Origin of the sequence: Bartonella mastomydis, from assembly GCF_900185775.1 — a bacterium.
GTDB lineage: Bacteria > Pseudomonadota > Alphaproteobacteria > Rhizobiales > Rhizobiaceae > Bartonella > Bartonella elizabethae.
In genome coordinates this window covers 577,397-635,067 of sequence record NZ_LT883138.1, presented here as the reverse complement: position 1 = coordinate 635,067, position 57,671 = coordinate 577,397, and the positions used below count along the sequence as shown (strand labels likewise).

Annotated in this window: 46 protein-coding genes and 3 tRNA genes; 12 read left to right on the top strand and 37 right to left on the bottom strand. The window is 38.4% G+C overall.

The features are described from left to right. Window positions 1–27: 27 nt before the first annotated feature. Window positions 28–732: a ribose-5-phosphate isomerase RpiA gene (gene rpiA, locus FJG96_RS05930; protein WP_139413171.1), complete on the bottom strand. Its 705-nt coding sequence runs from the start codon at window positions 730–732 to the stop codon at window positions 28–30. 337 nt (window positions 733–1,069) lie between these two features. Beyond that, window positions 1,070–3,346, bottom strand: a complete 2,277-nt coding sequence (locus FJG96_RS05925; RefSeq protein WP_139413170.1) for a ComEC/Rec2 family competence protein — start codon at window positions 3,344–3,346, stop codon at window positions 1,070–1,072. Window positions 3,347–3,457: 111 nt separating this feature from the next. Between FJG96_RS05925 and gltX the strand changes: the two genes are divergently transcribed. The 7 genes from gltX (at window position 3,458) to FJG96_RS05890 (ending at window position 11,071) form a co-directional block, all read left to right on the top strand. Continuing rightward, window positions 3,458–4,888 carry a glutamate--tRNA ligase gene (gene gltX / locus FJG96_RS05920; protein ID WP_139413169.1) on the top strand — a complete coding sequence of 477 codons (1,431 nt, stop codon included), beginning with the start codon at window positions 3,458–3,460 and terminating at the stop codon, window positions 4,886–4,888. 267 nt (window positions 4,889–5,155) lie between these two features. After that, entirely contained in the window at window positions 5,156–6,451 is a 1,296-nt protein-coding gene (gene gltA, locus FJG96_RS05915) for a citrate synthase (protein ID WP_139413168.1), read from the top strand. A gap of 283 nt (window positions 6,452–6,734) precedes the next feature. Then, window positions 6,735–7,487 (top strand): transporter substrate-binding domain-containing protein, encoded by a 753-nt coding sequence (locus FJG96_RS05910; protein ID WP_139413167.1) that lies wholly within the window; start codon window positions 6,735–6,737, stop codon window positions 7,485–7,487. 472 nt (window positions 7,488–7,959) lie between these two features. Continuing rightward, entirely contained in the window at window positions 7,960–8,712 is a 753-nt protein-coding gene (locus tag FJG96_RS05905) for a transporter substrate-binding domain-containing protein (RefSeq protein WP_139413166.1), read from the top strand. Between the two features lie 78 nt (window positions 8,713–8,790). Further along, window positions 8,791–9,513 carry an ABC transporter permease gene (locus tag FJG96_RS05900; RefSeq protein WP_139413165.1) on the top strand — a complete coding sequence of 241 codons (723 nt, stop codon included), beginning with the start codon at window positions 8,791–8,793 and terminating at the stop codon, window positions 9,511–9,513. Continuing rightward, the gene (locus tag FJG96_RS05895) at window positions 9,510–10,217 is read left to right on the top strand and encodes an ABC transporter permease (protein WP_139413164.1); all 708 of its coding nucleotides are present in this window, start codon (window positions 9,510–9,512) and stop codon (window positions 10,215–10,217) included. Before FJG96_RS05900 ends, FJG96_RS05895 begins: the two co-directional genes overlap by 4 nt. 80 nt (window positions 10,218–10,297) lie before the next feature. Then, window positions 10,298–11,071, top strand: coding sequence for an amino acid ABC transporter ATP-binding protein (locus tag FJG96_RS05890; protein WP_139413163.1), 774 nt, complete (start codon window positions 10,298–10,300; stop codon window positions 11,069–11,071). 20 nt (window positions 11,072–11,091) lie between these two features. Here the strand turns inward: FJG96_RS05890 and lpxB are convergent, their stop codons facing one another. From lpxB to FJG96_RS05825, 13 genes are all read right to left on the bottom strand, one after another. Further along, window positions 11,092–12,288 (bottom strand): lipid-A-disaccharide synthase, encoded by a 1,197-nt coding sequence (lpxB, locus tag FJG96_RS05885; protein ID WP_139413162.1) that lies wholly within the window; start codon window positions 12,286–12,288, stop codon window positions 11,092–11,094. Further along, window positions 12,281–13,153: an LpxI family protein gene (locus FJG96_RS05880; RefSeq protein WP_139413161.1), complete on the bottom strand. Its 873-nt coding sequence runs from the start codon at window positions 13,151–13,153 to the stop codon at window positions 12,281–12,283. Before FJG96_RS05880 ends, lpxB begins: the two co-directional genes overlap by 8 nt. A gap of 2 nt (window positions 13,154–13,155) precedes the next feature. Further along, the gene (gene lpxA / locus FJG96_RS05875; protein WP_139413160.1) at window positions 13,156–13,980 is read right to left on the bottom strand and encodes an acyl-ACP--UDP-N-acetylglucosamine O-acyltransferase; all 825 of its coding nucleotides are present in this window, start codon (window positions 13,978–13,980) and stop codon (window positions 13,156–13,158) included. Window positions 13,981–14,004: 24 nt separating this feature from the next. Next, complete coding sequence (gene fabZ / locus FJG96_RS05870) at window positions 14,005–14,472, bottom strand: 3-hydroxyacyl-ACP dehydratase FabZ (RefSeq protein ID WP_139413159.1); 468 nt, start codon at window positions 14,470–14,472, stop codon at window positions 14,005–14,007. A gap of 1 nt (window position 14,473) precedes the next feature. Continuing rightward, window positions 14,474–15,520, bottom strand: a complete 1,047-nt coding sequence (gene lpxD / locus FJG96_RS05865) for a UDP-3-O-(3-hydroxymyristoyl)glucosamine N-acyltransferase (protein ID WP_139413158.1) — start codon at window positions 15,518–15,520, stop codon at window positions 14,474–14,476. Between the two features lie 65 nt (window positions 15,521–15,585). Beyond that, entirely contained in the window at window positions 15,586–17,982 is a 2,397-nt protein-coding gene (gene bamA, locus FJG96_RS05860; protein ID WP_139413157.1) for an outer membrane protein assembly factor BamA, read from the bottom strand. A gap of 203 nt (window positions 17,983–18,185) precedes the next feature. Further along, window positions 18,186–19,334 carry a M50 family metallopeptidase gene (locus FJG96_RS05855; protein WP_139413156.1) on the bottom strand — a complete coding sequence of 383 codons (1,149 nt, stop codon included), beginning with the start codon at window positions 19,332–19,334 and terminating at the stop codon, window positions 18,186–18,188. A gap of 15 nt (window positions 19,335–19,349) precedes the next feature. After that, complete coding sequence (locus FJG96_RS05850; protein WP_139413155.1) at window positions 19,350–20,165, bottom strand: phosphatidate cytidylyltransferase; 816 nt, start codon at window positions 20,163–20,165, stop codon at window positions 19,350–19,352. Window positions 20,166–20,856: 691 nt separating this feature from the next. Then, window positions 20,857–21,417, bottom strand: a complete 561-nt coding sequence (frr, locus tag FJG96_RS05845; RefSeq protein ID WP_139413154.1) for a ribosome recycling factor — start codon at window positions 21,415–21,417, stop codon at window positions 20,857–20,859. Between the two features lie 37 nt (window positions 21,418–21,454). Then, window positions 21,455–22,174 (bottom strand): UMP kinase, encoded by a 720-nt coding sequence (gene pyrH / locus FJG96_RS05840; protein WP_005773640.1) that lies wholly within the window; start codon window positions 22,172–22,174, stop codon window positions 21,455–21,457. Between the two features lie 155 nt (window positions 22,175–22,329). Then, window positions 22,330–23,253, bottom strand: a complete 924-nt coding sequence (gene tsf / locus FJG96_RS05835; RefSeq protein WP_139413153.1) for a translation elongation factor Ts — start codon at window positions 23,251–23,253, stop codon at window positions 22,330–22,332. A gap of 102 nt (window positions 23,254–23,355) precedes the next feature. Next, window positions 23,356–24,135, bottom strand: a complete 780-nt coding sequence (gene rpsB, locus FJG96_RS05830) for a 30S ribosomal protein S2 (protein ID WP_139413152.1) — start codon at window positions 24,133–24,135, stop codon at window positions 23,356–23,358. A 166-nt stretch (window positions 24,136–24,301) separates the two neighbouring features. After that, window positions 24,302–25,138: a cell envelope integrity EipB family protein gene (locus tag FJG96_RS05825; protein ID WP_139413151.1), complete on the bottom strand. Its 837-nt coding sequence runs from the start codon at window positions 25,136–25,138 to the stop codon at window positions 24,302–24,304. Between the two features lie 145 nt (window positions 25,139–25,283). Between FJG96_RS05825 and FJG96_RS05820 the strand changes: the two genes are divergently transcribed. Together FJG96_RS05820 and FJG96_RS05815 are read left to right on the top strand one after the other, a co-directional pair. After that, window positions 25,284–25,745 (top strand): RidA family protein, encoded by a 462-nt coding sequence (locus tag FJG96_RS05820; RefSeq protein WP_139413150.1) that lies wholly within the window; start codon window positions 25,284–25,286, stop codon window positions 25,743–25,745. A gap of 133 nt (window positions 25,746–25,878) precedes the next feature. After that, on the top strand, window positions 25,879–26,301 hold the full coding sequence (locus FJG96_RS05815) for an HIT family protein (RefSeq protein ID WP_139413149.1): 423 nt from the start codon (window positions 25,879–25,881) through the stop codon (window positions 26,299–26,301). 22 nt (window positions 26,302–26,323) lie between these two features. On the opposite strand, the gene clpA is transcribed toward FJG96_RS05815, so the two are convergent. After that, window positions 26,324–28,675 carry an ATP-dependent Clp protease ATP-binding subunit ClpA gene (clpA, locus tag FJG96_RS05810; RefSeq protein WP_139413148.1) on the bottom strand — a complete coding sequence of 784 codons (2,352 nt, stop codon included), beginning with the start codon at window positions 28,673–28,675 and terminating at the stop codon, window positions 26,324–26,326. A gap of 6 nt (window positions 28,676–28,681) precedes the next feature. Further along, window positions 28,682–29,077: an ATP-dependent Clp protease adapter ClpS gene (gene clpS / locus FJG96_RS05805; RefSeq protein ID WP_139413627.1), complete on the bottom strand. Its 396-nt coding sequence runs from the start codon at window positions 29,075–29,077 to the stop codon at window positions 28,682–28,684. A 232-nt stretch (window positions 29,078–29,309) separates the two neighbouring features. Between clpS and FJG96_RS05800 the strand changes: the two genes are divergently transcribed. After that, a complete protein-coding gene (locus FJG96_RS05800; RefSeq protein ID WP_139413147.1) occupies window positions 29,310–30,659 on the top strand; it encodes a D-alanyl-D-alanine carboxypeptidase in 1,350 nt (449 codons plus the stop codon). A gap of 32 nt (window positions 30,660–30,691) precedes the next feature. Continuing rightward, window positions 30,692–30,970, top strand: a complete 279-nt coding sequence (locus tag FJG96_RS05795) for a hypothetical protein (RefSeq protein WP_139413146.1) — start codon at window positions 30,692–30,694, stop codon at window positions 30,968–30,970. Window positions 30,971–32,739: 1,769 nt separating this feature from the next. On the opposite strand, the gene FJG96_RS05785 is transcribed toward FJG96_RS05795, so the two are convergent. From FJG96_RS05785 to FJG96_RS05710, 15 genes are all read right to left on the bottom strand, one after another. Continuing rightward, window positions 32,740–34,131 (bottom strand): L-serine ammonia-lyase, encoded by a 1,392-nt coding sequence (locus tag FJG96_RS05785; RefSeq protein ID WP_139413145.1) that lies wholly within the window; start codon window positions 34,129–34,131, stop codon window positions 32,740–32,742. 332 nt (window positions 34,132–34,463) lie between these two features. Next, the gene (locus FJG96_RS05780; RefSeq protein WP_139413144.1) at window positions 34,464–35,153 is read right to left on the bottom strand and encodes a nitroreductase; all 690 of its coding nucleotides are present in this window, start codon (window positions 35,151–35,153) and stop codon (window positions 34,464–34,466) included. A 213-nt stretch (window positions 35,154–35,366) separates the two neighbouring features. Then, complete coding sequence (locus FJG96_RS05775) at window positions 35,367–35,753, bottom strand: MerR family transcriptional regulator (protein ID WP_139413143.1); 387 nt, start codon at window positions 35,751–35,753, stop codon at window positions 35,367–35,369. 466 nt (window positions 35,754–36,219) lie between these two features. Then, the gene (gene rpoC / locus FJG96_RS05770; protein WP_139413142.1) at window positions 36,220–40,431 is read right to left on the bottom strand and encodes a DNA-directed RNA polymerase subunit beta'; all 4,212 of its coding nucleotides are present in this window, start codon (window positions 40,429–40,431) and stop codon (window positions 36,220–36,222) included. A gap of 171 nt (window positions 40,432–40,602) precedes the next feature. Beyond that, window positions 40,603–44,754, bottom strand: coding sequence for a DNA-directed RNA polymerase subunit beta (rpoB, locus tag FJG96_RS05765; protein WP_139413141.1), 4,152 nt, complete (start codon window positions 44,752–44,754; stop codon window positions 40,603–40,605). A 287-nt stretch (window positions 44,755–45,041) separates the two neighbouring features. Then, window positions 45,042–45,413 (bottom strand): 50S ribosomal protein L7/L12, encoded by a 372-nt coding sequence (rplL, locus tag FJG96_RS05755; protein ID WP_012231477.1) that lies wholly within the window; start codon window positions 45,411–45,413, stop codon window positions 45,042–45,044. Between the two features lie 99 nt (window positions 45,414–45,512). Beyond that, window positions 45,513–46,031 (bottom strand): 50S ribosomal protein L10, encoded by a 519-nt coding sequence (rplJ, locus tag FJG96_RS05750; protein ID WP_005773659.1) that lies wholly within the window; start codon window positions 46,029–46,031, stop codon window positions 45,513–45,515. A gap of 358 nt (window positions 46,032–46,389) precedes the next feature. Beyond that, the gene (rplA, locus tag FJG96_RS05745; RefSeq protein WP_139413140.1) at window positions 46,390–47,094 is read right to left on the bottom strand and encodes a 50S ribosomal protein L1; all 705 of its coding nucleotides are present in this window, start codon (window positions 47,092–47,094) and stop codon (window positions 46,390–46,392) included. Window positions 47,095–47,098: 4 nt separating this feature from the next. Further along, on the bottom strand, window positions 47,099–47,527 hold the full coding sequence (gene rplK / locus FJG96_RS05740; protein ID WP_120122041.1) for a 50S ribosomal protein L11: 429 nt from the start codon (window positions 47,525–47,527) through the stop codon (window positions 47,099–47,101). A 149-nt stretch (window positions 47,528–47,676) separates the two neighbouring features. Next, complete coding sequence (gene nusG / locus FJG96_RS05735) at window positions 47,677–48,207, bottom strand: transcription termination/antitermination protein NusG (protein WP_139413139.1); 531 nt, start codon at window positions 48,205–48,207, stop codon at window positions 47,677–47,679. Between the two features lie 20 nt (window positions 48,208–48,227). Beyond that, complete coding sequence (secE, locus tag FJG96_RS05730; RefSeq protein WP_139413138.1) at window positions 48,228–48,440, bottom strand: preprotein translocase subunit SecE; 213 nt, start codon at window positions 48,438–48,440, stop codon at window positions 48,228–48,230. Window positions 48,441–48,675: 235 nt separating this feature from the next. Beyond that, a tRNA-Trp gene (locus FJG96_RS05725) sits at window positions 48,676–48,751 on the bottom strand. A 47-nt stretch (window positions 48,752–48,798) separates the two neighbouring features. After that, a complete protein-coding gene (gene tuf / locus FJG96_RS05720; RefSeq protein ID WP_039761634.1) occupies window positions 48,799–49,974 on the bottom strand; it encodes an elongation factor Tu in 1,176 nt (391 codons plus the stop codon). A gap of 181 nt (window positions 49,975–50,155) precedes the next feature. After that, window positions 50,156–50,229 (bottom strand) — tRNA-Gly (locus FJG96_RS05715). A gap of 31 nt (window positions 50,230–50,260) precedes the next feature. Further along, window positions 50,261–50,344 (bottom strand) — tRNA-Tyr (locus FJG96_RS05710). A 205-nt stretch (window positions 50,345–50,549) separates the two neighbouring features. On the opposite strand from FJG96_RS05710, the gene FJG96_RS05705 reads away from it, so the two are divergent. Continuing rightward, the gene (locus FJG96_RS05705) at window positions 50,550–51,380 is read left to right on the top strand and encodes a TrmH family RNA methyltransferase (RefSeq protein WP_139413137.1); all 831 of its coding nucleotides are present in this window, start codon (window positions 50,550–50,552) and stop codon (window positions 51,378–51,380) included. Here FJG96_RS05705 and FJG96_RS05700 read toward each other — a convergent pair. The 5 genes from FJG96_RS05700 to tig all read right to left on the bottom strand — a co-directional run bounded on the left by FJG96_RS05700 (window position 51,370) and on the right by tig (window position 57,536). Continuing rightward, window positions 51,370–52,104 carry a rhomboid family intramembrane serine protease gene (locus FJG96_RS05700; RefSeq protein WP_139413136.1) on the bottom strand — a complete coding sequence of 245 codons (735 nt, stop codon included), beginning with the start codon at window positions 52,102–52,104 and terminating at the stop codon, window positions 51,370–51,372. The genes FJG96_RS05705 and FJG96_RS05700 overlap by 11 nt on opposite strands. Window positions 52,105–53,389: 1,285 nt before the next feature. Then, the gene (locus FJG96_RS05695) at window positions 53,390–53,815 is read right to left on the bottom strand and encodes a DUF2155 domain-containing protein (RefSeq protein WP_180338259.1); all 426 of its coding nucleotides are present in this window, start codon (window positions 53,813–53,815) and stop codon (window positions 53,390–53,392) included. Between the two features lie 88 nt (window positions 53,816–53,903). Then, window positions 53,904–54,302 carry an NADH:ubiquinone oxidoreductase subunit NDUFA12 gene (locus tag FJG96_RS05690; RefSeq protein ID WP_139413134.1) on the bottom strand — a complete coding sequence of 133 codons (399 nt, stop codon included), beginning with the start codon at window positions 54,300–54,302 and terminating at the stop codon, window positions 53,904–53,906. A 180-nt stretch (window positions 54,303–54,482) separates the two neighbouring features. Beyond that, entirely contained in the window at window positions 54,483–55,982 is a 1,500-nt protein-coding gene (gatB, locus tag FJG96_RS05685) for an Asp-tRNA(Asn)/Glu-tRNA(Gln) amidotransferase subunit GatB (RefSeq protein WP_139413133.1), read from the bottom strand. Between the two features lie 126 nt (window positions 55,983–56,108). Further along, window positions 56,109–57,536: a trigger factor gene (tig, locus tag FJG96_RS05680; RefSeq protein ID WP_139413132.1), complete on the bottom strand. Its 1,428-nt coding sequence runs from the start codon at window positions 57,534–57,536 to the stop codon at window positions 56,109–56,111. Window positions 57,537–57,671: the final 135 nt, after the last annotated feature.

Genomic DNA, 57,671 nt, shown 5'->3' with positions numbered 1-57,671 from the left:
TAACATATCATCATGTAAATGTCTTTTCTAAAAATCAAATGGTTCTAAAACTTTTATTTGACCATCCGCCATAGCGACAATTGCACGTGAAGCCAACCCCAAAAAAAGACCATGCTCAACAACACCAGGAATGGAAAGAAGCGCATCCGATAATAATTTGGGCTGCAAAATGCATCCCCAAAATGCATCAAGAATAAAATGACCACCATCTGTTTTAAAAGGATTTTTTCCATTCATTCGCAATGCAATTTCTCCAGAAAGTCCTAAATCACCCGCGACTTTTTCGATGGCTTTGCGTGTTGTATGGATACCAAATGGATTCACTTCAATCGGTAGTGCAAAAGCACCAAGTCTTTTGACCATCTTCGTTTCATCAGCAATGACAAGCATTGCACGAGATGCCGATGCGACAATTTTTTCATATAACAATGCCCCCCCTCCCCCTTTAATGAGCATCATTTCAGGACCAATTTCATCTGCTCCGTCAATATCCAGATCCAATTCAGGGATCTGTTCTAAAGTGCTAACAGGCACCCCAAACTTATGACAGAGTTGTTCAGAATATTGTGAAGTCGCAACACCGGTCACACGCAGACCATCCGCAACACGCTCACCAAGAAGACGAATAAATTCATTAACAGTTGAACCAGATCCGATACCAAGCCGCATATCATCTTCAATAAATTCAAGCGCTTTAACAGCGGCCCTTTTTTTTAACTGCTGAACATCCATGAATGACTTTACCTTTTATCCGCAAACAACATTTATCACCACTCTTGCCACCAATAACAATGATAATAAAAGGCAGCCTCTTAAACTCAATCTATCTAAACTTAACCGTCATCTTTCTCTTGAAGAGATGTTACTCGTTATAGAAATATATGATAAGAATAAAATAGGATAATCAACAATTATCTTTTTTATTTCTTCGAGAAAATTTGTTGGTATTTTCCTCATTCACAATGCAGTTGATAAACTGATCAATTTAAAAAACGTAAAAATGTATCAGAAAAATCTTCTGTTATTTTTTGTTTTGTCAAGTATCCAGATATGAAAAAAATGCGATAAATCATGGGATTTTTTGTGAATGCTGTCTGTGCATATTCCACGGTCTATGAGCCCCTCGTGAAGACCAAATAATATCCCCGCCTTTAGTCACCATAACGCTTCCTCGTGATAATACTTGTTGAGGCGTAAAGATTATTTTTGCCTTCTTATGACATGTTGGATTCTGCATTACAAATGTCTGAATGAGGATATCTGCCTCTATACAGTGATCTATTTTTTCACGTAAAATGATAATTTTTAATCCATTCTCTAATAAGGATGTGCATATATAATGATCACAAATAAATTGTCCAAGAAACGAAGGACCATACTTTGTTGGTTTAATTGTTTCATTCAAATGAAATGACTTTTTCCAGATGGATGTCGTGAAATTAGAATGATAATCACGATCGATATATAATTTTTTATCCTGGATAACACCCACAAGACGCATATTATCTGCTATAATCAATTGTACAGGTGAATGCATTATACAAATAGAAATACCAGCGACAATAAAAAGATTAAAAAAGAGCCTGATAGGTGTTCTGCAAAAAGTCAGTCCAACCAAGCCTATGCTCAATAAAACTAACGCAGACAACGGCATAAAACCAGGATTCAAATCAGGAGAGATAGTCTTGATAGCATGTGCAATCTTTATCACAAGATCAACACCAAATCCCATAATTTGAAGAGGAAGCCATTCGAATCCTCCTAACATTGCAAGAACTGCGATTAATCCGAAAGGGATAACCAAAATTGAGATGATAGGCAAAGCAAAAGCATTACTGATAATGCTTAAAGATGCCATATTAGAAAAATGATAAGCAGCATAAATTCCACTTGCACTCCCTGCTATAAGCGAAGATGCACATGTTGAAAATATTGATATAAAAGCGAAATTTATCACTTTTTCTCCAACATAAGAGGAGATTATTTTTCTTGTACGAAAAAGTGACCTTCTGCTCCACCAATCAAAAAAAGCAATCAAAGCAGCCGTCGCAGAAAAAGACATTTGAAAGCTAGGACCTAATATTTCATGGGGTCTAATCGCTAGAGTTATCAACCCCGCAATAGAAAAATTACGCATTGTGATAGCTGAGCGATTACATAATATAGCAACCAACATGACAGCAATCATCACAAAACTTCTTTGTGCTGATATTGCTAAGCCCGACAAGAGTAAATAAAAAGCTGTTATCATAAATGCAACGATAGCAGCCAATTTTTTACTGGAATAATAGGAAGAAAAAACTGGAAAAAATGCTAAAAAGCTACGGATAGTCAAAAGAACTAGTCCGCTCAACAGAGCCATATGTAAACCTGATATGGATAAAATATGGGCTAATCCAGCCACACGCAGTGCCTCATTTGTCTCATTTGAAATACCAGCACGCTGTCCTGTTATGAGAGCTGCCGCAACACTTCCCTTTTCTCCATCAAGGGCTAGACGGATTCTTTGTGTCATCTTCATGCGTAAATTTTCAATTTTCTGCAAAACGATAGTGAATATTCCATCAGATTGCGAAATGGATATTTTTCTTGGTTTTCCTAAATAAACGCCTTGCGCCCCAATCCCTTTGAAATAATTATGAAAACTAAAATCGTAGCCTCCTGGACGCACCGGTCCAGAGAATGCACGAAGCTTAACCTTCCCATAGAGTCCATCACCAATTACTAATCCAGATGGCAAATATCTTGCCGATAAACGAACACGATGAAGACTATGGTGTAATATGGGCTTTTCTGTACTCACAACATCCAAAACTAAACGAAATCCCCCTTTGGTAACTGACTCAACGGAAACAATTCTTCCCGTCAATGTGGTGGTAATGTCACTGCTTAACATGGGTGTTGCAATACGCCACGTTTCTATTTTTGCCGCTAAAGCCCCCAATACGATACAAAACAAAAATCCCACGAGAATCCATATTTTTCGATAAAAACGTGCAATATAGAATATTCCCAAAAAGATGCTAACCAATACCCCCAATTGTTCCCAGCTTAGCTCCTGTTCTAAATGAAAATAAAAAATGATTCCTAAGGAAAAAAAGACTAAAATCAGCGAAAAAAGAATACCAAAAGAAACTTCTTTATCGATACAATCCGCTAACCATTTTCTAATAACGATGATTGCTTCTTTTAAGAGAATCAATAAAAAAAGATTTTGTTGGTTATAACTGCCATTCTTTGCATCATCACACCTAGAAAAAACACCCTGCCCTATTTGACATGTGTTTTTTCTTTCTATAACAGATTTTGCGGATAAATCCTCTTTAACTTTACTTTGATTAAACATCCGCCCCCCACTTTAACGCGCAATGCGGCTATTGCACACCCCGTCACCTATGCTAACATAACCCTTCTATAAAGTTCCATAAATAATATCTCAATTTAAAGGAAAATATTCGTGTCTGTTATTACTCGTTTTGCCCCCTCTCCTACAGGATTCCTTCATATTGGTGGTGCTCGTACTGCTCTTTTTAATTGGCTTTATGCAAAACATACCGGTGGAAAAATGCTTCTACGCATTGAAGATACAGACCGAGAACGCTCAACAGAAGCAGCTGTAAAAGCCATTATAGATGGCTTACACTGGATGGGGCTTAGTTATGATGGTTCCCCTATTTCACAATTCGAACGTGCAGAACGTCACCGCCAAATCGCCGAACAGTTGGTCAAAAATGGCAAAGCATATTATTGTTATGCCTCACCTGAAGAGTTAGCTGAAATGCGTGAAAAAGCCCGTACAGAAGGACGCCCACCACGTTATGATGGACGTTGGCGTAACCGAGACATTTCTGAAGCGCCTCAAGGTGTCAAACCTGTTATTCGCATCAAAGCTCCTGAAGATGGAGAAACGATTGTACACGACCGTGTTCAAGGTGATGTTCGTTTTCCTAATAAAGATTTAGATGACTTTATTATTTTGCGTTCTGATGGTTCGCCTACCTATATGCACGCTGTTGTCGTTGATGATCACGATATGGGTGTCACACATATCATACGAGGTGATGATCATCTAACCAATGCAGCCCGACAAACGATCATCTTTAAAGCTATGGGTTGGGATATTCCTGTTATGGCTCATATTCCCCTTATCCATGGTGAAAACGGTGCAAAATTATCAAAGCGGCATGGTGCGCTCGGTGTTGATGCTTATCGAACAATGGGATACCTTCCTGCTGCTTTGCGCAATTACCTTGTCCGTTTAGGGTGGAGCCATGGTGATGACGAACTCATGTCACTTAAAGATATGATTTCTTGGTTTGATATTGAAGATATTAACAAAGGCGCTGCTCGTTTCGACCTCAAAAAGCTTGATTCCATCAACGGACACTACATGCGCATGAGCAATGATCAAGAACTTTTTGATGCCGCTCTTGATATTCTGCCAGAAACTGATGGGGGAGCACAAATCATTGAAAGTCTTGATGAACAACGTCGTGTTCAATTTTTCAAAGCAATCCCACATTTGAAAGAGCGTTCAAAAACACTGTGTGAACTGATTGACAATGCCTCCTTCATTTTTACGCAAAGACCATTACAGCTTAACGAAAAAGCACAAATGCTTTTAGATAAAAATGGACAAACCATTTTAAACGATCTTTATCTTGCCTTAAAAGCTTGTCCCTCTTGGGATACAAAAGCCCTCGATGAAATTCTTCGCTCTTATATCCAAACACAGAATCTTAAATTTGGATCTATCGCCCAACCCCTTCGTGCGGCTCTTACAGGATGTACCACATCGCTAGGTGTTGTGGATATTTTGACTTTATTGGGACGCGATGAATCTCTTCATCGCATCAATGATCAACTTATCACAACAATAGGTTCATAATGTGTACTGAGTATATCTCCTTACATGAGTATATCATGTAGATACTTCAACGCAATCTAAAAAGGTTTTTTTATCTTATATCATTGAAATACAGTTTTTATTGAGTAATAATGATCAATAATGAAATATTTTTAGATTGCATGTCCTCATTTTTAGAGGCAATCTAACCCCAATACAAGTAAGAAAAGCTTCAATTATTATATATCTCGCACTCTCATGAAGCAGAGTCTTAATTTTTAGAAGAGAAGGATCTGAAAGGAATACCGAATGTCTGAGAATAACGCACATATTATTGTGAACAATAAAAAAGTAGAACTTCCCCTGCGTAAAGGCACGAGTGGACCCGAGGTTATCGAAATCGCTTCTCTCTACAAAAAAACTGATATTTTTACTTATGACCCTGGTTTTACTTCAACAGCTTCTTGTGAATCAAAAATTACTTACATTGATGGCGATAAAGGAATATTGCTTTATCGTGGATACCCTATCGACCAATTGGCTGAAAAAGGTGACTTCCTCGAAAGTTGTTATCTTCTTCTTTATGGGGAACTCCCAACACAGCAAGAAAAAAATGACTTTGATCGATGTATCATGCAGCATACAATGGTCCACGAACAGTTTTCACGCTTCTTCCATGGCTTTCGTCGTGACTCCCACCCCATGGCTGTCATGGTTGCCTGTCTTGGTGCTATGTCTGCGTTCTATCACGACTCTATTGATATTACAGATCCTCACCAGAGAATGATTGCTTCTGTTCGTCTTATCTCAAAAGTTCCAACACTTGCTGCTATGGCCTATAAATATAGTATTGGACAAGCATTTGTTTATCCTCGTAATGATCTTAGTTATGCTGCAAATTTCCTTCGTATGTGTTTTGCTGTTCCTTGTGAAGAATATAAAATAAACCCTGTACTTGCCCGAGCAATGGATCAAATCTTTATCCTTCATGCAGATCATGAACAAAATGCTTCTACATCTACGGTCCGTCTTGCTGGATCATCAGGGGCTAATCCGTTTGCCTGTATTGCAGCAGGTGTTGCATGCCTTTGGGGACCAGCCCATGGTGGTGCCAATGAAGCATGCCTAAAAATGCTACAAGAGATAGGTTCTATTAAAAGAATTCCTGAATTTATTGCTCGTGCAAAAGATAAAAATGATCCTTTCCGCCTTATGGGCTTTGGTCACCGAGTCTATAAAAATTATGACCCACGTGCAAAAATCATGCAAAAAACTTGTCATGAGGTTTTAAAAGAGCTTAATATTCAAGATGATCCGCTTCTTGATATTGCAATAGAACTAGAAAAAATTGCTTTAAGTGATGAATATTTTATTGAGAAAAAGCTTTATCCCAATGTTGATTTCTATTCCGGTATTACATTAAAAGCTCTAGGCTTTCCAACTGAAATGTTTACTGTTCTTTTTGCTTTAGCACGCAGTGTCGGATGGGTGGCACAGTGGAAAGAAATGATTGAAGATCCTGCACAAAAAATTGGTCGTCCTCGACAACTCTATACAGGCTATACTATGCGTGACTATGTTCCTATAGATAAACGTTTCAATTAAAGAAAGAAATCAATAAAGCTTCAGTAAACTGGAGCTTTATTGTAAATGATTAACAACATCCTTTAAAATTTTTTACAAAGATAATTAATTAATTTTAAACAAAATTATTATCATTCATTCCATCATTAATCTTGATACGAATAAATCATTTTTTTGATTATTATCCAGCGTAATGATAGCAAAATGAAGACAGATAAATTTTTACGTTGCTCCTAAAGAGCTTACAGATTATAAAAATGCCTCATGGTTTCATATTTGTCAGCTTATTGAATAGGAGAACATAATGAAGTTATTAGCAAAAGCTCTTATAATAAGCGCAACACTGTTTACCTTATCAGCCAATTCTCAAACGCTGAAAATTGCAAGTGATGCTTCTTATCCTCCGTTTAGTTATATTGACTCAAATAATGAGCTTAAAGGGTTTGATATTGATATATCTTATGCCCTTTGTAAAAAAATGAATGTTGAATGTACCATTGTCACGCAAGACTTTGAGGGTATGATTCCTGGCCTTCTAGCCAAGAAATATGATGCGATTGTTTCTTCCCTTTCTCCTACAAAAGAACGCTTACAAAAAGTTGATTTTACAGATCCTTACTACAACACAGTACTGGCTATCATTGTTACCAAAAATTCGGGAATTAAAGACATTTCAACACAAGCCTTTAGAGGTAAAAATCTTGGTGTACAATCGAATACAACACAAGCTGCATATGCAGAAGACCACTATGCTTCTGAAGGTGTGAATATCAAATTTTATCCTACAGCAATAGAAGTTCATCGTGATCTTTTAAGCCATCGGCTTGATATCATCATCTTTGATAAAGTAAAGGCATTAAATTGGCTTGAAAATGAAGGAAAAGATTGCTGTAAGCTTCTAGGAACTTTGGAAGAAACAAAATTTCCTGTTTCAATTGCCCTCCATCAAAATAATAATGATCTTAAAAATAAGTTCAATGAAGCAATAAAAGAAATCCGTTCGGATGGAACTTATGAGAAAATAATGAGAAAATATTTTACATTCGATATCAATTAAATTTGAATCTTTTAAAGAAATGTCTTTTAACTTTTTGTTAGGCATGAAAAAATAGGTGAAAATTCAGCATTTTCATAAGAAGAATTTATATCTATCAAAAAAATTAATTTTTTAATTGTTTCTTGATTGTTAAATGTTTATGAAATCCAATGACAACAATGAAGTTGTATTTTTATTTTATCTGAATCTAATGTTATATTTAAATTGAATAGCCTTGTTTTTAAAGAAAATCTCTCAGATTTTACTTATGAAATGATGTAAACACATCATTTCAATGGAAATTAAGCATCATATAACGATGAGATATTTATTTCTTCTCTCAATTAATGAAAAAGATAATTTTTTGATAATAATGTCCAGCATCGCAATCTAAAATAAACATCGATAAATTTTTGCATTGCTCCAGAAAAGCTTACAGATTATAAAAACGTGACGATTTCATATTTACCCGCTTATCCAATAGGAGAATATCATGAAACTATTAGCAGGAGCTCTTATAATAAGCGCTGCGCTATTTACCCCATTGGCTGATGCGAAAACATTAAAAATCGCCAGTGAAGGCACTTATCCTCCGTTTAGTTATATTGACTCAAATAATGAGCTTAAAGGGTTTGATATTGATATATCTTATGCCCTTTGTAAAAAAATGAATGTTGAATGTACCATTGTTACGCAAGATTTCGAGGGAATGATTCCCGGACTTATTGCAAAAAAATATGATGCTATTGTTGCTTCTCTTTCCCATACACAAGAGCGTTTACAAAAAATTGACTTTACAGACCCTTACTACGATACAGCACTGGCTGTCATTGTTACCAAAGCTTCAGGAATTAAAGATATTTCGATACAAAGTTTGAGAGGCAAAAATCTCGGTGTACAATCGAATACAACACAAGCTGTTTATGCTGAAGATCATTATACCTCTGAAGAGGTAAACATTAAACTCTATCCTTCTACAATAGAAGTGAATCGTGACCTTTTAAATCATCGACTTGATGTGATTATTGTTGATAAATTACAAGCATTAAATTGGCTTAACAATGAAGGAAAAAATTGCTGTCTCCTCTTAGGAACTCTGGAAGAAACAAAATTTCCTGTTGCAATTGCGCTGCGTCAAAACAATAATGATCTTAAAAATAAGTTCAATGAAGCAATAAAAGAAATCCGTTTGGATGGAACTTATGAGAAAATAATGAGAAAATATTTTACAAGCGATGTTTATTAAATATCGCTATGATGTTTAAATGAAACCTGCTGTTTACTTCTAAAAACATTATCTAACTCTTTCATGAGGAACACAAGAATGATTGAAAATTTAGCATTGCTATCATTTAGCAATGGTGGATGGGGAATGGTTATACTTTCTAGCGCAGGAATGACACTGTCATTGGCTTTATGTTGTGGCCTTCTTGGACTTCCTCTAGGACTTTTAAATGCTGTGATGATTCGATCTGATATTAAGATGGCAAAAGCTATTGCACGTCTTTTTTCAACGGTGTTTCGTGGGCTCCCAGAGCTTTTAACCTTGTTTTTAGTGTACTACGGATTACAAAGCCTTATCCAAAATGTCTTTGACTATTTTAATCTTGAAGTCATGTTCAGTATCAATGCTTTTGTTGCTGGTGTTCTTGCACTAAGTATGGTTCTTGCCGCTTTTTCTTGTGAAGTTTGGCTTGGAGCATTCAATATTTTTGATAAAGGGCAATATGAAGCGGCAAAAGCTTTAGGCCTTTCACGATCAACCACATTCTTTCGTATTGTCCTCCCTCAGCTCATCCAAAACGCCTTGCCAGGACTTTCCAATAATTGGCTTACTTTACTGAAAGATACATCTCTCGTTTCAACTATCGCGCTTGTTGACCTCATGCGACAAACAAATTTAGCTGTCGCTGCAACCAATAAACCCATGCTATTTTACCTTGTCGCCTGCTTACTCTATTTATTATTTTCAGCGTTTTTTGCCGCAATCTTACGCCATTTGGAAACATACACTCAAATAGGCTATAAAAAGGTACCAAGTCAATGATTCCTGAATGGCTTTATTTCCTTTTTAATCCTGATCTTTTAAGCCGTTATGGGCCAAAATTTATTGATGGCTTTATTGTTACTGTTGAGCTTGTTTCTATTTCTTGTTCTCTTGGTTTTTTTCTTGGTATGCTTATTGCTTTTGCACGTTTATCAAAAAATATGCTTTTACAATATTTTGCAAATGCTTATGTCTATTTTTTCCGCGGCTCTCCTTTGTTAGCCCAACTCTTCCTTTTTTATTATGGACTTGGTTCAATGAACAATTTTTGGCAACAGGTTGGTTTATGGTGGTTTTTTCAAAACGCGTGGTATTGTTGCCTTTTTATTTTCACACTCAATTCTGCTGCCTATCAATCTGAAATCTTTAAAGGAAGTTTTCTATCCGTAACCACTGGACAACGTGAAGCATCAAAAGCTTTAGGTCTGAGCAATTCTATCACATTTTTTAGAGTTATTCTTCCACAAGCAATGATCGTGGCATTACGCCCCTTGGGAAATGAGTTGATTTTAATGATTAAATCGAGTGCTATTGCCTCACTTGTTACTGTTTATGATTTAATGGGAATTGCTAAGCTCACTTATTCACGTACATTCGACTTCCAAGTTTACGTTTGGGCCGCACTTATCTATCTTTTTATTGTTGAACTCATTCATCGTTTTATTGTTTTTATCGAACGCCACCTCACGCGATATTTACGGTAAAATAAAATGATCATAAAAAACTTTATCAAACTAAAATGTTGAACTAATCAATTTATTCATCAATGAAAGAATAAAACAAGATGAATTTTAAAAATAATCAATCAATCTCTCCAAATCAAACCCCTGTGATCTCCATTCAAAACCTCAATAAATGGTATGGAGACTTTCAGGTCTTACACGATATCAACTTTGATGTTCAAGCTGGTGAACATATCGTTATTTGTGGACCATCCGGATCAGGAAAATCAACGTTAATTCGTTGTATTAACCAATTAGAACAAGCACAAAAAGGTTCAATCTGTATTCATAACGTTGATATCAATACCGCTCCTGTACAACAGCAAAAAAATGTTCTGCGAAAGATAGGAATGGTTTTTCAAAACTTTAATTTATTTCCCCATATGAGCGTTCTACAAAATTGTATTTTAGCCCCTATGACAGTTCAAGGACTTTCCAAACAACAAGCAAAAGAACGGGCAATTCGTTACTTAACGCATGTCGGTATTGAAAAACACTGTGAAAAATATCCTTTACAACTTTCTGGTGGACAACAACAGCGTGTTGCAATTGCTCGTGCGCTTTGTATGGAACCTGAAGTCATGCTTTTTGATGAACCCACTTCTGCTCTTGATCCAGAAAGTGTGGGAGAAGTTTTAGAAGTAATCGCTCAATTGGCCGATACTGGAATTACAATGCTTTGTGTTACCCATGAAATGGGCTTCGCAAAAAAAGTCTCAGAAAGAATACTCTTTCTAGAAAATGGAAAAATTGTTGAAGATACAGCCTCTGACAAATTTTTTACCAACCCTAAAAGCCAACGTGCCCGTGAATTTCTTGCTAAAATTAAACATTAGTCATCAACATATTACTTTATTTATATAATTTTACCCCTACTTCTTAAAAGATTGATAATCTTTTGCGCACCGACAATCCCCGATGGGACTTTTGTTTTCATTTTCTTTTCCACCATCTCAAAAGCATCGAGTTGAGCCTGGCGCAATAAAGGATTAGATAAAAGTTGTTCTACCTGTCTTGCTAACATGCCAGGACGGATCAATTCATTCAAATATTCTGGAATAATCGGCTTATCAGCAATAATATTTGGAAGAGCAGCACTCCATAACATCATTTTAGGAAAAATAAATAATTTAGAAAAATGATCAAGTTTATAGCAAAGAGCCATAGGAATTTTTGCTAAAGCTAGTTCAAGAGAAACTGTTCCATGGGCTGCAAGAGCAACATCTGCTTGCGCAAAAGCACGCCATTTTTCATCTTCACCCACAACAATTTTTACTTTGCTTTTCCAGCCCTGCACAAAATCACGGATTCTATCCACCAAATGGGGTAAAGTGGGTAAGATAATCTGTAAATGAGGGATACGTTGTACGAGAATCTCTACTGTTTCTCGAAAAATAGGCATTAGAGATCGAATCTCTAAATTGCGTGATCCTGGCAAAATAACCAATGTAGGCGATGATGTTTGGTGACCACACAAATTTCTTTGTTCTTCTTGGCGCTTTTTTTCTGACTGAACTCTCAACAGAGGAGGATATGTCAAAAGACGATGTCCAACATAGGTGGTAGAAGGACCTCCCAAATCCTGCATAACCTTTTCTTCAAAAGGAAAAACCGCTAAAACATGATCAACAAATCCGCACATAGCTTTTGCACGCTCTGGCCTCCATGCCCAAACGGTTGGTGCAATATATTTAATAATCGGAATAGAAGGCGCTAAAGTACGTACCTTTTTTGCAACACGATGCGTGAAATCAGGACTATCAATAATAATTAAACAATCAGGTTGCTCTTGTGCGATAAATTTGGATAAATTACGAATATGCAGCAGTAGCAACGGTAATTTTTTTAATACCTCCTTTAAACCTATTAAAGCAATATCATGAGAATCAAAAAAGCTTTTTAAACCTAATGCCTTTAAATGCTGTCCCCCAACACCTATCAAATGAATGTTGCCTCCTATTTGTTGTGATAAACAAGAAATTAAATCCGCTCCGAGCAAATCACCAGATTCCTCACCTGCAACCACAGCAACTTTTAAGAAACAATCATTCATGACCAAACTTTTCAAAAGTTTCTATAAATAGAGAATATTTGTTAGCTTTTTCTATTGTTGTTTTCACCGATAATATGAGACTTCTATTTGCCTCCACCGCAATACCAGATAGACCACTCTTTGCAATATTCATTATTGTTGCAGGCCCAATTGATGGCAAATCAACACGATGATCCTGTTGTGGCTTTGCACATTTTACAAGAACACCACCTTTAGGGGGAATTTGCCCTCTTTCTCGCATTTCACAAACACGCCACAACATATTATCAGTTCCCTCAGCCCCCTCCAGAGCAACCACCCTTCCTTGAACAACGACAACGGCTTGTCCTATATCCAATTGACCTAAAAGCTTTGCTGCTTGTGCTGCTAAAAAAATATCCTTCTTCTCTTTCTGTGTAGCACGCCGTACTGTTAAATTAAATTCTATAGGAGCTAAAAGATCTGGAACTATTTCGTGAGCACCGATAACAGAAAAACCGTGTGCTTCAATAACCCGTATAAAAGCTTTTAATAATGCATCGTCCCCCCTCCTCAAAGCCCCAATTAACTTAGGAAGAGCTAAAAATGTTGTCCAGTCCAATCGCAATTGTGTAAGAAGTGGTCGCTTTTTCACACCACCTGCCAAAACAACATTATAAACTCCGGCTTCTTTTAAGATTTTAACGAGTCGCGCTAACTCTACAATTGATAGCTCGCAGTGCTCATAACGATAAAGAACAGAATCTGCCTCACCATGCAAAAGCACAAGAAAAGGATTTTCTCCATTCTTCTCAAGAGCCTGTGCAACAGTAATCGGTAGAACACCACTTCCTGCTATAATAGCAGTACGGCCGGAAAGAAAATTTCTGGCACCCCACATAGGCATTTTTAATCCTTATGTTCTTTTATTCTATCACCTTCAAATTTTGGTGTACAATAAAAACGCTTTCCTTCTTCTTTAATAAAATTAACAACGTCAGCAACCGACTGAGAAGAAGAATAGAAAGAAGCAACATCATTAACACGCTCTTTAAATGGCTTGCTATGATCAAAAAGCATGGCAACCGCATGACGGAGTGCGTGAATATCTTGACGCTCAAGCCCTGCACGCTTCATGCCAATAATATTGAGTCCGGCAAGTTTTGCCTGCACACCAACAGCTGTTCCATAAGGAATCAGATCACCCACCAGTGCAGATACACCACCGATAAATGCATGATGTCCAACACGAACAAATTGGTGAACAGCAGCACCACCACCGATAATCACATAATCACCAACAGTAACATGACCAGCAATCATCGCATTATTAGCAAATGTTACATGATTGCCCACATGACAATCATGAGCGATATGCGCATAACAAAAAAATTGACAATTATCACCAACAACTGTCATTCCTACACTCGAATCGGAGCCTCTATGCATTGTTACGCCTTCACGAATCGTACAATTCTTACCAATAGAAAGGGTCGTAGCTCCCCCTTTATGTTTATTATTTTGCGGATCTGCCCCCAAAACTGCATGAGAAAATACTTTACTCTTGGCTCCTAATGTTGTTTTTCCCATTATTACAACATGACTTGTCAAACTACATTCATCACCAATAACAGCCTCTGAACTAATATGGCAAAATGGCCCAACGCGTACATTCTCACCAAGCTGCGCTCCCTTCTCCACAAGAGCAGTTGGGTGGATTTTCGTACCGGACATTTTTAAATTCCCATCAAATATCGTTTATTCTTCTTCAACAATCATCGCAGCAATTTCTGCTTCAGCGACGCGGACATCTTCTACTTTTGCAACACATGAAAAACGCCTCATACCAGATCTCTTTTTCAAAAGCTGAACGTGAATTTTAAGCTGATCACCAGGCATAACAGGCTTACGAAATTTCGCATTATCAACCGTCATAAGGTAGACTAAATTTGTTTGTTTATTGCCTAAATTTAAAAGTGCTATTGCTCCAGCCGTTTGTGCCATAGCTTCTAAAATTAAAACCCCAGGCATAACAGGCTTTGCAGGAAAGTGTCCTGTAAAATGCGGCTCGTTAATCGTTATATTTTTAATCCCAATCGCTTCTTGTTCACCATCAATATCAACAATACGATCAATCAATAAAAATGGATAACGGTGCGGTAATATTGAGAGCAATTTTTCAATATCAACAGCCTCTAAATCTCTAGTTTCTTCAGTGCTGATCATCTCAGCTTTTCTCCTTTTTAACTTTTCCCATACTGCGCAATGCCGCTACTTCACGAAACCATTGTTTAAATGGTCGTGCTGGGCTCCCTCCCCATTTTTCACCATCCGGAATGTCATTCATAACGCCACTACGAGCAGCAATCTGAACACATTTTCCTATCACGATATGATCCGCTACTCCAACCCCTCCGCCAAGCTGAGACATATCGCCTATCGATGTACTCCCAGCAATTCCACATTGAGCGGCAATAAGGCAATAACGACCAATTTTTACATTGTGTGCAATTTGTACAAGATTATCAATCTTGCTCCCTTCTCCAATAACAGTATCTTGAAATGTTCCTCGATCAATCGTGGTATTCGCACCAATTTCCACACCATCCTCAATAATAACGCGACCAAGTTGTGGAACTTTCTCGATTCCATCTTCCCCCCCAACATAACCAAAACCATCTTGCCCAATGCAAACTCCAGGATAAAGCTGAACCCTATTACCTATTAAAGAACACTGAACGGTTACTTTAGGAGCAATATAGCAGTCACGCCCAATACGGCAATTTTCACCGATAACAGCTGTAGATGAAATAAGAGTGCCTGCACCAATCTCAACATTTCTACCAATAACAGCTCCCGCTTCAATACACACATCATGGGCAAACTTAGCCGTTGGATGAATATGCGCATGCAGTGAAATCTCTTTTTGTCCTAACCAAGGCATTGGCTTGACAGAATCAGGAAATAAAATACGACCAATCTGAGCAAAATCACGCTGCGGCGTGGATGTCACCAAAATTGCCATCGTTTCAGGAACTTTAAAAACGATATCATTCGTACAAAAAACAGCAACAGCAGAACTATCTCGTAGAGCATCAGAAAACTTCCGATGCTCCACAAAAACAAGAGAACCTTCTACAGCACTCTCAAGCGAAGAAAGAGTATTGATAACTTTATGAGAAAACTCTGGATTAAGAAGCTTTGCACCCGTCAACTCAGCAACATTTGCAACTGTCAATTGCTGGGACGGCGTAAAAAAAAATGTATCCGCCATCAAAACACTTTCTCTCCCAGCTTAAGCTATTCTCTTCAAGTTTTTCCTTCTTAAAACCACTCAAATCAGAATTTCGTAGAAATACCAAAGTTCAATTGCTGTAAACGATCTCCCTCCTGCTTTGTTATTGGCCAAGCATAATCAAAACGCAAAGGACCAAACGGAGATTCCCACATCAAACTCACACCTGCAGATGAGCGCCAAGCACTTTTGGTATGGGTAACAGGCGGCTCACCCTTAAAAACGGCTTTATAATTATTGCCATAGAGCGTAGCAACATCGGCAAATAAAGCACCGCGCAATCCAAATCCTTCAGGTACAATAGGGATAGGAAACTGTACTTCAGCAGTCGCATTCATATATGTCGTTCCCCCTAAGAAATAAACTTCACCTTTACTGGAAACCTGTCGTGGACCTATTCCATTGTATTTGAAACCTCGGAGCATATCCGTATTCGCTTTAAACATATCGAAAATACGAACACCCTCTTTGCCTATTTCGTGGATATAACCACCGCCAAAGGAAAGTAAACCAACAATATCCCTTTGATCAGAGAGAGTCTTGTACATCATCGCCTTACCCGTGGTCTTCAAGAACTTGGCTCTCCCACCAAGTCCGGCATATTCCTGCAGAAGATGCACGTACCATCCATCATGGGGGTTTCTCATATCGTCAATCGTATTATAGGTTAAACCATAACTAATTGATGAACGTTTCCATGGGCTTTGCTTAGCTGCTTGAACAATCGCACCAGAATATTTCCCATATAATTCTATTATATCACTCTCTTTGTTAAAATCATACTCTCCACCAAAATCATATTCTTCTTGTACATAAGAATAAGCAACATTCGCAGATAATTGATTATTAATAGGCAACGAAAACCGTAGTGATCCCCCTGTCTGCCGTACATCATAGGCTTTATCAGCACGATAAGTGCTGCGAAAAACATCAACGCCAGCCGATAAACGGTACCCTAAGAAATAAGGATCAACAAATGTTAAATTATAATTACGAGATTTTTCTTGCCCTGCTCCTAACCCTAAACGAACATACTGACCACGGCCCCCAAGATTACGCTCAGTAACAGAGACTTCAAGCGACATACCAGGGCTTGTTCCCCCCGTTGTATAACCTCCAGAAAGAGAGAGATCCCCTGTTGAAGCTTCAACGACATCTATCACCAAAACAACTTGGTCAGATTGCTCAGTAGGAACCATTGAAATATTAACAGCTTTGAAAAAACCTAAATTTTCTAGACGACGTTTCGCCCGCTGTAATAAAGTTTGATTGTAAGCATCTCCTTCGTTTAAATCAAGCTCACGACGAATGACGTAATCACGCGTTTTCTCATTGCCACGGATATCAATACGCTGAATATAAGCACGTGTACCTTGTTCAATATTATATAAAATTGAAATTGTATGATTTGATAAATCACGGTTTCCCCGTGGTTCAACTTTAGCAAAAGCATATCCTGAATCAGCAACCTTATTATTAATAATAGCAACAGACTGTTCAATATCTTCTGCACTATAAACATTCCCTGGCTGGGTTTTAAGCTTGCCTTTCACAGATTGAACATCAATTCCATCAACATCACTTTCAACCTGAATATCACTAATTTTATAACGTGGCCCTTCATCAAGCACGAAAGAAATTTTATACGTATTGCTTGCGGCATCAAAAGTCGCTTTAGAAGAGACAACACGAAAATCCGCATAACCACGATTATAATAAAAGCGCCGTAAAGCTTCTTCATCAGCAGCAAGACGCTCTTCACTGTAAACATCGCCTCCCAACAACTTTGAAAAAATTCCTGAAGACTTTGTTGAAATCACATCACGCAACCGGCGGCTTGCAAAGACACTATTTCCCTTAAACGAGATATCACCAATCTTTGTTTTTTGTCCTTCAACAACATTAAATACCACATTAACACGCCCTTTTCCAAGGTTTATCGTTTGAACGTTAACAGTGATATTATTACGACCTAGCGTTTTATAAGCCTCACGAATTGTATTTATATCAGCAGAAAGCTTAGCAGAATTAAAAGGTTCATTTGGCTTTAAAGAAATAAACCGTTTAAGATCTGGATCTTTAAAAGATTTATTTCCCTGAAATAATATTTGATTGACAACCTCATATTCTTTTACGAATACAATCAATTTATCACCTACTTGATTTATTTTAACATCATAAAATAAACCTAACTCGAAAAGATTCTTCACAGCATGATCAACATCACCACTTGAAATCCCTTGTCCAGCCTTAATACCCATATTGTCCCGAATCGCCTGAGAACTTACAAACTTATTCCCACGAACCTCAATAGAACGGACTACAGATGCTTGTATTTCTCCAACCGCAGCAATTGACATAAAAACCGTTGCTGGGGCAATCATCCCCATCTTTAACACCAACACAGATGCTGCATTTAAAAACTTTGAATTTGTAGTCATTGGCTTTTTTACCTTACTCTTGTTCCTTGGACATGATGCCTTAAAAAGCTAACTGCCATAACAACCTTTTTACAGCGAGACTTTTCATCCCTTAATTACTCATTATAATGTACGACGCCACAATATTTTGCAGACATGGTAAACAACCTTCAATTTGTTTTTGCTATTATTACCCAATTTACAAAGTGTTTTCCATAATTTAATTAGCTAAACCAACAAAAATAATCATTAAAGAAGACAAAAATCATAAAAAGCAGAAGAAGGGAAAAACCTAAACGAAAAAAAATTCCCTGAATTTTAGTGGATATTTTTCTCCCAGTAATGACCTCAATGACATGAAATAAAAGATGCCCACCATCAAGCGGTAGAATCGGAAAAAGATTAATAAGCCCAACGCTTATTGAAAGAAAAGCGGCCAAATTCAATAAAGAAATAAAACCTGTCTCGCTCACTTTCCAAGCAATTTTTACGGTTTTAGAAGGTCCACTTAGCCGACAACGATCTTCTTTGCCTCCGATTAAACGACTCATAAAAAGAACAGTTTGAGTGGCAATAAACTCTGTACGGTTTAAGGCTTCTCCTATAGCTGTTACAAAATCATAGCGAATATGTTTTATATAAGTTGGATCTAAACGTGGAGGATTATTTAAATCAACAGGAACACCTACACCGATCATAGCACTTTGTGTTCGATTCCCAAATCCATCATCTCGCTCAATAATTTTGGGGGTGATGACAGTGGTAAACACGCGCCCCATGCGTTCTATTTTAAACTCTATCGGTTCTCTTCCATGAAAAGCTACATAATTCATCAAATCTTCAAAACTTTCAACCCGTCGACCATCCATTTCAACAAAGCGGTCCCCTAATTCCAAACCGGACTGAATGGCAGGGCTCTCTTTTACCAAAGAACCAACAACGGGTTCAATGGCGACACGACCAAAAGTGAAGAAAAAAAACGTTAAAATAACGATAGTAAAAAGAGCATTGAAAAAGGGACCAGCAAAAACAGTTGCTGCTTTTTTCCAAGCATGTGCACTGGCAAATGAACCATCAATAATCGGAGATGATGGTGATAATAGCACCTCATCTTTATCCTCCTCCCCAACAAATTTTACATACCCGCCTAAAGGGATAAGGGCTAAACGCCATTTCGTACCATGCTTATCTGTGTAACTGGCTATTTGTGGTCCAAATCCAAGTGAAAAAACTAACGCCTTAATACCACACCAGCGGCCAATGAGATAATGCCCAAGTTCGTGCACAAAAATGATAAGCATAATGATGAAAAGAATATTCAAACTTCTTAAAAGAAAATCACCTATAGTGATCATATAATTTAAAAGTCCCAAAATATCTTCTCCCCATTAAATCATGCTAAAAAGATTAAAAGGTGCATCCATGTCAGAAATCAATGAACCAATTAAATAAAGAATACAAGTTGCTCCTACCAATCCATCCATACGATCCATAAAACCACCATGTCCAGGCAATAAAGAACTGGAGTCTTTAACGGAAAAACGTCTTTTAAGCCATGATTGTCCTAAATCACTCAATTGTGAAACAATTGACAAAACAAGTGTAAGGAGTGGCACAAAAAAACTTGCTGAATTTATATCAAAAAATCCAAAAGCAACCCATATACCACCGAAAACGCCGATAAATGTACCACCAAGTGCTCCTGACCATGTTTTATTAGGAGAAAATTGTGGTGCTAATTTAGGCCCCCCTAATGCACGTCCAATAAAATATCCACCAATATCGGTTCCCCACACTATCGTAAATAAGAAAATAACGACTTGGAACCCCAACATCTCGTGATCCCGTAAAAAGCATAAAGCCACAACAGGAAAAGATGCATATAAAAAACCACAAAAAACCCAACCACTGTTTTTTATGGATATAATAGCCAACACTGCAGCCAATACGATTAAAGCACAAAAAATCAATGAAGCTGATACATTCAACACTAAAAAAAAGCCAAAGAGAAAATAAAAAATACCTGCTAATATCTTTTGTAAAACACACCACTTCTCTTGAGTAATATTTATCCACTCATAAAGAATAAAACTGCCAATACACCATGCAAACAAAAAAAAGGTGGTCCCTCCCAACCATGTTAGATACAAAGCAATAACGCCAAACACGAAAGCCGTTAGAACACGATAAACCAAATTAGACAAAACAACATCCAAACAATAAAAATAGAAAATACAAGCTCTAAAATTGATGCAAGAAAAACTTCCCTACCCAGTATTTTTATTTCATACTTGTGCAAATCTCTCTTATAATTTACCATAAACGATTTAGTTTACCAAGATAGCGCTTATACGACGAATAATCAATGAAAACAGATCAAAAATCTTCCTTATCTAGATTAATCTTAAAATAAATTTTCAAAGATTTTCTTAAACATAAAATGAGAAAGTGGTTATCTACGCCCTACATAAATTAACTTAGAGTTTTTTTCGTATAAAAGAGCTGCTCTATTAACTCTCCATCATTAAAAAACGAATTACGCCCCATAACATCCGCTTGCCCCATCATTCTGGCGCATACTTTATAATAGGCACTAAGAGTAAAGAAATATTTTTTGTGCTATATTACTCCAACCCCATCTTAGAATATTTAAACCACCCCTCACAATGTTTCTCATCACGTGGTTTAATAATTCCTCCAGTAAAGGGAAGACTTCACTCACAGATTAAAGAATAAAAGCATAAACTCTTTTAAATCAATCTCTCCCCTATCAAGATGATAAAATAGCCCCCTCCCTCACACCTTGCTATCACAGCGCACATGACTCTCTGCTCTTATCCATAAAAATAATTTACACGCTGAGGGTAAAATATTTTTCCTAGCGAAAAAAACGCCTTAAACATGCATAATTTCAGATTCCTTCACGGCTAAAATTTTATCGATATCAGCAATGGTTTCATCTGTGAGTTTTTGAACTTTTTCGGATAAACTATGGGCTTCATCTTGTCCAATTTCACCATCTTTTTCTAATTTTTTTAAATTGTCCATACCATCACGACGAACATGACGTGTCGCAACACGCGCTTGCTCTGCATAGTGATGTGCAATTTTTACAAGTTCTTTACGGCGCTCTTCATTCAACTCAGGTAAAGGAATACGTAAATTCGTACCATCAGTGATAGGATTCAAACCAAGACCAGAATCGCGAATAGCACGCTCGACAGCTCCTACCATCGTTTTATCCCATACAGAAACAGAAAGCATCCGAGGTTCGGGAACAGAAATATTAGCAACCTGATTAATGTGTACAACAGAACCATAAGATTCAACGGTCAATGGTTCTAATAAACTCGCAGATGCCCGTCCCGTCCGTAAGCCACCCAACTCATGTTTAAAAGCCGTAATAGCGCCATCCATGCGGCGTTTCAGATCATCCATAATTGATGCAACATTCATATTTCTGTCTCCTTCAATTGTCCTTTGAAGCTTACTCTTATTCCGATACCATTGTAAAGCGCCCTGTTCCATTCAAGACCTTAGCTAATCCGCCTTTTTCATGAATGGAATACACAATAATCGGTACATTATTCTCACGGGCTAAAGTGACCGCCGTTGAATCCATAACCGATAATCCCCATTGCAAAATTTCAACATGTGTTAATTGGTCAAAACGCTTAGCTGTAGGATCTATTTTGGGATCGGCTGAATAAATACCATCAACTTGTGTTCCTTTAAGAAGAACATCCGCACCAATTTCTGCTGCACGTAATGTCGCAGCAGAATCAGTGGTAAAAAATGGATTTCCGGTACCACCCGCAAAAATAACAACTTTTCCCTGATTCATATAAGCTATTGCTTTACGTTGCGAAAAACTTTCACAAATTTGTGGCATAGCAATCGCAGAGAGTACAACAGTTTCAACGCCTAATTTTGTCAATGATGTTCGCAATGCTAAAGAATTAATAGCCGTTGCAAGCATTCCCATATGATCACCTGTCACGCGATCTCCCCCATGCGAAGCAACAGCAACACCACGAAAAATATTTCCCCCACCAATAACAACCGCCACTTCTATCCCCATTGCGCGCACTTCTGCAATATCAGCGGCAATACGATCGACAACAGAAACATCAATACCAAAACTCTGCCCCCCCATAAGAGCTTCACCAGAAGCCTTTAAAAGAATACGTTTATACGGAAGTGCTAATGCCATTCATAATCTCCCCAAAAGCACATTGTCTTTTTGCTTTTGACACCACGAAGGGCACCACTTTTTTCACGTGACGCCCTCTTAACAATCACATCGTTTCAATTAGAGGCTCTAAAACCAATGAGGATTTTAAATCTCTGATCAAGAATTTGCAATAACTAGCCTTTTGCTGCTGCCGCAACTTCTGCAGCAAAATCAGACTCCTCTTTTTCTACACCTTCACCAAGTGCAAAACGAACAAAGCCTGTGATTTTCGCTGGAGAACCTATTGATTTCTCAGCGTCCTTTAAAGCAGCCTCAACAGTCATATCAGGATTCATAACAAAAGCTTGAGAAAGTAAGACAACCTCTTCAAAAAACTTACGCATACGTCCTTCCACCATTTTTTCAATGATATTTTCAGGCTTTCCAGACTGACGTGCTTGATCTGAAAAAATTGCTTTTTCACGCTCAATGGCACCAGCATCAACATCTTGTGCTGTAAGTGCTAATGGATTGGTTGCCGCAATATGCATTGCAACCTGCCGACCAAAAGCAAGAGCTGCTTCTTTATTTCCCGTTGTTTCAATTGCAACCAAAACACCAAGCTTTCCAAGACCATCAGCCACACTATTGTGTATATAAGTCGCAACAACACCATTCTCAACAGATAATTTAACAGAACGACGAAACGTCATATTTTCGCCAATCGTACCAATTGCATCTTTAATTGCAAGCTCTACAGTCTTCTCAGAGCCTGGATAAAGAGAAACAGAAACAGATTCAACATCACCTGGCGTATCCAAAGCGGCAGTTGCTACTTTGCGCACAATGTCTTGGAATCCATCATTGCGTGCAACAAAATCTGTTTCAGAATTAATCTCAACCAAAACTGCATGTGAATCTTTTGATACGACTCCAATTAATCCCTCAGCGGCTGTACGACCAGCCTTTTTATCTGCTTTTGCTATCCCTTTTTTACGAAGCCAATCAACAGCAGCTTCCATATCACCATTGGTTTCTGCCAACGCTGCCTTACAGTCCATCATTCCGGCGCCAGATAATTCTCGAAGTTCTTTTACTTGTGCAGCAGTAACGCTCATGTTTGCCTCTTCATTCTGTAACAGTGAAAGCGCGCAAATCTCCTCTGCACGCCTATAACTTTTTCTTTAGATAATAAAAGTACCTTAATTAGGCGTTTTATATTACTCAGAAACTGCTAAAACCGCATTTTCTTCCAAAATAGGCTCCACAGGTGCATCAATTTGAGCTCCTAAATCGACACCCATTGCACCTTGTTGACGAGCAATACCATCAAGAGCAGCACGAGCAAAAAGATCGCAATAAAGAGAAATCGCACGTGAAGCATCGTCATTCCCTGGTATGGGATGTGTTACATCATCAGGATCACAATTGGTATCAATAATAGCAATCACTGGAATATTTAAACGTTTTGCTTCTTGGAGTGCAATATTTTCTTTATTGGTATCGATAACAAAAATAAGATCTGGGACAGACCCCATATCTTTAATACCACCAAGCGCACGATTGAGCTTTTCACGATCACGCTCAAGATTTAAACGTTCCTTTTTAGTAAAGCCTTGTGCTTCAGCAGCAAGAATTTTATCAAGCTTTCGCAAACGATGTATCGAATTGGAAATCGTTTTCCAATTCGTCAGCATACCACCAAGCCAACGCGCATTAACATAATATTGGGCGGAACGATTTGCTGCATCAGCGATAATTTCAGATGCCTGCCGTTTCGTGCCAACAAAGAGAATACGACCACCGCGCGCAACAGTGTCTGAGACAAGTTTAAGCGCTTGATGTAAAAGTGGAACGGTCTGAGCAAGGTCAATAATATGAATATTATTACGCTGACCATAAATATAGGGGGTCATTTTAGGATTCCAGCGATGAGTCTGGTGACCAAAATGCACACCTGCTTCTAAAAGCTGGTGCATCGTAAAATCGGGTAGTGCCATAAATCTTATCCTTTCCGGTTCAACCTCCGCGGAAAAAGCAGGAAAACCTACTACCGGCGGATGCTTGCTAGACTTTTCTTACAGATATCTATAAACACCCAAACTCCGCGTGCGGAATAGTGCAAACATACTAATATTTGATTCTTTTTCAAGTTATTTTCTTCAATCATTTAATATTTACATTTTCACATTGATCAAGATCTTTTCCAAGTTCAAGGAATTCAAGACTGTTCAATTTTGCACGCACTGAAAAAGTTCCATAATCCATATGAAGATCACGCATGACACCATTCTCATGTAAAAGAAAACTGCTCTGATAAATCGGTAAACCATCTTTATTTTCACCATCATCAAAATAAGAGATTGTAACAGGCCAATATTCTTCTTCATCCAATTTTTTCATTTTTTCCGTCTCGCTATCAGATAAAAGCGCTTTCTTTTCCCCGATGACGATACTTTCTTTTATAACTTTATCCGCTTTATTTGTCCCATCAAACACAGTAACATTATAAAAATGATCCCCCGCTTTTGCATGGCGAATAATATTCTTTAATTGCATTATTGGGAATTCAGCCATTGCAAGCTTATACTCTTTTTCCTTTGGTTTTTTTAAGGTAACTGTAATACCATCTCCTGTCCGCTCGGCGACCCCTTCAGCACGATGCGCAACCTCTTCCCCTTCTTGATCGGTAACATTAAAACGAAACGTACGGCTATCTCCTGTTTCATAACTCGTCGTCTGTTGATCCGTTAAACGGACCGGCATATCTTCAACATGAAGACGGCTAATGAAACGAAAACGTGTGCTATAGCCTTGGCATGCCGAACCAGTAAGCTCGTAAACCATTCGCCCTGACATCCCAGAAATTGTCATTTCATGAGAAACATTATCGAGCTGAAAATCATAAATTGCTCGATGAGGCACAATAAAAATAGGCTCTTCAGCTTTCGCCGTACAGAAAAAAACAATATATAAGATTATTGTAAATAATGCTCTAATCATTCCCAACTTCCAAACTTTATTCCCGTTCCATAACATCATACAATAAGGCAAAAAAGGCTAATTTCTCAATTAACCACACATTTCCTTCAATAAAAAAATAGGTTATGCAATGATATGTTTATAGAATAGCTATGGAGTTTAAATTATGACCAATGTAATTGAAAGAAACTTAGAAAAGTTCGGAATCACTCTTCCTGCAGCAACGCAACCCCTTGCCAATTACATCACAACTTCACAAAGTGGTAATCAACTCTTTATTTCTGGACAGCTCCCTCTTATGAATGGAAAACCTATAGCCATCGGTAAAGTTGGTAGCACTGTGAGTCCTGAGCAAGCTAAGCAAGCATCTGAAGCTTGTGCTCTTAATATTCTCGCTCAACTCAAAGCAACTCTGGGTAACCTCGATAAAATAAAACGCGTGGTAAAAATTACTGTTTTTGTGGCTGTTGATTCCCATTTTACCGATATCCCTTTTGTTGCCAATGGAGCTTCTGATTTATTTGTCAATATTCTTGGTGAAATTGGGAAACACGCCCGTTCTGCTATTGGTGTTTCTTCTCTCCCTATGGATGTTCCTGTAGAAGTTGAAGCCATCATAGAAATCTAAATCTTTATTAAAGACAGTGCGTTCCTTAAAGATCACTGAAGGTAAAATATTTTTTTATCTTACACTCTGATAAACCTTGCACTTTTCCGTTTTGACATTAAAATTCCACCTTATAATAAAAGGAAATATTCGTATGAAACAAGCTTATGACAATAACAATATTTTTGCTAAATTAATTCGTAATGAAATCCCTTCTGTTCGCGTTTACGAAGATGATGATGTTATTGGATTCATGGATATCATGCCACAAGCACCAGGTCATACACTGGTCATTCCTAAAAAAGGCTCTCGAAACTTACTTGATGCCGATACTGAAATATTATTTCCTGTTATTAAAGCTGTTCAAAAAATCGCTAATGCTGTCAAAAAAGCCTTTCAAGCCGATGGCATAACGATCATGCAATTTAATGAAGCGGCTAGTCAACAAACCGTTTATCATCTCCATTTTCATATTATACCACGTATGGAAGGAATAGAACTTACCCCTCATAATGGAGTGATAACACCTACAGAAATACTTGAAGAGAATGCTAAAAAAATTCGTGCCGCCCTATGATAAGCCCTTTTGTAGCATATTCTTAAGATGTTGCACTTTTCTTTCCTACAGTTTTTTTATTAAAATTTTTCGTTTTACTTTTCTTTGAGCCAACAGATAGATTAGAAGAGGAAATTTCTAACTGTAATCTTTCTTTTTCGCCATTTGATTTTTGTGTCAATACGCGAACGATGCCGCCGTTGCGTAACTTTCCAAATAAAATTTCATCTGCTAATGGCTTTTTAATATATTCTTGTATAACACGTCCTAATGGGCGTGCTCCCATCTGAGAATCATATCCTTTATTGGAAAGCCATAAAGTTGCAGAAGGACTTAATTCAAAACAGATCTCCCGATCAGCTAATTGTCCTTCAAGCTGAAAAATAAATTTTTGCACGATCTGATTGATCGTTAAGTAAGATAAAGGTGCAAACGGAATAATTGCATCCAACCGATTACGAAATTCTGGTGTAAATAACCGATTGATTGCTTCTATGTCTTCACCATCACGGCGGACTTTCCCAAATCCAATCGCTGATTTTGCCATATCTGAAGCACCAGCATTGGTTGTCATAATCAAAATAATATTGCGGAAATCAATTTTCTTGCCGTTATGGTCTGTTAATCGACCATAATCCATGACCTGCAATAAAATATTAAATAACTCCGGATGAGCTTTCTCAATCTCATCGAGCAATAAGACTGCGTGAGGTTTCTGATCAACGGCATCTGTAAGGAGACCTCCTTGATCAAACCCTATGTAACCTGGAGGAGCACCGATTAAGCGCGCTACCGTATGGCGTTCCATATATTCTGACATATCAAAACGTAAGAGCCCAATACCTAAAGACGATGCAAGCTGTTTTGCAACTTCAGTTTTTCCAACCCCAGTTGGTCCGGAAAATAAATAACTTCCTATTGGTTTATCTGGTTCGCGTAAACCTGCTCGCGCCAATTTTATGGATGACACTAAAGCGGAAATTGCCTGATCTTGCCCGTAAACAACATGCTTGAGTTCTCTCTCAAGCTTACTCAATATCTTCTGATCATTCCGTGAAACTGTTTTGGGTGGAATCCTTGCAATTGTTGCAACGGTCGCTTCAATTTCTTTAACACCGATAGTCTTTTTGCGCTGTTTTCGTGGCAATAGCTTTTGTGCTGCACCACTTTCATCAATAATATCAATTGCTTTGTCAGGCAACCTACGATCAACCATATAGCGTGAAGATAACTCTACGGATGCCTTCATCGCCTGATCTGTATATTTGATCTGATGAAAATCTTCAAAGTAGGGCTTCATCCCCTGCAAAATCTTAATCGCATCAGGAACAGAAGGTTCATTAATATCAATCTTCTGGAAACGGCGCTCTAAAGCACGATCCTGTTCAAAGAATTTTCGATATTCTCTGTAAGTTGTCGACCCGATACATCGCATAGTTCCAGAAGATAATGCAGGTTTTAAAAGATTTGCTGCATCCATATTTCCCCCTAATGTTGCCCCTGCTCCAATTAAGGTATGAATTTCATCAATAAATAAAATAGCATCTGGATATAGCTCAAACTCTTTAATAACTTGCTTTAATCGTTCCTCAAAATCACCGCGATAACGTGTACCAGCAACAAGTCCCCCCATATCAAGAGAAAATATCGTTGCATTTGATAAAACTTCAGGTACTTGCCCATCAACAATACGCTTTGCTAATCCCTCAATGATAGCGGTTTTTCCTACTCCAGGATCACCAACCAAAAGCGGATTATTTTTTGATCTTCGACATAAAATTTGAATCATGCGTGAAATTTCTTTTTCGCGGCCAATTAATAAATCAATTTTCCCATTCCGCGCTTTACAATTGAGATCAACACAATAACCCGTTAAAGCATTCGTTACCCTTTCACCATTTTCTGAAATCTGCTGATCTAATTGCTCTTCAAGTCCTTCAAGTAACATGGATAATCCATCATCACGCGTAATACCATGTGAAATAAAACGGACAGCATCATAGCGTGTCATTCCCATCTCTTGAAGAAAATAGGCTGCATGGCTTTCACGTTCAGAAAAAATTGCAACAAGAACATTTGCCCCTGATACTTCATCTTTTCCAGCAGATTGAGCATGTATCACCGCACGTTGGATAACACGCTGGAAAAAAGCTGTAGGCTTTGTATCCTCATCAGCTCTAATCTGTTCATCTAACTCTGAGCGAAGATAGTTGGTTAAGCGCTCGCGCAATTCCTCCACATCTACTTGGCATGCTTGAATAACGGAATTCGCATCGGCATCATCTAACAGTGCAAGAAGAAGATGTTCTAATGTTGCATATTCATGTCGTGCTTGAGTGGCAATTGTTAATGCACGATGCAAAACCTCTTCAAGACTAGGTGTAAAAGATGGCATAATTCCTCACTTCCATTCCATTACACATTGTAACGGATGTTCATTTTGACGTGCACACTCCCTCACTTGTACAATTTTCATTTCAGCAACTTCATAAGTATAAGTTCCGCATTCGCCTATTCCATTGTGATGAACATTTAACATAATCCGCGTTGCCTCTTCGAAACTTTTTTTAAAAAAGTTTTTCAAAACGAAAACAACAAAATCCATAGGTGTGTAATCATCATTCAGTAAAAGAACGCGATATAATTTAGGTTTTTGCGGTTTTACCCTAGCCTTAGGTATTATAACCGCACTATGCCTACTTTCATCCCAATTCTTGCCTTTTTCATTATGTATAATATGGAGTTTTTCATTATACATAATATGAGATATAGAGTTTATTATGAGTGTTTGTCCCATTATCATTTTCCATAGAGCAAATTTCTTATTAATTTTAAATTCTTTCAAAACTATTGCAATAGCTCTTTCTTATGAGAAGAGACTTTCCTCTTATGGTTAGATTGAAGTCACTCATAAAATAACTTCTGTAAACAAATTAGTAATACCATTCGTCTAAACTGCATCAGCATGTTACAGAAAAGGAAGCTTTATAGAAGTTTTTCAGAGTAAATGGAGAAATAGGATACTGCAAGTGTATATTAATGATAAAAAAATTATGCGCTGCTATAAAAAGATAGCAATTTCTTTCGTTATGTTAGCTTTTTCTTGCTGTTGGGCATCAGCAACACCCCAAGGAGCCTATCCTGATAAGTATGCGGCTATTGTTATAGATGCAACGACCGGAAAAACTCTCTTTCAAGCTAACGCCACACTGAAACGTTATCCTGCTTCTTTAACAAAAATGATGACATTGTACCTCCTGTTTGAATCTATGCAGATGGGGCGTGTGACTCCCAATACTCCAATTCCTGTTTCACATTATGCAGCAATGCGCCCACCAACAAAAATTGGATTTAAAGCAGGCCAAACAATTTCTGCAGAAGCAGCTGCTAAAGCACTCATTACAAGATCTGCAAATGATGTTGCTACAGCCATCGCAGAATATCTTGGGGGGAGTGAAAAAAAATTCGCTCGAATGATGACAGCAAAAGCGCGTAAACTTGGCATGAAACATACACATTTTGCCAATGCTTCAGGACTTCCGGATGTGCATAATTATTCTACGGCACGAGATATTGCCACCTTATCATTAGCTCTCCGTAAGCATTTTCCAAAACAATATAAATTATTCAAAACAAAAAGTTTTAATTTCCGTGGACATACGATTAACAGCCACAATAAACTCGTTAAAATAATGAAAGGTGTCGATGGAATTAAAACAGGGTACACACAAATGTCAGGTTCTAATTTAGCAACTTCGATGCGTCTTGAAGGTCGATCTGTTGTTGCTGTTGTTATGGGAGGTAAATCATCTACTGCACGTGACGAGCACATGGCTAGCTTATTGAATCAATATTTGCCCAAAGCAAGCCAAATGAAAAGTGGGGAACGTTTAGTGGCTTCTGTACACTATCACTTACCCACTGGCGCAAAGACTCCTATACCGACCATTAAAACTGATTCAGGTAATTTTGATGATGAAATTTCAACTATGTTGACAGCCTTTGCAGAACAACCTAAAAACTCCAATGTCGCGATAACGGCTGTAAATAGGGTCATTGTACCAATACCTAACCCTCAAAAAGCTATACCGGTTGAGACTCATAAAATTGTAAGCGCTTCTTTGTCCACAAATGCCGGATGGGCTATCCAAATTGGTTCTCTTCCTAGTAAAGAACAAGCAAACACTCTACTTTTAAAAGCAAAAGATACAGCTTTTTCTACTTTAAAGAATGCCTCTTCACATATGCAACTGTTTGAAAAAAATGGGCAGCGTTATTACCGAGCCCGATTTACAGGATTTCAATCAAAAAAAGCAGCATTTGATGCTTGTTCTACATTAAAGAAAGCAAATTTTAACTGCTATACTGTAGCATACTAAAAGTTTTTGAATTCTGCGTTAAGGATAGTATTATGACAGATAATGCTTTTGCTTCATTTCATGAAAAAGAAAAATTATTGAAGCAATCATATCTTCTTTCATTGCGTTCTCTTCACGATGCTGCAGAAAAACTTACTGGCTTAAAATATAATTCAACTGCATTAGATACACAATCCCTTGTTAATCTTCTCATTTGCCAAACAATGCGCAATCGTCGTCTCATGATGCCTCCTGTACGCATTCATTTGCGTGTTGCGAGTCAAACTGGTACTGTGCCTATTAAAATCCGGCTAGGAGCAACAAATATTTAATTCTACAAACCTTTTCTAAAAGAATTATTTTATTATTGCACCATTGTCTATAGTCTCAGAAAATCCTTTGATAGACATACTTCTTTCTTAAGTCGTAGGAATTATGTTGATGGCTTTTTCAATTATCCAATATCTTCAAGCTTCCAATCAAACTATTTTTTAAGGACACGAAGAATACCAAATATTTTTCCACTTTTTGATTTAACAGCAAAAATTGTCCTTGATATCTTTCTGAAAAAATGATCCCTACATAGGATGAAAGCTTATCATTTTAGAGGTTATTGTAAAAGTGCAATAAAGAAAATCCTCTTAATAACGATTTCCTCTACAACAAACACGCTGTAAAAAATAATCTAAATCCTTTTAATTTTATTTCTTGAAACAAGCAAAGCAAATTTAAAAATACAAAGACTATCGATAAAAAACGTAAAAGAAATTATCAGATTAAATATTATGATACAATTTCCGTAAGATTTTAATTTATAATGGTAATTTTTTTATATACTTTGATATAGTAGCAAGTGAAATAGGGCAATGAGATGAAAAAATTAAATTATTTTTAGAGATGCAACAGGCTTTTTAATTATTTTCATGCTTCTAATGATGAAGATATACGAAATTCTTCTTTAGCATCTCATCAACCTTTTACACCTTCAGCAGGGATTATCCATAAATCATCTTCAATCTAATTATCACAACTATAACGCAATGGATATGTACGAATACCTGTAAGAATAAATATACGCAAAATCAAATGTGTTATGTGTTGTTTTGCAAAGTCTTTTTATAAAAAGCAGGCTTTTCTTTTAAATCCATTGCTGGTAGATTTTTTGTTTTATGAAATTGTTTTCCTAAGAGAAGCCCATGCTCTTTCTATTGTCTACAAATCAACATCCAAACCCAAAGCAACCGCATGTTTAAGACAAAAATTCAAGCGATTTAGTGTTTTTCTTTTGTTACAGCTTTTATATGCCAGATGGAAAAAGGGGGACTGCGTATCCTCTGTTGGGCAATCTCTAAAACAGACAGAAAACTTAATTTTGGAAGAATATGAAATTTTAAAAAGGTAAAAACTAATCCTAAGCCTTGCCATCATCTTTTAATTAAGCTTTACGACTTTCAAAAGCACCTAACGCGATATCCTTTAAATAATGAAGATTACGCACTATTTCACGCTTTTGTTTATCACATCCTTTAATGGTATCACAATCTTCATGTAAAAAAATTCACGAATGAACAACATGATAATGTCCTATTATCTGTATTCTATTCTTCATGAAAATTTTGACAAATATTTTTAATGTATAGGCTATTATTTATTTTAAATTTTTATCGGGACAAGATTTTAAATAAAAGTTGGAGAATAAGATTTTCTAACACACCTTTTGATTATTGCGAATTAGAGTTTTTTCAAGGTATTTTTTCGCCATATCAGATGTCCAAAAAATCTCTCCTTTTAAAATCCAGCTAGAAAGTAATGATAAATTGATCGCTCATTTTATTTATTTGCGCTTTTTTTCTAATGAGACTGTTTTTCCATTTAAGAGACAGATCAAACAGATATAAGTAATATTCTCCTTCCAATCTTGCGGATAAAAGCTCCTCCTCGTTCAGAAAGGACGAAACCATCTCAAATTTATCTTAAGCATACTGCTGAATTAAATTGGAAGTTTTTTTATAAGCAACAAAAAACATAAGCTTTCTTAGGAAGAAAAAATGTGATCCTTCCCCAACGAGTCCAGTTATGGATTAATAAAATATTCCAGCTCTTAACAAGATATTGCATTGACTGCTAGGCCACCTTTACTTGTTTCTTTATAGCGTTCACTCATATCATGACCCGTCTGACGCATTGTTTCTATACAAGCATCAAGAGAAACAAAATGTTCCCCATTACCATATAATGCAAGAGAAGAAGCTGTTACTGCCTTAACCGCCCCCATTGCATTACGCTCAATACAAGGAACTTGGACAAGACCTGCAACCGGATCACACGTCATTCCCAAATGATGCTCAAGCGCAATTTCCGCTGCATTTTCAATTTGAGCTGGGGTTCCACCTAACGCTGCAGTCAAACCTGCCGCAGCCATTGAAGATGCCGTTCCAACTTCACCTTGACATCCAACTTCTGCACCAGAAATAGAAGCATTATGTTTGATAACACCGCCAATCGCTGCTGCCGTCAATAGAAAATTATGTATTCCCTCTTGATTTGAATCATCATTAAACTGAAGATAGTAACGTAAAACTGCGGGAACTACACCAGCGGCCCCATTTGTTGGAGCGGTAACAACACGACCACCTGCTGCATTTTCCTCATTGACTGCCATAGCATATACTGAAAGCCAATCATTAGCCCAAAGTGGATAATTAAAATTTTTCTTTTGATTTTTCAAAAGCGTTTCATGCAGCTTTTTAGCACGCCTTAGAACACGTAATCCACCAGGCAACTCACCTTCTTGTGAAAGACCTCTATCAATACAATTTGTCATCGCTGAAAAAATTTCATCAAGTCCTGCATCTAGAGAAGAACGCTCAATCTTTGTTTCTTCATTTAAGCGCTTCATTTCAGCAATCGAAAGCCCGGATTTTTCCGCCATTGATAACATTGTACGCGCAGAATCAAAAGGATATGGCACCTCAAATGCTTCTGGTTGTATATCACCATTTATATGGTTTAATTCATCCTCAGTCACAACAAAGCCACCCCCGATAGAATAATAAATCTGCCTTAACAGAACATTCCCACCCGTATCAAGTCCTTCAAATGCCAGTCCATTAGTATGTCCAGGTAAGATTTCTTTTCGTTCAAAAATAAGATCATGTTGCAAATCAAATTGATAAGCGGGATACTCTTCTGGCTGCACTTTTTTTTCACGGATAACTTTTTCTAACAAAAATTCCATATTATCAGGATCAACTGTAGAAGCTTTTTCTCCTAAAAGCCCTAATACAATAGCCCTATCTGTTGCATGACCAATACCCGTAAAAGCTAAGGAACCATGGAGATGAACTCGTATACGAGAAACTTGAATATCGGATGACTGAGAAAAATCTCGTATCTTTTGCAAAAACATATTGGCAGCTGTCATCGGTCCCATCGTGTGTGAGCTAGAAGGACCAATTCCAATTTTAAAAAGTTCAAAAACAGATAAAAACACGTATCACCTCAAAACTGTAGCATGGTTTGAGCATACGCTTTTTATAACGTTTGTCCCATTTAAAATCAAATTGTGAGATAAACTAAAAAAATGACAGCAATAAACACGAATGTCGCTCGTCTTGCTACCACCCAACACTTTCTTTCTATAGTGCTTTCCATAGTCAACCTTTAAAATGAACAATGCCTCTAGAGTCATCTAGCTTTCCAAACGTAGTAAAATAAGTGTAAATATGCAAGACTAGAATTTAATCAGAATGTGAGATTTCTACCAGAACTATTTCTTATAATGCAGCAAGTCATTCAAAACATATGCTAATTACAAAAAATATTTTATGGATATGCTTCAATGAAACGTACAAAGTTTTCTAATGGTTCTCGTTCTGTCTCAAAGTTATTTTCTGGAGCATTCATATCGCGATAACCAAGTGCCATACCACAGATAATATGGCGATCAGAAGGAATCGATAAAAGTGTACGAATTTGTTTGTGATAATCAGCAAAAGCTGCTTGAGGGCAAGTATCCAATCCAAATCCACGTGCTGCGAGCATAATAGTCTGCATAAACATACCCAAATCAAGCCAACTCCCCATTTCCATGTCGTGATCCATTGTAAACAAAAGTCCTACAGGTGCATCAAAAAATAGAAAATTTCGCGCCTTTTGATGAAGCATTTTTTCTTCATCACCTTTTTGAATTCCAAGACTCTGATAAAGATCCAAACCAACTTTTCGACGCCTTGAAAGATATGGCTCACGCCATTGACGTGGATAATAATGATATTCACGTTCTCCTTTTACACCTGAAAGCACAAGTTGTGAAAGCTCTTGCCCTACTTTCTGTAATACACTTCCTGTAAGCACAATCACTTGCCATGGCTGAATATTTGTTCCAGATGGTGCACGTGCTGCAAGTTTTAAAATTTCTTTGATTGTTTCCAAACTAACGGGCTGGTCAGTAAAAGCGCGAATTGACTTTCGCGATAAAATAGATTGAAAAATACTCATGGGAGAAACTGCCATTGTCTTTGCTTTCTTTAATTGAAAAATATTTTTTGCTTATTAAGGACAATATATTGCGAAAATACCTTTGCTGCTTTTTGCGCACGCTCTATTTTTTCAAATGACTTACACATTTCACGCAGTGTTAAAGACCATCTACCTATTAAGATAGCACAACCTATCTCTTTTAATAGAAAGAAAATTTTCCAAAAATAGATGAAATAAATTTCATAATTAACGATTAACCCCCAACTCTGCTAAGCTCTCAAAAAAATTCTCCTCAATTCGTTCTAAATCCTGTAGAAGATCATCAATATCATGCTGCATCTTCTTTAAATCAGCTCGCTTTTTATGAATTCCTGCAATTAACTTCTTAAGCTTTTTCTCATCATCAGGTGGATCTCCAACCATAGACAAAATCTCAGATATTTCAGACAATGAAAATTTAACTCTTTTAGCACGTAGTATTTGTTTTAACTTATAACGGTCCGTTTGTGTATAAAGCCGCGTACTTCCACGCCGTAAAGGAATAAGAAGCCCTTCTTCTTCATAATAACGCAAAGTCCGAGCTGTTATTGAAAACTCACGCGTCAATTCTCTAATTGAATAATATTCGTACATTTTATCATTCTGTCTTCATAGACCACATTGTTATAAGAAATATACCTGTTTTTTTATAAAACTTTAGTAAGCACCCTATCCTCTACTTTCCCATACTCTAAAATATAAAGACATCATTCTCATCATAAGACTTTTTAAATCTTTGCAGAAAATATCAATCAAAAAATTTTCTTAAAATTCAAAATTAATCGTTATTTCACTTATAGATAATCCTCTCTTTTTCTTGAAATATGGCTTTTAGGCTTTACACACCCTGAAAAGAATTTTCTATACTGCCTTCAGAAATAAGAAAACTTTAAAATGAAGCACAAAAAAAGATAAGTATCATTACAAAATAATAAACGACTATCCGCTTATAATTTTTTATGATTATTCTGGGAAATATGCCGCTTCTACATTTCGAGATAAAAAAACGTCTGAACTTTCTATTCAGACGTTTTTTTTATTATGTGACGTTATCTTTAAATTATTTAGAAACAGTTTCAGCTGTCATATTTGTCAACATAGCCTTAGCCACTTCGTTATTACTAGACTTACGCTGCTCATCTACAATCAAATCATCACGAACTGCAGCAATACGACGGATTTGAGAAATCGTGCCACCTGTACCAGCAGGAATAAGACGACCGACAATAACGTTCTCTTTAAGTCCTTGCAAAGTATCAATTTTGCCAGAAACCGCCGCTTCGGTCAGAACACGTGTTGTTTCCTGAAACGATGCCGCCGAAATGAAAGAAGGCGTTTGAAGAGAAGCTTTTGTAATTCCAAGAAGAATGGGATTACCAGATGCAGGCTTCTTTCCTTCTGCAATCAAATTATCATTGATTTCATCAAGTTCAATACGATCAACATTATCACCTGGAATATAACCAGAATCTCCAGATTCAGTAATTTCAACCTTTTGCAACATTTGACGAACAATCACTTCAATATGCTTGTCATTGATAAGAACCCCCTGCAAACGATAAACTTCCTGAATCTCATTAACAAGGTAAGATGCCAACGCTTCAACACCCTTAATCGCTAAGATATCATGAGGGGCTGGATTACCATCAAGGATATAATCACCCTTCTCAATTTGATCACCTTCTTGGAAGTGAAACAACTTACCTTTTGGAATCAAATATTCCACGGGCTCAAGAGTTTCATCATTTGGTTCAATAATAATACGGCGTTTATTCTTATAACCACGACCAAAACGAATTGTACCACTGACTTCAGCAATAATCGCATGATCCTTTGGACGACGCGCTTCAAAAAGTTCTGCCACCCGTGGTAGCCCCCCTGTAATATCTTTCGTCTTAGCACTTTCCATTGGCAAACGAGCAATAACATCACCAGCTTTAACATGAGCACCAAGCTCAACAGAAAGAATAGTTTCCACTGACATCATATAACGGGCTTCACCTCCCTTATACAATTTAGCAATGGACTTACCCTCTTTATCTGCGTGGATAATAATGGCTGGTTTGAGCTCCGCACCACGTGGATTAGCACGCCAATCAATCACCAAACGTTTCGTAATCCCTGTAGATTCATCAGCTGTTTCAGTGACTGATAAACCATCAACCATATCCTCAAAACCCACATAACCTTCAACTTCCGTTAAAACTGGACGTGTATAAGGATCCCATTCTGCTATACGCTGGCCACGTTTAACCACATCACCATCATCAACAAAAATATGCGCACCATAGCTAACACGATGCACAACGCGTTCTTTTCCTAACTCATCCTTGATAAGGATAGCCATATTACGCCCCATAACAACCAAATGACCTTCAGAGTTACGAACCACATTACGATTACGAATCTCCACCGTACCTTCATAAGATGCCTCTAAATACGATGAATCAACAACTTGTGCAGTTCCCCCTAAGTGGAAAGTACGCATAGTAAGCTGCGTTCCTGGCTCACCAATGGATTGAGCAGCAATAACACCAACGGCTTCTCCCTGATTAACCGGTGTTCCACGCGCCAAATCACGACCATAGCATTTTGCACAAACACCAAGACGTGTTTCACATGTTAAAGCAGAACGAATTTGAACAGATTGAATTCCGGCTTCTTCAATCTTCGCGACATCAGCCTCCTCAATCATCGCTCCACCTTCAAGAATAACCTCTCCAGAGACAGGATGTAAAATATCAACAAGGGCTGTACGACCAAGAATTCGTTGCCCAAGAGAGGCAACAATTTGTCCTGCATCAACAATTGGCTGCATCGTAAGCCCTTTTGCAGTACCACAATCAACAGCTGAAATAATAGCATCCTGTGCCACATCAACAAGACGCCGTGTGAGATAACCAGAGTTTGCTGTTTTTAACGCAGTATCCGCAAGACCTTTACGCGCACCATGGGTAGAGTTGAAGTACTCGTTAACAGTTAGACCTTCCTTAAAATTCGAAATAATAGGTGTTTCAATAATTTCACCCGATGGTTTTGCCATTAATCCACGCATACCAGCCAACTGTCTCATCTGGTTAGCTGAACCACGAGCACCAGAATGCGACATCATATAGATTGAATTCATGGGCCGTTGACGACCTGTTTTAGGATCAAAATCGACGGCTTGAATTCGTTTCATCATTTCATCTGCAACACGGTCTGTACACTTACCCCAAGCATCCACAACCTTATTGTATTTTTCACCCTGTGTAATCAAACCATCATTATATTGCTGTTCGTATTCCTTCGCCAAAGCTTCTGTTTCTGCAACCAAACGTGACTTGCTATCGGGAATAACCATATCATCCTTCCCGAATGAAATTCCTGCACGACAAGCATAAGAAAAACCAAGCTGCATAATACGGTCACAAAAAATAACCGTCTCTTTTTGTCCACAGTGGCGATAAACGTGATCAATCATTTTAGAAATATTCTTTTTTGTCATTTCTTGATTGACAATATCAAATGAGATACTCGAATTTTTGGGCAAAAGCTCACCGATAATCAAACGACCAGGTGTCGTATCATAAAGTTTAGAAACTTCTTTTCCATCCTCGCCAATATTCTTAACGCGGCCTTTAATCTTCGTATGAAGCGTTACGACCTTATTTTCTAAGGCATAATGAAGCTCACCTATATCAGAAAAAGCCATTCCTTCACCGGGTTCTTTTTCAGAAACAATCGAGAGATAATAAAGTCCAAGAACCATATCCTGTGATGGAACAATAATAGGGGCACCATTCGCTGGATGAAGAATATTATTGGTCGACATCATCAAAACACGGGCTTCAAGCTGTGCTTCAAGAGAAAGCGGAACGTGAACCGCCATCTGATCTCCATCAAAATCCGCATTAAAAGCGGTACATACCAATGGATGAAGTTGGATAGCCTTCCCTTCAATTAAGATAGGTTCAAAAGCCTGAATTCCCAAACGGTGTAATGTTGGGGCGCGATTGAGTAAAACAGGATGTTCACGAATAACCTCATCTAAGATATCCCAAACTTCTGGATGCTCTTTTTCAACAAGCTTTTTTGCTTGTTTTACAGTTGAGGAATATCCTTTTGCATCAAGTCGCGCATAAATAAAGGGCTTAAATAATTCAAGGGCCATTTTTTTAGGAAGACCACATTGATGTAACTTTAATTCAGGACCTGTCACGATAACAGAACGCCCCGAGTAATCAACACGCTTTCCAAGCAGGTTTTGACGGAAACGGCCTTGCTTACCTTTTAACATATCTGAAAGAGATTTTAATGGACGTTTATTGGCTCCCGTAATCACACGCCCACGCCGTCCGTTATCAAACAATGCGTCGACAGCTTCTTGCACCATACGTTTTTCATTACGCACAATAATCCCAGGAGCACGCAATTCAATCAGCCGTTTCAAACGGTTATTACGATTGATAACACGACGATAAAGATCATTGAGATCTGATGTTGCAAAACGTCCACCATCAAGTGGAACCAATGGACGTAAATCCGGTGGAATAACCGGAATTGTTTTCATAATCATCCATTCTGGCTTATTCCCAGATTCAAGAAAATTTTCAACGATCTTAAGTCGTTTAATCAATTTTTTCTGCTTTAACTCTGAAGTCGTTTCAGCTAATTCGAGACGTAAATCATTAGCGATTTTATCGAGCTCCATACTCGCTAAAAGCTCGTAAATAGCTTCAGCGCCAATCATCGCTGTAAACTGATCTTCTCCAAACTCATCAATCGCAAGCATATATTCTTCTTCAGAAAGAAGCTGGTGGAGCTTAAGAGAGGTCAATCCTGGTTCGGTTACAATATAATTCTCGAAATAAAGAACACGCTCAATATCTTTTAAAGTCAAATCTAAAAGTGTAGAAATACGACCAGGTAATGATTTCAGAAACCATATATGCGCAACAGGTGCTGCCAGCTCAATGTGTCCCATACGCTCACGACGTACGCGCGAAAGGGTAACTTCCACACCACATTTTTCACAAATAATCCCCTTATATTTCATGCGTTTATATTTACCGCATAGACATTCATAGTCTTTAATCGGGCCAAATATACGTGCACAAAAAAGACCATCACGCTCTGGTTTAAAAGTCCGATAATTAATAGTCTCAGGCTTCTTAATCTCACCATACGACCAAGACAAAATTTTCTCAGGACTCGCAATCGAAATACGAATAGAGTCAAATGTTTGCGCTGGCGCTTGAGGATTGAAAAGATTCATGACCTCGTGGTTCATGCTGTTCTCCTTCAAAGATTCTTAGAACCTGTTGTAATATCTCATTCATTTTGTAACAGATCTTCTTTAAAATACATTTACTTTCAAAAATGATCTGTACGACCTTCAATAAGGTTATTGAGCCTCTTAAAGCAATCAGAGCGCAACCTTTTTCCCGTGCGCTCCTTGGAATTATTGTTCTGCCGTATCAGATAACACACGCTGTGCAATAAGTTCACGCGCATCATCAAGTTCTACATTGAGAGCAAGTGAACGCATTTCTTTCACCAACACATTAAAGCTCTCAGGGATACCGGCTTCAAATGTATCATCACCACGCACAATCGCTTCATAGACTTTCGTCCGACCAGCGACATCATCCGATTTTACTGTCAACATCTCCTGCAAAGTATATGCAGCACCATAAGCTTCAAGAGCCCAAACCTCCATTTCACCAAAACGTTGACCACCAAACTGTGCCTTACCTCCCAATGGTTGCTGCGTAACAAGTGAGTAGGGACCAATAGAACGTGCATGAATCTTATCATCAACAAGGTGATGCAATTTCAACATGTAAATATAGCCCACCGTTACTGGACGATCAAAAGGCTCTCCCGTACGACCATCATAAAGCGTAACCTGCCCTGAACTATCCAATCCTGCATCTTCCAGCATCATGTTGATATCAGACTCATGAGCTCCATCAAAAACAGGCGTTGCAATTGAAACCCCTTTCTTCATCTGAAGTGCCAATTTGTAAAGGCTTTCGTTATCATACTGACGCACTGGTTCATTATGATTATCATCAGGCATAAGATTTTCAATACGTTGACGTAAAGGAAGTATATCCCCTGTCTCTTGATATAATTCTAATAAATCACCAATCTTTTTGCCCATCCCCGCACATGCCCAACCAAGGTGCGTCTCAAGAATTTGCCCAACATTCATACGACTAGGCACACCAAGAGGATTTAAGACGATGTCAGCATGCGTTCCATCTTCAAGAAATGGCATATCTTCTACAGGAAGAATACGTGAGACAACACCCTTATTCCCATGTCGTCCCGCCATCTTATCACCTGGTTGGATTTTGCGCTTCACAGCCACAAAAACCTTTACCATTTTCATGACACCAGGAGGCATTTCATCACCTCTTTGGACTTTTTCAACTTTATCCATAAAGCGACGTTGTAATGCTTCTTTTGATTCATCATATTGCTTGCGCAAAGCTTCAATTTCATTTTGAAGCTTTTCATCCTCAACTGCAAATTGCCACCACTGCGAACGTGGATAACGCCCCATTACCGTACTATCAAGCTTTTTACTCTCCGAAAAGCCCTTTGGACCTTCTACAGCGACTTTACCTGTCAACATATCGGTAAGACGCGCATAAACATTGCGATCAAGAATCGACTGTTCATCATCACGGTCTTTTGCTAAACGCTCAATTTCTTCACGTTCAATGGCCATAGCGCGCTCATCTTTTTCCACTCCATGGCGATTAAAAACGCGAACCTCAACGACAGTACCAAACGTCCCAGGAGGCATACGCATAGAAGTGTCGCGAACATCTGATGCCTTTTCACCAAAAATTGCACGCAGAAGCTTTTCTTCTGGCGTCATGGGACTTTCACCCTTTGGTGTAATCTTTCCAACCAAAATATCACCCGGTTGAACTTCAGCACCAATATAAATAATGCCAGCTTCGTCAAGATTCCTTAAGGCTTCTTCTGCAACGTTGGGAATATCGCGGGTAATTTCCTCAGGCCCAAGTTTTGTATCACGTGCTGCAACTTCAAATTCCTCAATATGAATTGAAGTAAATACATCATCCGCAACAATGCGCTCAGATAACAAAATGGAATCTTCATAGTTGTATCCATTCCAAGGCATAAAGGCGACAAGAACATTCCGTCCAAGAGCCAAATCACCCAGATCCGTGGATGGACCATCTGCAATGATATCACCCTTCTCTACCCGATCACCGACATGCACAAGAGGGCGCTGATTAATACAAGTAGACTGATTAGAACGCTGAAACTTTTGTAAGCGGTAAATATCAACGCCTGATTTTGAAGGATCTAAATCCTCTGTTGCTCGGATAACAATACGGGTCGCATCGACTTGATCAACAATACCACTCCGTTTTGCACTGACCGCAGCTCCTGAATCGCGTGCAACAACGGATTCCATGCCCGTCCCAACAAATGGCGCTTCAGCGCGCACAAGAGGCACTGCCTGACGCTGCATGTTCGATCCCATAAGCGCACGATTCGCATCATCATTTTCTAAAAACGGAATAAGTGCAGCTGCGACTGAAACCAACTGTTTTGGTGAAACATCCATCAAATCAACATGATCGCGCGGTGCCATTAAAACTTCACCAGCATGACGACAAACAACAAACTCTTCTATAAAACGACCTTCACTATCTAATGAGGAGTTTGCTTGAGCAACATAATGCTTTGCTTCTTCCATCGCTGAAAGATAAATAACCTCTTTGGTAACTTTACCGTCAATAATTTTACGATATGGGCTTTCAATAAAGCCATATTTGTTAACCCGAGCAAATGTTGCTAAGGAGTTAATGAGACCAATATTGGGACCTTCAGGTGTTTCAATCGGACAAATACGACCATAATGCGTAGGATGAACGTCACGAACTTCAAAACCCGCACGCTCACGAGTCAATCCCCCTGGACCAAGAGCAGAAAGACGGCGCTTATGGGTGATTTCCGACAATGGATTGGTTTGATCCATAAATTGCGACAATTGAGAAGATCCAAAAAACTCACGAACGGCTGCTGCTGCAGGCTTTGCATTGATTAAATCCTGCGGCATCACTGTATCAATTTCAACCGATGACATACGTTCTTTTATCGCGCGTTCCATACGAAGGAGACCAATGCGATATTGATTTTCCATCAACTCCCCAACGGAGCGAACACGACGATTGCCAAGATTATCAATATCATCGATTTCACCACGACCATCACGCAACTCAACCAACATTTTAACAACAGCAAGAATATCTTCTTGACGCAAAACGCGAACGGTATCTGGACAATCAAGATCCATACGCAAATTCATCTTAACACGTCCAACAGCTGAAAGATCATAACGCTCTGGATCAAAAAACAATGAATGAAACATTGCTTCTGCTGTATCGATTGTGGGAGGCTCACCTGGACGCATTACTCGGTAAATATCAAACAATGCATCCTGTCGACTTTCATTCTTATCCACTTTTAAAGTATTGCGGATATAAGCGCCAATATTCATGTGATCAATATCAAGGATATTAATTTGATCAGCACTAACATCAAGCAAAATTTTCAATACTTTTTCGTCAATTTCATCGCCCGCTTCAAGGTAAATCTCACCTGTTTCGTAATTGACAATATCTTCAGCAAGATAACACCCTAATAAATCATCTTCACTAACTTTAACCGCCTTGAGGCCTTTTTCTGCCAAAGACTTCGCAGTACGAACTGTCAGTTTTTTACCAGCTTCCGCAACAACTTCACCACTCTCTGCATCTATAAGGTCAGAAATGAGCTTCATTCCTTTAAAGCGATCAACAGAATAAGGAACACGCCATCCTTCTCCATCACGCTCATAAGTCACTTTATCGTAAAACGTCGATAAAATATCTGAAGCATCCATACCTAATGCCATTAACAGACTGGTAACAGGTATCTTACGTCGCCGATCAATACGCGCATAAATAATGTCCTTAGCATCGAATTCAATATCCAGCCAAGAGCCGCGGTAGGGAATAACACGAGCAGCAAAAAGAAGCTTTCCTGATGAATGAGACTTGCCCTTATCATGGTCAAAAAAGACACCAGGAGAACGATGCATCTGAGAAACAATAACACGCTCCGTACCATTAACAATAAAGGTACCATTGGTCGTCATTAAAGGCATATCGCCCATATAGACGCCCTGCTCTTTAATGTCTTTGATATCTTTGGAGCCAGTATCCTCATCAACATCAAACACAATCAAACGCAATATCACCTTCAAGGGGGCTGCATAAGTTAAATCACGTTGACGACATTCTTCAACATCAAATTTCGGTAAATCAAATTCATAACCAACAAACTCAAGCATAGCTGTACCGGAAAAATCGGAAATAGGAAATACCGATTTAAAAACAGCTTGCAAACCTTCATCTGGTCGTCCACCTTTCGGTTCCTCAACCATGAGAAACTGATCATATGACGCTTTTTGAACCTCAATAAGATTCGGCATCTCTGCTACTTCAGGAATCTTACCAAAAAATTTGCGTACCCGCTTACGACCATTGAATTGAGACATCATTGCGTGAGTCTGAGCCATCGTCGCTCCTTGATCCTTACTCTTCAAGGTAGACCAACCTTGAAAGTTTTATATCATTAACCTGCATATGCAGACCAGTTCACTTGACGCCCAATAATGAGCATCGTTGACTTTCCCCACCAAGACAAGCCTTTCATTGACTTGACTCTATGATAAGGGGTGAGTAGCTAAACCCTATACCCAATACTACGCTTAATCCGTTGGCAAAAGGTTTTTTTACTCATTACTTTTCCTCTTTTTAGAGAAAGAAAATCGGCGAACATAAATGTCCGCCGATAAAATTAAATTTACTTAAGTTCAACTTTAGCACCAGCAGCTTCAAGTTGAGATTTAATTTTCTCTGCTTCTTCTTTAGAAGCTCCTTCTTTAATAGGCTTAGGTGCTCCTTCAACCAGATCTTTCGCTTCTTTAAGACCAAGTCCTGTCAGAGCACGAACTTCTTTAATAACATTAATTTTTTGCGCGCCACCTTCAACAAGAATAACATCAAATTCTGTTTTTTCTTCAGCAGCTGGAGCAGCAGCACCAGCAACAGCAGCGACGGCTACAGGAGCAGCAGCCGAAACACCCCACTTTTCTTCAAGTAACTTAGAAAGCTCAGCAGCTTCCAAAAGGGTTAGATTAGAAAGGTCTTCTACGATCTTCGCTAGATCAGCCATTTTTAAATTCCTTTAATTAAAAGATTTGAACCATGATTAAAACTTATTCAAAAAAACAGAAAAGCATGAAAGCTCTTCCATCAACGTGAATAAACAGCCTTAAGCCGCCTTATCCTCCTGAGCATATGCGCCAATGACACGTGCAACCTGACCGCCAGGTGCATTAACAACCTGTGCAATACGGGTTGCAGGAGTAGAAATCATACCTACAAGTTTTGCTCGCAACTCGTTTAATGAAGGCAACGAAGCCAATGACTTCACAGCATCTACAGTTAAACTTGTTGCACCCATTGAACCGCCAAGGATGACAAATTTGTCATTGCTTTTTGCAAAATCAACAGCAACCTTTGGTGCTGTGATTGGATCTTCTGAATAAGCAATAAGTGTTTGTCCTGTAAACAAACCCATTATCGATTCAGATTCCGTGCCCTGAAGAGCGATTTTAGCAAGACGGTTTTTGGCGACTTTGACGGCACCGCCAGCTTCACCCATTTTCGAACGCAAATCGTTCATCTGTGAAACTGTCAGACCGGAATAATGTGCAACAACAACAGAACCAGACTTTTGAAAAGCCTCGTTAAGCCATGTAACAAATTCGCGTTTTTCCGCTCTATTCACTGTCTCTCTCCATTTAACAGATTTATTTTAAAACAAACCTGTTGGTTACCTTTGATAACATAAAATATTTCATGTCACCGACGAGGATCCTGTCCCCTTTTTCACGCACAGCGTTCAAAGGCAACCTTGGCTCAAACCCTTTAAGTCTTTTAACTCTCAGTTTTTACCCCAGTCTCATGCAGGTTTTTTCGATTAAGATACTTTAAATAGTATCACCTACAATCTCGGACAGGATATTCCGGAATTTCTTCCGGTATAACCTAAGCCCTATAAAGCTTAGATGGCTAAATGCCGGTTAAAACCGACACTTAAAATATAATTTTGATCGTCACTTACCTCAAAAAAATTACCAATCAGCTTATACTGACTCTGAACGAACCGTTGCTGGATCAACTTTAACACCAACCCCCATCGTTGAAGAAACAGCAACGCGTTTAATATACTCACCTTTTGCACCTTGCGGTTTCGCTTTAATAACTGCACTTGCAAAGGCTTTAATATTTTCTACGATTTTTTCAACGCCAAAAGAAGCCTTCCCAATACCAGCATGCACAATACCAGCTTTTTCAACGCGAAACTCGACAGCACCACCCTTAGAAGCTTTGACAGCACCGGCAACATCAAGTGTTACAGTCCCGACTTTTGGATTTGGCATCAAACTCCGCGGACCAAGAATCTTACCAAGACGACCAACGAGAGGCATCATGTCTGGTGTTGCAATACAACGATCAAAGTCAATCACCCCCCCATTAATGCTTTCAAACAAATCCTCAGCACCCACAATATCAGCTCCCGCTGCCTTAGCTTCTTCAGCCTTATCTCCACGAGCAAAAACGGCAACACGAATATTTCGTCCCGTCCCATTCGGCAAATGAGCAACACCTCGAACCATCTGATCAGCATGACGCGGATCAACACCCAAGTTCATTGAAATTTCAATTGTTTCATCAAACTTAGCTACGGCACGCTCCTTAACCATTAAAACAGCGTCTTTTAAAGCGTAAAGTTCATTAAAATCAATACCTTTTCGGATATTTTTTATTCTCTTTGCTACTTTTGCCATAATATTAGCCCACCACTTCTAAGCCCATCGAGCGTGCAGAACCCTCAACCATACGCATTGCCGCCTCAATGTCATTCGCATTAAGATCTTTCATCTTTGATTCCGCAATCAAACGAATTTTATCGCGAGAGATACTTCCTACAGACACTTTACCAGGCTCTTTTGAACCAGATTTCAGTTGTGCCTCCTTCTTTAAAAAGAACGATACAGGAGGTGTTTTGAGAGAAAACGTGAAAGACTTATCTTGGTAATACGTAATAACAACTGGAATCGGTGCTCCCTTTTCCATTTCTTGTGTTGCTGCATTAAACGCCTTACAAAATTCCATGATATTAATACCACGTTGCCCAAGAGCCGGACCAATCGGTGGAGATGGAGTAGCAGCCCCTGCAGGAACCTGCAACTTGAGCTGACCTATACTTTTTTTTGCCATAACAATCTGCCTTCAATTTCACTGGTATGCTAACAATTTATCTTGCTCACTACCCGCTGCAGTCATGTGGTTCGGATCATTAAGCCGACAAAAGCTGTAAATCACCTCCCACTCCTTCCTTAAAGTAATTAAAATCACTCTAAGTTTAATCAGAGTTTTTCAACCTGACCAAATTCCAAATCAACAGGCGTAGGACGCCCAAAAATGAGCACTTCAACCTTAAGACGAGAGCGCTCTTCTTCAACCTCTTGAACAATTCCATTAAACGAAACAAAAGGACCATCAGCAACGCGAACTTGTTCTCCAACCTCAAACAATACAGAAGACTTTGGCGATTCAACGCCTTCCTGAACTTGTTTGAGAATTTGCTCCACCTCTCGATCAGAAATGGGAACAGGACGCGCATCCGATCCTAAAAAACCTGTCACTTTAGGCGTATTCTTAATAAGATGATAAACTTCATCTGTTAATTCAGCGCGAACAAGAACATAACCAGGAAAAAATTTTCGTTCAGTATCAACTTTGCGTCCTCGACGAACTTCTACGACACGCTCCGTTGGAACAAAAATCCTTTCAAACAAATGATCAAGCCCTTTTTGCTTTGCCTCCTTATCAATAGCTTCCGCTACTTTCTTTTCAAAATTTGAATATGCCTGAACAATATACCAACGAGCCGCCACAGTCATACTTCCTTACATTCTCAACTAAAAAGATATTTCAGAAGATCAATAACCCGCCAAACACCAAAATGCATAACCTGATCCACAATAAAAAAGAAAGCCGAAGCCAATGCGGTTACCAACAAAACCATAACAGTAGAAATAACCGTCTCGCGACGCGTAGGCCACTTTACTTTGACTGTTTCTGAATAAACTTGCTTTAAAAAGGCAATTGGGTTGGTCTTAGATGCCATCGTCACACTATACTCTCTCTCGCCCTATTATACTTCTATACTTCTTTTAGTGCTATTGTGTTTTATCCAACAAAATAAATACGAAAAAAAATGCAAAAGCCAACTTCCAGACTGATGCAATTTTTCTTACTTCCTATTCAATAGCGTTTCACACACAAAAAAACAAGCCCCAGATAAAAAAAAGCGAAAAAGACAGTAAGATTCGCTCCCCCATATCTAAAATCCTATTCTCCTTTGGCAGGGGCAGCAGGACTTGAACCCGCGACCTGCGGTTTTGGAGACCGCCGCTCTACCAACTGAGCTATACCCCTAACTCTCAAAACTAAAACACCTTTAGTAGCCTTTCAACAAGCATTATTTATTCAATGATCTTAGAGACGATACCGGCACCAACAGTACGACCACCTTCACGAATAGCAAAACGAAGCTTCTCTTCCATCGCTATCGGCACAATCAATGACACATCCATCGCAACATTATCACCGGGCATAACCATTTCTGTTCCTTCGGGAAGCGTAACAATACCCGTAACATCCGTCGTACGGAAGTAAAATTGTGGACGATAATTCGTGAAAAAAGGCGTATGACGACCTCCTTCATCTTTCGTCAAAATGTAAGCCTCGGCTTTAAAACGTGTATGAGGAGTAACCGACCCAGGCTTCGCTAAAACCTGACCACGCTCAATCCCTTCACGATCAACACCACGAAGCAACGCACCAATATTATCACCAGCTTGACCTTGATCTAAAAGCTTGCGGAACATTTCAACACCCGTCACCGTCGTCTTAGATGTTGGACGAATACCGATAATCTCAATTTCCTCGCCAACTTTAATAACACCACGCTCAACACGACCCGTAACAACCGTTCCACGTCCCGATATCGAAAACACATCTTCTATCGGCATCAAGAATGGTTGATCAACAGGACGCTCAGGGGTTGGAATATAATTATCAACCTCACTCATCAAAAGACGAACCGCATCTTCACCAATGCTCTTATCCTTATCCTCAAGGGCAGCCAACGCAGAACCCTTTACAATTGGAACATCATCTCCTGGGAAATCATATTTGGATAAAAGCTCCCGAACCTCAAGCTCTACAAGATCCAAAAGTTCGGTATCATCAACCTGATCAACTTTATTAAGAAAAACAACAATCGCTGGAACACCAACCTGACGAGCAAGCAAAATATGCTCACGTGTCTGAGGCATTGGACCATCAGCTGCAGAAACAACAAGAATAGCACCATCCATCTGCGCTGCCCCTGTGATCATGTTTTTCACATAATCTGCGTGTCCTGGACAATCAACGTGGGCATAGTGACGATTTTCCGTTTCATATTCAACGTGTGCTGTAGAAATGGTAATACCACGGGCACGCTCTTCTGGTGCTGCATCAATTTGATCATATGCTTTAAACTCACCAAAAAACTTCGTAATCGCTGCTGTCAATGAAGTCTTCCCATGATCAACGTGACCAATCGTACCAATATTAACATGCGGTTTCGTTCGTTCAAATTTGCTCTTTGCCATCGCTATTAATCTCTTGTTTTATTCTCTGTCTTTGTTAGCACCTAGAAAAAGGCCTGCAGAACTGAATTCAACTGGACCGTACTCCAGCCCAATCACCACAACTCTTAGACGGAAAATCCCGCCCACTTTAATAATGGAATCCCTTCCATTATACCTACTTGCCTAATCATCAACAACTATTTGGAGCGGGTAGCGGGAATCGAACCCGCGTATTCAGCTTGGAAGGCTGCTGCTCTACCATTGAGCTATACCCGCTTGACCCACGTACTAACTCTCCTTCGATGAATGGTGGAGGGGGTTGGATTCGAACCAACGTAGCATACGCAACGGATTTACAGTCCGCCCCCTTTAACCACTCGGGCACCCCTCCATTACACCGGCAAAGTCGCGCGATGAGGCATCACGACAATCATCTCGAACAACCATTCAATTCAATCTGATTGCGAAGTGGTTATGACGATTACGATTGTATCTGTCAACAGAATAAATACAATTCTGTACAAATTTCCTGCTCATAATGTTAAATCATAGATTTTTTCTAGCTATTTTTCTTATTAAAACGCTATAAAGGAGTTATGAAACAAAAAACATCACAAAATTCTCATTATGCTCGTTTACGTCGCCGATATCGCGATGCAAAAGGCTTTCCTTCTCAATCTTCTACACATCTTAAAAAAGAAGCCGCTTCTTTACCGCAAGGAATTATCCATCTTTATGGTATTCATTCTGTCCAAGCTGCTTTAAAAAACCCAAAAAGAATTTTTAAATGTCTGTACGTTACACAAAATGCCTTAAAGAGATTAAATATATCCGAATCAGATTATCCTTGCCCTGTTACATTATGTACTCCAAAATATCTTGATTCGCTCGTTGGAAGTGAAGCCGTTCATCAAGGGGTTGTTTTAGAAACTTCTCCTCTCAAACCATGCAAACTATCGGAACTCACCAATACTGATCTGGTCATTGTCATGGATCAAATTACTGATCCACATAATGTTGGCGCTATTATGCGCTCTGCCGTTGCATTTAAAGCTAAAGCACTTATTACCACTTGCCGTCATTCTCCCCAAGAAAGCGGTGTTCTTGCGAAAGCGGCATCAGGGGCTTTGGAAATGATTCATTATATTACCGTACGAAACCTCGCTGAAACTCTTCAAGAACTTCATCAAACAGGGTTTACAAGCTTTGGCCTCGATTCAGAAGGGGATCAACCTCTAGAAACAACATTAACAGGGAATAAAATTGCTCTTGTTTTAGGTGCAGAAGGTAAAGGCTTACGGAAAAAAACACGTGAAACCGTTTGCGCTTTAGCGCGCCTTGATATGCCCGGAAATATTAAATCATTAAATGTTTCGAACGCAGCAACGATAGCACTTTATGTGGCACATAAATATCTTAGATTCTAGTCTTCATTTTTTGTGAAACATCAAAAAAGCCAACCAACAAAAAACCCATAAGAAACCCGCCAATATGTGCTTCCCATGCTATTGAAATACCATTTTCTTCAAACAGAATGGAAGAGATACCGATGATAAAATCAGCCGCCAGCCATACACTTATGTAAATAAGTACGCTCTTGGAACAAAGGGCTTTTTTGATAGATAATAAAGTCCCCAAAGGTTTTTCATGCTGCGCATTGACACCTAAACCGCTGGGAAATCCGTAACGTGCAATAGCCCCCATCATTCCAGATACAGCACCTGACGCCCCAACAAGTGATATGACACTTTCTTGATGAAATGTAAAATAAGTCAAAACAGCAATGACTGCCGTTAACACCCAAAAAATTAAAAAACGCAAAACACCAAAATGCCTTACTAAAGGAGAGCCAAAAACCAAAAGCCAAACCATATTAAGAGTCACATGTTTAAAACTACCATGCACAAATGAATAACTCACCATAGTATAAAAAAATGCGATAGGATCCCTCTTAAACAATGCTGGTGTAAATGAAAAAAACTCTAAACTTTTAATATAAAGCTGATGAGAAAAAAAATACTGAGGAATGCAATAAAGACAAAAACAAAATACGATCAAGACAACAATAATCAATGGAACATTCAATAAAGATTCTTTAGGTTGTCTCGGCAATCGGGAAACATTCTTATATTGATGACGAGAAACTTTCATTGGATAAAATCTCTTATTCTTTAGAAATAACTGGTTACTCTTTACAAAAAATAAAGATACCACTCCCAGTGATACAGAATCTTTTAACGCCTCCCTGAGATTCCTTTTAAATTTTCAATAGCTCACCGTAAAAACCATCTGTCTGTTATACAAAAGATTTTTAAAAGCATAGATATCAAAAATACGATTTAAAAAAAATGAGTGATCTTCTGCTTATTAAAATGTAAAGTTTATCATACCGTAATAAGAGCTTATGAATAAACAAGCTCAGTTATGAGGCACTCTCTCAAATACCTATATGTTACTTTTTACCAGAAATATACCAATTTTGCATTTTTAAAATCACGCTATATTTCAATTGAAACTTTAAATAACCATAAACCTCTATCGTTCCAATAACAGAACTTGAATTGCTTCTACTCTTTGAATGAAAAAAATCTCCATGTGCATAAAGATCTAGCAACACATTTGTTTTCTCTCGATATAATCATTGGTATTTCATAAATTACACATTTAACAGTCTGTATTCTCACAAAGGCAATATTTTGATTTATAAGGATAATTTGATTTTATTTATATTGAGTTAAACCTCTCAATATCGTAGGATTTTCTCACCCCAAACTTAGTTGATATTAACCATTCGCTTACACGTTACAAGCGGGAAGAGTCGTGGTGATAAAAACAATACAAGAGAGGCATAAAAATACCTCTTATCAAGAGTCTCAAGTGCCAAAAAATGTCGAGTAATATTGGGGACGGACCTAAGTATGTGATAGTATCTGCTTGCTCCTTCACAAACATAAAGATGAGAATACTTTATGGATTTATCATTGTACCACTTACAAATGCTGTCACAAAATGGATGTGACCAGTCTTAAGAGGAGCTCTCTAAAACAAGCCCATAAATATACAATATAATGACATTCTGTTCTTCATGGGGGGTATTAAAGGCAAAGAGTCTGTTCATCTTTTGAACAAATATAAACAAGGCTTTCATTTCTACCTCTAACAGAGATAACTCAAGGCTTTTCTCCTATGGAACATTCGAAAAAATAATATGTTGATTCGTATAATGCGTCCTTGGATTTAAACGGTTCACGAGAGAAACTTTCATTTCTTTCTTAAACAGCAAGTATCTACACGTCTGCCACTTGTAACGAATAAAGCAATCGTTTTAATAGAAAAAAGTTTGAAATGAGAAAATCATAGAAATTCGGACCTTCCATTCAAATTATAAAATGATAAACTATCTTTATAAATCAATGTATTATAAATAGATAACACATTACTGAAGAGGTAGGTTTTGAGAACTCTGCTTACAATCTTTTAACCACACATCATAAATAGGATGCTCAACAGCGTTCAAACCAGGACTATCTGCAAACATCCATCCTGTAAAAATACGCCGTATTTTTTTATCTAATGTTACTTCATTGACTTCCACAAAACCTGTTGTACGCGTAGGTTCATCTTTAGAGCTCGTATAACAAGCGCGGGGTGTTACCTGTAATGCACCATAGTGATAAACTTCACCAAGAGAAACTTCAAAACGCGTCGTCCGCCCCGTGATTTTGTCAAGACCTGCAAAAACAGCAATTCCATTGCTCACACGTTCAGCCCTGCCTCCACTATTTAAGGAGAAAAACACTAAAATTCCCATTAAAAAAATATAGATAAATTGTCTCAACCCCAACAATAAAAAAAACCTCATCATATCAAAACCAATCGCACCTTAAAAATAACTCTTGTTATAACGTAGAGCCAAATAAGATAAAAATACACGCGCCCATTAAAACATTTTATTTTTTAGGTGACCATGCATCATAATCTTCACGTACACAAGGACGCTCATCATTGTAAGGAATAGCCCCCTTTGGTCGATAGGACTCACTTGTTCCTGTCATATTTGCAACGTGAGGCTTTTCCCATTCATAGGGATGATAATCCTCCTGTGTTGGAGGACACTCACAGCGATGATGAATCCAGCCGTGCCAACCTGGAGGAATAGTAGAAGGTTCAGAATAGCCTTTGTAAATCACCCAACGATGCGGATAACCATCCTTATGAAATCCCCCTTCATAATATATATTGCCAAATTGATCTTCCCCTATCCGCTTACCTTTGCGCCATGTAAAAAAACGCGTACCAATGGTATTACCATTCCACCAGGTAAAGATTTGCTTAAAAAAACGAGCCATTTTCTATTCCATTTCTTCAGTATGCTCATGAAATCAATTGCTGGAATAAACTTATTAATGCCGGAAATGACCGAAAAATTTACTGGTCAATTCAGTGCAACTCCAATTAATAGGATAACTTCTCATCCCTTAATTTCGAGAAGATATCATATTTATAGATTCTTCTCCACCCCATAAAATTTAATCTATGCCAAGTTTTGTCTTAACTAATTCATTAACAGTTTGAGGGTTTGCCTTACCACCTGTTGCTTTCATGACCTGTCCAACAAACCAACCTGCTAAAGCAGGCTTTTGTTTTGCTTGCGCAACTTTATCAGAATTATTGGCAACAATCTCATCAACAGCTTTTTCAATAGCCTTTGTATCTGTTACCTGCTTCATATTGCGCTCTTCTACAACTTGGCGTGGATCTCCTCCCTCATTCCAAATAATCTCAAAAAGATCTTTAGCTATCTTTCCAGAAATAACACCTTCTTTTATAAGATCAATAATACTTCCCAATTGATTTGGCGATACTGGTGACTCTTCAATCTCACGATTATCTTTATTTAAAGCCCCTAAAAGATCATTAATCACCCAATTGGCAACTATTTTTCCATCACGCCCACGAGCTACTTCTTCAAAATAATCAGCAATAGCTTTTTCTGTCACAAGAATGGAAGCATCATACACTGTCAATCCCATTTCCTTAACAAAACGCGCCTTTATAGCGTCAGGCAATTCTGGTAAATCCGCTGCTAAAGCATCCACAAACGCTTGATCAAATTCTAGTGGTAAAAGATCAGGATCAGGAAAATAACGATAATCATGCGCTTCTTCCTTTGAGCGCATAGAGCGGGTTTCACCTTTAGCGGCATCAAAAAGCCGCGTTTCTTGATCTATGACACCACCATCTTCTAAAATTGCGATCTGACGACGTGCTTCATACTCAATCGCTTGACCAATAAAGCGGATAGAATTCACATTTTTGATTTCACAACGCGTTCCAAAATCTTCACCAGGACGACGAACCGATACATTGACATCCGCGCGCATAGATCCTTCATCCATATTGCCATCACAAGTCCCTAAATAACGAACAATGGTACGCAATTTTGTCATATAGGCTTTGGCTTCATCTGATGAGCGCAGATCAGGTTTGGAAACAATTTCCATAAGTGCAACACCAGAGCGATTAAGATCTACGAAAGACATCGTCGGATGTTGATCATGCATCGATTTTCCAGCATCCTGTTCAAGATGTAATCTTTCAATTCCTACTTCAATATCCTCAAATTGCCCATTCGAATCTGGACCAACAGATATGGTAATTTTTCCTTCTCCTACAATGGGATAACGAAACTGAGAAATCTGATACCCTTGCGGTAAATCTGGATAAAAATAATTTTTACGATCAAAAACAGATTTTAAATTAATACGCGCTTTTAATCCCAAACCTGTCCGAACTGCTTGACGAACACATTCTTGATTAAGAACAGGTAACATCCCTGGCATAGCCGCATCAATAAGTGATACATGATTGTTCGGCTCTGCACCAAATTTGGTTGATGCCCCTGAAAAAAGCTTTGAATTCGATATGATTTGCGCATGAACCTCCATGCCAATGATGACTTCCCAATCACCTGTAACGCCAGAAATAAAACGCTTAGAGTCAGGAGTACGCGTATCAATGATGTTCATTGCCAATCCACTACCAATATTTTAAAATATATGTCATGGTTTATCTCAAACCATTCACAGTGCAAGCTTAGAATATAATACCACAACAAACCCGATTCTATCGGGCTCGTTCTGTTTGGGTAAATATTAAGCTTTTTTAGGAGCCTTCTTCTTAGCCGCTGTTTTCACTGCAGACTTCCCTTTCACTGCAGATTTTTTCTTTGCCGGCTTTTCTTCAGAAACATCTAATTCATCATATTCTTTCATCAATTCTTCAATCGTCACTTCTTTATCTGTGACTTTTATCTGTGCTAACAAATGATCAATGACCTTTTCTTCAAAAATCGGAGCACGTAGATTTTCAACAGCTTCCGGAGTTTTACGGAAAAAGTCCATAATCTCTTTTTCTTGGCCAGGATATTGACGAACTTGCTCAAAAACAGCTGCTTTTAGCTCATCCTCACTAACTTTAACACCAACCTTCATCCCAATTTCAGAAAGCACCAAACCAAGACGGACACGACGTTGTGCAAGGACACGATATTCCTCCCGCGCCTTTTCTTCTGTAACACCTTCGTCCTCAAAACTACGCCCAGCCCTTTTCAAATCATCATTAACCTGAGCCCATATATTATTGAATTCAATTTCTAAAAGTCCTTCAGGAATCTCAAAATTATAATCATCATCTAAAGCATCAAGAATTTGACGCTTAACTTTTTGACGTGTCATTGAACCATATTGGCTTTCAATCTGTCCACGAACAACCTCACGCAAGCGATCTAAAGATTCTAAACCGACTTTTTTTGCCGCCTCATCATCAATTTTCAATTCATCTGGTCTAAAGATAGCTTTGACAGTAATGTCAAATTCTGCTTCCCGTCCTGCCAAATGCGCCGCACTGTAATTATCAGGAAATTTAACAGAAATCGTTTTTGCATCCCCCGCTTTCACACCAACCAATTGCTCTTCAAAGCCAGGAATAAATTGTTTTGATCCAAGAATCAGTTGTGCATCATTATCGGCCCCACCTTCAAATGGAACCCCCTCAAGCTTACCCAGATAATCTATGGTAATACGATCACCTTCTTCAGAAGTCCCCTCTTTTAGGGAATAATTACGTGTAGAAGAAAGGACTCGATTGACTTGCTCATCAATATCCTTTTCTGGAATAGCTGCAATTTCACGAATAACTTCAATATGTTCAAAGGCTTTAATTTCAATTTTTGGTAAAACTTCATACTTTAAACTAAAAGTAAAATCGGCTTTTCCATCTAGAATTTTCTCATCTTCATCTATATCAATTTTTGGTTGCATCGCGGGGCGTTCATTGCGGTCCGCTAAAACAGAACGTGGCGCATCAGCGAGTATTTCATTGAGAATCTCTGCCATGAAAGATTTACCATACATTTTTCGCAAATGCCCACTGGGCACTTTACCAGGACGAAAACCATTAAGCTTGATTTTACCCTTGGTATCATCCAATCGTTCATTCAACTTTTCTTCTAAATCTTTCGCTGGAACCACGATCTTAATTTCGCGCTTCAGTCCTTCATTAAGCGTCTCGGTAACCTGCATTAAACACCTTCATTTTTCTAAGGAGAGGGATAAGCCCTCTCTCAATCATCATTACATTCTAACACTTCAAGTGTTACATTACCATGAAGCGGAATTCCAGATACGTAGAAATCCGTAGCACTTAAGGGATTGCTT

Coding starts and splice junctions, on each gene's coding strand:
- rpiA (WP_139413171.1), bottom strand. CDS start 732: ATGGATGTTCAGCAGTTAAAAAAAAGGGCCGCTGTTAAAGCGCTTGAA.
- FJG96_RS05925 (WP_139413170.1), bottom strand. CDS start 3,346: ATGTTTAATCAAAGTAAAGTTAAAGAGGATTTATCCGCAAAATCTGTT.
- gltA (WP_139413168.1), top strand. CDS start 5,156: ATGTCTGAGAATAACGCACATATTATTGTGAACAATAAAAAAGTAGAA.
- FJG96_RS05910 (WP_139413167.1), top strand. CDS start 6,735: ATGAAGTTATTAGCAAAAGCTCTTATAATAAGCGCAACACTGTTTACC.
- FJG96_RS05905 (WP_139413166.1), top strand. CDS start 7,960: ATGAAACTATTAGCAGGAGCTCTTATAATAAGCGCTGCGCTATTTACC.
- FJG96_RS05900 (WP_139413165.1), top strand. CDS start 8,791: ATGATTGAAAATTTAGCATTGCTATCATTTAGCAATGGTGGATGGGGA.
- FJG96_RS05895 (WP_139413164.1), top strand. CDS start 9,510: ATGATTCCTGAATGGCTTTATTTCCTTTTTAATCCTGATCTTTTAAGC.
- FJG96_RS05890 (WP_139413163.1), top strand. CDS start 10,298: ATGAATTTTAAAAATAATCAATCAATCTCTCCAAATCAAACCCCTGTG.
- lpxB (WP_139413162.1), bottom strand. CDS start 12,288: ATGAATGATTGTTTCTTAAAAGTTGCTGTGGTTGCAGGTGAGGAATCT.
- FJG96_RS05880 (WP_139413161.1), bottom strand. CDS start 13,153: ATGCCTATGTGGGGTGCCAGAAATTTTCTTTCCGGCCGTACTGCTATT.
- lpxA (WP_139413160.1), bottom strand. CDS start 13,980: ATGTCCGGTACGAAAATCCACCCAACTGCTCTTGTGGAGAAGGGAGCG.
- fabZ (WP_139413159.1), bottom strand. CDS start 14,472: ATGATCAGCACTGAAGAAACTAGAGATTTAGAGGCTGTTGATATTGAA.
- lpxD (WP_139413158.1), bottom strand. CDS start 15,520: ATGGCGGATACATTTTTTTTTACGCCGTCCCAGCAATTGACAGTTGCA.
- bamA (WP_139413157.1), bottom strand. CDS start 17,982: ATGACTACAAATTCAAAGTTTTTAAATGCAGCATCTGTGTTGGTGTTA.
- frr (WP_139413154.1), bottom strand. CDS start 21,417: ATGAATGTTGCATCAATTATGGATGATCTGAAACGCCGCATGGATGGC.
- pyrH (WP_005773640.1), bottom strand. CDS start 22,174: ATGGCATTAGCACTTCCGTATAAACGTATTCTTTTAAAGGCTTCTGGT.
- tsf (WP_139413153.1), bottom strand. CDS start 23,253: ATGAGCGTTACTGCTGCACAAGTAAAAGAACTTCGAGAATTATCTGGC.
- rpsB (WP_139413152.1), bottom strand. CDS start 24,135: ATGGCACTACCCGATTTTACGATGCACCAGCTTTTAGAAGCAGGTGTG.
- FJG96_RS05825 (WP_139413151.1), bottom strand. CDS start 25,138: ATGATTAGAGCATTATTTACAATAATCTTATATATTGTTTTTTTCTGT.
- FJG96_RS05820 (WP_139413150.1), top strand. CDS start 25,284: ATGACCAATGTAATTGAAAGAAACTTAGAAAAGTTCGGAATCACTCTT.
- FJG96_RS05815 (WP_139413149.1), top strand. CDS start 25,879: ATGAAACAAGCTTATGACAATAACAATATTTTTGCTAAATTAATTCGT.
- clpA (WP_139413148.1), bottom strand. CDS start 28,675: ATGCCATCTTTTACACCTAGTCTTGAAGAGGTTTTGCATCGTGCATTA.
- clpS (WP_139413627.1), bottom strand. CDS start 29,077: ATGGGACAAACACTCATAATAAACTCTATATCTCATATTATGTATAAT.
- FJG96_RS05795 (WP_139413146.1), top strand. CDS start 30,692: ATGACAGATAATGCTTTTGCTTCATTTCATGAAAAAGAAAAATTATTG.
- FJG96_RS05780 (WP_139413144.1), bottom strand. CDS start 35,153: ATGGCAGTTTCTCCCATGAGTATTTTTCAATCTATTTTATCGCGAAAG.
- FJG96_RS05775 (WP_139413143.1), bottom strand. CDS start 35,753: ATGTACGAATATTATTCAATTAGAGAATTGACGCGTGAGTTTTCAATA.
- rpoC (WP_139413142.1), bottom strand. CDS start 40,431: ATGAACCACGAGGTCATGAATCTTTTCAATCCTCAAGCGCCAGCGCAA.
- rpoB (WP_139413141.1), bottom strand. CDS start 44,754: ATGGCTCAGACTCACGCAATGATGTCTCAATTCAATGGTCGTAAGCGG.
- rplL (WP_012231477.1), bottom strand. CDS start 45,413: ATGGCTGATCTAGCGAAGATCGTAGAAGACCTTTCTAATCTAACCCTT.
- rplA (WP_139413140.1), bottom strand. CDS start 47,094: ATGGCAAAAGTAGCAAAGAGAATAAAAAATATCCGAAAAGGTATTGAT.
- rplK (WP_120122041.1), bottom strand. CDS start 47,527: ATGGCAAAAAAAAGTATAGGTCAGCTCAAGTTGCAGGTTCCTGCAGGG.
- secE (WP_139413138.1), bottom strand. CDS start 48,440: ATGGCATCTAAGACCAACCCAATTGCCTTTTTAAAGCAAGTTTATTCA.
- tuf (WP_039761634.1), bottom strand. CDS start 49,974: ATGGCAAAGAGCAAATTTGAACGAACGAAACCGCATGTTAATATTGGT.
- FJG96_RS05705 (WP_139413137.1), top strand. CDS start 50,550: ATGAAACAAAAAACATCACAAAATTCTCATTATGCTCGTTTACGTCGC.
- FJG96_RS05700 (WP_139413136.1), bottom strand. CDS start 52,104: ATGAAAGTTTCTCGTCATCAATATAAGAATGTTTCCCGATTGCCGAGA.
- FJG96_RS05695 (WP_180338259.1), bottom strand. CDS start 53,815: ATGAGGTTTTTTTTATTGTTGGGGTTGAGACAATTTATCTATATTTTT.
- FJG96_RS05690 (WP_139413134.1), bottom strand. CDS start 54,302: ATGGCTCGTTTTTTTAAGCAAATCTTTACCTGGTGGAATGGTAATACC.
- gatB (WP_139413133.1), bottom strand. CDS start 55,982: ATGAACATCATTGATACGCGTACTCCTGACTCTAAGCGTTTTATTTCT.
- tig (WP_139413132.1), bottom strand. CDS start 57,536: ATGCAGGTTACCGAGACGCTTAATGAAGGACTGAAGCGCGAAATTAAG.